General features: G+C 70.4%; 48 protein-coding genes and 4 pseudogenes (2 of these 52 running past the window's edge). 30 read left to right on the top strand and 22 right to left on the bottom strand.

Annotation, left to right across the window (positions count from 1 at the left end; translation table 11 throughout):
* On the bottom strand, positions 1-42 hold the 5' end (the start) of the coding sequence (locus OG700_RS11330; RefSeq protein WP_405622266.1) for a hypothetical protein. The gene continues 84 nt to the left of window position 1, outside the view; only the first 42 of its 126 coding nucleotides appear in the window; it begins with the start codon at positions 40-42; the stop codon falls past the left edge of the window.
* 314 nt (positions 43-356) lie between these two features.
* Here OG700_RS11330 and OG700_RS11325 point away from each other — a divergent pair, with 314 nt between their 5' ends.
* The 10 genes from OG700_RS11325 to OG700_RS11280 all read left to right on the top strand — a co-directional run bounded on the left by OG700_RS11325 (position 357) and on the right by OG700_RS11280 (position 9324).
* Positions 357-1292: a tyrosine-type recombinase/integrase gene (locus OG700_RS11325; protein ID WP_405612402.1), complete on the top strand. Its 936-nt coding sequence runs from the start codon at positions 357-359 to the stop codon at positions 1290-1292.
* The gene (locus tag OG700_RS11320; protein ID WP_405612400.1) at positions 1265-1468 is read left to right on the top strand and encodes a tyrosine-type recombinase/integrase; all 204 of its coding nucleotides are present in this window, start codon (positions 1265-1267) and stop codon (positions 1466-1468) included. The genes OG700_RS11325 and OG700_RS11320 overlap by 28 nt, the downstream gene beginning before the upstream one ends.
* A gap of 107 nt (positions 1469-1575) precedes the next feature.
* A complete protein-coding gene (locus OG700_RS11315; protein WP_405621598.1) occupies positions 1576-2637 on the top strand; it encodes a tyrosine-type recombinase/integrase in 1062 nt (353 codons plus the stop codon).
* Positions 2638-2653: 16 nt separating this feature from the next.
* Positions 2654-3007, top strand: a complete 354-nt coding sequence (locus tag OG700_RS11310) for a helix-turn-helix domain-containing protein (RefSeq protein WP_405499715.1) — start codon at positions 2654-2656, stop codon at positions 3005-3007.
* Positions 3004-5424 carry a site-specific integrase gene (locus tag OG700_RS11305; protein WP_405612398.1) on the top strand — a complete coding sequence of 807 codons (2421 nt, stop codon included), beginning with the start codon at positions 3004-3006 and terminating at the stop codon, positions 5422-5424. Before OG700_RS11310 ends, OG700_RS11305 begins: the two co-directional genes overlap by 4 nt.
* Positions 5421-6215 (top strand): carbon-nitrogen hydrolase family protein, encoded by a 795-nt coding sequence (locus tag OG700_RS11300; RefSeq protein WP_405612396.1) that lies wholly within the window; start codon positions 5421-5423, stop codon positions 6213-6215. Before OG700_RS11305 ends, OG700_RS11300 begins: the two co-directional genes overlap by 4 nt.
* Before the next feature lie 158 nt (positions 6216-6373).
* Complete coding sequence (locus tag OG700_RS11295; protein ID WP_405612394.1) at positions 6374-6712, top strand: helix-turn-helix domain-containing protein; 339 nt, start codon at positions 6374-6376, stop codon at positions 6710-6712.
* Positions 6709-8169, top strand: coding sequence for a hypothetical protein (locus OG700_RS11290; protein ID WP_405612392.1), 1461 nt, complete (start codon positions 6709-6711; stop codon positions 8167-8169). Before OG700_RS11295 ends, OG700_RS11290 begins: the two co-directional genes overlap by 4 nt.
* A 136-nt stretch (positions 8170-8305) precedes the next feature.
* Positions 8306-8917: a TetR/AcrR family transcriptional regulator gene (locus tag OG700_RS11285; RefSeq protein ID WP_405612390.1), complete on the top strand. Its 612-nt coding sequence runs from the start codon at positions 8306-8308 to the stop codon at positions 8915-8917.
* Between the two features lie 41 nt (positions 8918-8958).
* Positions 8959-9324, top strand: coding sequence for a DUF6069 family protein (locus tag OG700_RS11280; RefSeq protein WP_405612388.1), 366 nt, complete (start codon positions 8959-8961; stop codon positions 9322-9324).
* Between the two features lie 432 nt (positions 9325-9756).
* On the opposite strand, the gene OG700_RS11275 is transcribed toward OG700_RS11280, so the two are convergent.
* Entirely contained in the window at positions 9757-10128 is a 372-nt protein-coding gene (locus tag OG700_RS11275; protein WP_405612386.1) for a MerR family transcriptional regulator, read from the bottom strand.
* A 77-nt stretch (positions 10129-10205) separates the two neighbouring features.
* Here OG700_RS11275 and OG700_RS11270 point away from each other — a divergent pair, with 77 nt between their 5' ends.
* The 5 genes and pseudogenes from OG700_RS11270 to OG700_RS11250 all read left to right on the top strand — a co-directional run bounded on the left by OG700_RS11270 (position 10206) and on the right by OG700_RS11250 (position 14915).
* A complete protein-coding gene (locus tag OG700_RS11270; RefSeq protein WP_405612384.1) occupies positions 10206-11432 on the top strand; it encodes an MFS transporter in 1227 nt (408 codons plus the stop codon).
* A gap of 545 nt (positions 11433-11977) precedes the next feature.
* Positions 11978-12301, top strand: a pseudogene (locus OG700_RS11265) (transposase); the annotation flags it as partial.
* 773 nt (positions 12302-13074) lie between these two features.
* Entirely contained in the window at positions 13075-13608 is a 534-nt protein-coding gene (locus OG700_RS11260; protein WP_405621596.1) for a transposase, read from the top strand.
* Between the two features lie 134 nt (positions 13609-13742).
* Positions 13743-14084 (top strand): hypothetical protein, encoded by a 342-nt coding sequence (locus OG700_RS11255; protein ID WP_405612382.1) that lies wholly within the window; start codon positions 13743-13745, stop codon positions 14082-14084.
* Between the two features lie 58 nt (positions 14085-14142).
* A pseudogene (locus OG700_RS11250) lies at positions 14143-14915 on the top strand (lipase family protein).
* A gap of 15 nt (positions 14916-14930) precedes the next feature.
* Here OG700_RS11250 and OG700_RS11245 read toward each other — a convergent pair.
* Positions 14931-15239 carry a hypothetical protein gene (locus OG700_RS11245; RefSeq protein WP_405612380.1) on the bottom strand — a complete coding sequence of 103 codons (309 nt, stop codon included), beginning with the start codon at positions 15237-15239 and terminating at the stop codon, positions 14931-14933.
* 92 nt (positions 15240-15331) lie between these two features.
* Here OG700_RS11245 and OG700_RS11240 point away from each other — a divergent pair, with 92 nt between their 5' ends.
* Positions 15332-15493 (top strand): hypothetical protein, encoded by a 162-nt coding sequence (locus OG700_RS11240; RefSeq protein ID WP_405612378.1) that lies wholly within the window; start codon positions 15332-15334, stop codon positions 15491-15493.
* 192 nt (positions 15494-15685) lie between these two features.
* Positions 15686-16300, top strand: a pseudogene (locus OG700_RS11235) (aminoglycoside phosphotransferase family protein); the annotation flags it as partial.
* Positions 16301-16666: 366 nt separating this feature from the next.
* On the opposite strand, the gene OG700_RS11230 reads toward OG700_RS11235, so the two are convergent.
* Complete coding sequence (locus OG700_RS11230; RefSeq protein ID WP_405612376.1) at positions 16667-17623, bottom strand: hypothetical protein; 957 nt, start codon at positions 17621-17623, stop codon at positions 16667-16669.
* A 206-nt stretch (positions 17624-17829) separates the two neighbouring features.
* On the opposite strand from OG700_RS11230, the gene OG700_RS11225 reads away from it, so the two are divergent.
* Positions 17830-18126, top strand: coding sequence for a hypothetical protein (locus tag OG700_RS11225; RefSeq protein ID WP_405612374.1), 297 nt, complete (start codon positions 17830-17832; stop codon positions 18124-18126).
* 81 nt (positions 18127-18207) lie between these two features.
* Here OG700_RS11225 and OG700_RS11220 read toward each other — a convergent pair whose 3' ends face one another.
* The 4 genes from OG700_RS11220 to OG700_RS11205 all read right to left on the bottom strand — a co-directional run bounded on the left by OG700_RS11220 (position 18208) and on the right by OG700_RS11205 (position 21335).
* Positions 18208-18783: a hypothetical protein gene (locus tag OG700_RS11220; RefSeq protein ID WP_405612372.1), complete on the bottom strand. Its 576-nt coding sequence runs from the start codon at positions 18781-18783 to the stop codon at positions 18208-18210.
* Between the two features lie 409 nt (positions 18784-19192).
* Positions 19193-20143, bottom strand: a complete 951-nt coding sequence (locus tag OG700_RS11215; RefSeq protein WP_405612370.1) for a helix-turn-helix transcriptional regulator — start codon at positions 20141-20143, stop codon at positions 19193-19195.
* Position 20144: 1 nt separating this feature from the next.
* Positions 20145-21023: a DUF4097 family beta strand repeat-containing protein gene (locus tag OG700_RS11210; protein ID WP_405612368.1), complete on the bottom strand. Its 879-nt coding sequence runs from the start codon at positions 21021-21023 to the stop codon at positions 20145-20147.
* Positions 21024-21155: 132 nt separating this feature from the next.
* The gene (locus OG700_RS11205) at positions 21156-21335 is read right to left on the bottom strand and encodes a DUF6104 family protein (protein ID WP_405612366.1); all 180 of its coding nucleotides are present in this window, start codon (positions 21333-21335) and stop codon (positions 21156-21158) included.
* Between the two features lie 93 nt (positions 21336-21428).
* Between OG700_RS11205 and OG700_RS11200 the strand changes: the two genes are divergently transcribed.
* The 7 genes from OG700_RS11200 to fxsT all read left to right on the top strand — a co-directional run bounded on the left by OG700_RS11200 (position 21429) and on the right by fxsT (position 33313).
* Positions 21429-21914 carry a CU044_2847 family protein gene (locus OG700_RS11200; protein ID WP_405612364.1) on the top strand — a complete coding sequence of 162 codons (486 nt, stop codon included), beginning with the start codon at positions 21429-21431 and terminating at the stop codon, positions 21912-21914.
* A 124-nt stretch (positions 21915-22038) separates the two neighbouring features.
* Entirely contained in the window at positions 22039-24132 is a 2094-nt protein-coding gene (locus OG700_RS11195) for a trypsin-like peptidase domain-containing protein (RefSeq protein WP_405612362.1), read from the top strand.
* Between the two features lie 111 nt (positions 24133-24243).
* Positions 24244-25305: an AAA family ATPase gene (locus OG700_RS11190; RefSeq protein WP_405612360.1), complete on the top strand. Its 1062-nt coding sequence runs from the start codon at positions 24244-24246 to the stop codon at positions 25303-25305.
* A 4-nt stretch (positions 25306-25309) separates the two neighbouring features.
* A complete protein-coding gene (locus OG700_RS11185) occupies positions 25310-28393 on the top strand; it encodes an SAV_2336 N-terminal domain-related protein (protein WP_405612358.1) in 3084 nt (1027 codons plus the stop codon).
* A gap of 321 nt (positions 28394-28714) precedes the next feature.
* A complete protein-coding gene (locus OG700_RS11180) occupies positions 28715-28906 on the top strand; it encodes a hypothetical protein (RefSeq protein ID WP_405612356.1) in 192 nt (63 codons plus the stop codon).
* Positions 28907-28958: 52 nt separating this feature from the next.
* Positions 28959-30233: an aKG-HExxH-type peptide beta-hydroxylase gene (locus OG700_RS11175; RefSeq protein WP_405612354.1), complete on the top strand. Its 1275-nt coding sequence runs from the start codon at positions 28959-28961 to the stop codon at positions 30231-30233.
* Positions 30234-30289: 56 nt separating this feature from the next.
* On the top strand, positions 30290-33313 hold the full coding sequence (gene fxsT, locus OG700_RS11170) for an FxSxx-COOH system tetratricopeptide repeat protein (protein WP_405612352.1): 3024 nt from the start codon (positions 30290-30292) through the stop codon (positions 33311-33313).
* A 109-nt stretch (positions 33314-33422) separates the two neighbouring features.
* Here fxsT and OG700_RS11165 read toward each other — a convergent pair whose 3' ends face one another.
* From OG700_RS11165 to OG700_RS11120, 10 genes are all read right to left on the bottom strand, one after another.
* On the bottom strand, positions 33423-37325 hold the full coding sequence (locus tag OG700_RS11165; protein ID WP_405612350.1) for a multifunctional oxoglutarate decarboxylase/oxoglutarate dehydrogenase thiamine pyrophosphate-binding subunit/dihydrolipoyllysine-residue succinyltransferase subunit: 3903 nt from the start codon (positions 37323-37325) through the stop codon (positions 33423-33425).
* Positions 37326-37626: 301 nt separating this feature from the next.
* Positions 37627-38649 carry an ATP-binding protein gene (locus OG700_RS11160; protein ID WP_405621593.1) on the bottom strand — a complete coding sequence of 341 codons (1023 nt, stop codon included), beginning with the start codon at positions 38647-38649 and terminating at the stop codon, positions 37627-37629.
* 275 nt (positions 38650-38924) lie between these two features.
* Positions 38925-39662 carry a response regulator transcription factor gene (locus OG700_RS11155; protein ID WP_023538700.1) on the bottom strand — a complete coding sequence of 246 codons (738 nt, stop codon included), beginning with the start codon at positions 39660-39662 and terminating at the stop codon, positions 38925-38927.
* 121 nt (positions 39663-39783) lie between these two features.
* Positions 39784-40563 (bottom strand): spermidine synthase, encoded by a 780-nt coding sequence (locus OG700_RS11150; protein ID WP_405612348.1) that lies wholly within the window; start codon positions 40561-40563, stop codon positions 39784-39786.
* 147 nt (positions 40564-40710) lie between these two features.
* Positions 40711-41379, bottom strand: coding sequence for a hypothetical protein (locus OG700_RS11145; protein WP_405612346.1), 669 nt, complete (start codon positions 41377-41379; stop codon positions 40711-40713).
* Positions 41376-42755, bottom strand: coding sequence for a hypothetical protein (locus tag OG700_RS11140; protein ID WP_405612344.1), 1380 nt, complete (start codon positions 42753-42755; stop codon positions 41376-41378). Before OG700_RS11140 ends, OG700_RS11145 begins: the two co-directional genes overlap by 4 nt.
* Entirely contained in the window at positions 42752-43639 is an 888-nt protein-coding gene (locus tag OG700_RS11135; RefSeq protein ID WP_405612342.1) for an ABC transporter ATP-binding protein, read from the bottom strand. The genes OG700_RS11140 and OG700_RS11135 overlap by 4 nt, the downstream gene beginning before the upstream one ends.
* 20 nt (positions 43640-43659) lie before the next feature.
* On the bottom strand, positions 43660-44715 hold the full coding sequence (locus OG700_RS11130) for a zf-HC2 domain-containing protein (RefSeq protein ID WP_405612340.1): 1056 nt from the start codon (positions 44713-44715) through the stop codon (positions 43660-43662).
* Positions 44712-45299: an RNA polymerase sigma factor gene (locus OG700_RS11125; RefSeq protein WP_405612338.1), complete on the bottom strand. Its 588-nt coding sequence runs from the start codon at positions 45297-45299 to the stop codon at positions 44712-44714. The genes OG700_RS11130 and OG700_RS11125 overlap by 4 nt, the downstream gene beginning before the upstream one ends.
* A 7-nt stretch (positions 45300-45306) precedes the next feature.
* Positions 45307-46449, bottom strand: coding sequence for a DUF3626 domain-containing protein (locus OG700_RS11120; protein WP_405612336.1), 1143 nt, complete (start codon positions 46447-46449; stop codon positions 45307-45309).
* Between the two features lie 235 nt (positions 46450-46684).
* Here OG700_RS11120 and OG700_RS11115 point away from each other — a divergent pair.
* A pseudogene (locus OG700_RS11115) lies at positions 46685-47141 on the top strand (MarR family winged helix-turn-helix transcriptional regulator).
* A 116-nt stretch (positions 47142-47257) separates the two neighbouring features.
* Here OG700_RS11115 and OG700_RS11110 read toward each other — a convergent pair.
* From OG700_RS11110 to OG700_RS11100, 3 genes are all read right to left on the bottom strand, one after another.
* Positions 47258-48097, bottom strand: coding sequence for a nucleotidyl transferase AbiEii/AbiGii toxin family protein (locus OG700_RS11110; RefSeq protein WP_405612334.1), 840 nt, complete (start codon positions 48095-48097; stop codon positions 47258-47260).
* Positions 48098-48205: 108 nt separating this feature from the next.
* The gene (locus OG700_RS11105; RefSeq protein ID WP_405612332.1) at positions 48206-49294 is read right to left on the bottom strand and encodes a type IV toxin-antitoxin system AbiEi family antitoxin domain-containing protein; all 1089 of its coding nucleotides are present in this window, start codon (positions 49292-49294) and stop codon (positions 48206-48208) included.
* 144 nt (positions 49295-49438) lie between these two features.
* Positions 49439-49786, bottom strand: coding sequence for a Mu transposase C-terminal domain-containing protein (locus tag OG700_RS11100; protein ID WP_405612330.1), 348 nt, complete (start codon positions 49784-49786; stop codon positions 49439-49441).
* A gap of 241 nt (positions 49787-50027) precedes the next feature.
* Here OG700_RS11100 and OG700_RS11095 point away from each other — a divergent pair, with 241 nt between their 5' ends.
* The 3 genes from OG700_RS11095 to OG700_RS11085 all read left to right on the top strand — a co-directional run bounded on the left by OG700_RS11095 (position 50028) and on the right by OG700_RS11085 (position 53825).
* On the top strand, positions 50028-50405 hold the full coding sequence (locus OG700_RS11095) for a hypothetical protein (protein WP_405612328.1): 378 nt from the start codon (positions 50028-50030) through the stop codon (positions 50403-50405).
* A gap of 218 nt (positions 50406-50623) precedes the next feature.
* On the top strand, positions 50624-53065 hold the full coding sequence (gene lon / locus OG700_RS11090) for an endopeptidase La (RefSeq protein ID WP_405612326.1): 2442 nt from the start codon (positions 50624-50626) through the stop codon (positions 53063-53065).
* 244 nt (positions 53066-53309) lie between these two features.
* Positions 53310-53825, top strand: a complete 516-nt coding sequence (locus tag OG700_RS11085; protein WP_405612324.1) for a MarR family winged helix-turn-helix transcriptional regulator — start codon at positions 53310-53312, stop codon at positions 53823-53825.
* Positions 53826-53894: 69 nt separating this feature from the next.
* On the opposite strand, the gene OG700_RS11080 is transcribed toward OG700_RS11085, so the two are convergent.
* Positions 53895-54677 carry a hypothetical protein gene (locus tag OG700_RS11080; RefSeq protein ID WP_405612322.1) on the bottom strand — a complete coding sequence of 261 codons (783 nt, stop codon included), beginning with the start codon at positions 54675-54677 and terminating at the stop codon, positions 53895-53897.
* 493 nt (positions 54678-55170) lie between these two features.
* Here OG700_RS11080 and OG700_RS11075 point away from each other — a divergent pair, with 493 nt between their 5' ends.
* Positions 55171-57671, top strand: partial view of a nitrate- and nitrite sensing domain-containing protein gene (locus OG700_RS11075; protein WP_405621590.1) — the 5' portion only. Its footprint extends 433 nt past the window's final position; only the first 2501 of its 2934 coding nucleotides appear in the window; it begins with the start codon at positions 55171-55173; its stop codon lies beyond the right edge, outside the window.

The following is a 57671-nucleotide window of genomic DNA, read 5'->3' as shown; positions in this document are numbered from 1 at the left end:
GAAGAAGCCGATCTCCGCCAGCGACTCCAGACCCAGTCTCACCCGAACTCGGAGACTGCCACTCAGGAACCATGATCGTTCTCAGCGCCAACCGCTGTACCGATGTTCCCAGCGCCGCCCATTGCATCTGATGCGAATTGGCGACGGTATGCGCATAGCCGCTGTCCAGGGCGGCAATCGCCCAGCATGACAGGGGAATTGAGCTACTGCGCTGACCTCACGATAGCGGCTGGCGAGGCGTGGACGGCGCCGATCTAGGGGGCTGACCTGCGACCCTTCTGGCGACTCGCATAGGATGCGGTTTTCTCGCATCTGATGCGAGTTACGGAGGGTGGTGGATCAGTGGGGTCCAACGGGTGATACCGGGGGCGGCGAGGCTGCTTCTGATCGACGGGGTCGCGTTGCTGCGGCCGGAGGAACAGGTCTTCACGGCGATGCTGACCGGGTTCGCCAATCAGCAGCTGGCGCGGAACCTGGCCCAGACGACGGTGGAGGGCCGGGAGAACACGGTCAAGGCGTTCGCCGCCTACGTGAACACCCATCCGTGGCACTGGACGCCGGCGATGGTCGACGAATGGCTCGGTGACCTGCGCTCACCGCGTGACCTGAAGCGCTCGACCGTTCGCTCGTACTCGGAGGCCGTGCGCGCGTTCTGCCACTTCGTCACCGACCCTCTCTACGAGTGGACGGCGACCTGCGAGGAGCGGTTCGGCACTCACCCGGTCCAGGTGGTGCACGAGTGGAACACCGCGGTGCACGTCCAGGACAACGAGTCGGACCCGAAGAAGCGCGCGTTCACCAAGGCCGAACTGCACGCGTTCTTCGCGCACTGCGACGACGAGGTGGCCCGGATCCGGGCCTTCGGCCGCAAGGGCTGGCTGCCCGCGTTCCGCGACGCCACCTTGTTCAAGACCGCGTACGCCTACGGGCTGCGGCGCAACGAGACGCGGATGCTGGACGCCGCCGACTTCGGTCGCAACCCGCACGGTGCCGAGCACGGCGAGTACGGCCGGTGCCAGGTCCGCTTCGGCAAGGCCAAGAAGGGCTCGCCTCCCAAGCGCCGCAGCGTGCTGACCGTGTTCGGCTGGAGCGCGGACGTCCTGGACGAGTGGTTCACCGAGGTCCGTCCCCTGTTCGGCACCGACAGCAACCCCGCGCTCTGGCCCTCCGAACGCGGGGCCCGGATCGGCTGCCAGCGGCTGAACTCCCGCTTCATCGCCTACCGCAAGGCCCTGGGCCTGGACGACGGCTGGACTTCCACTCGTTGCGAAGGTCGTACGTCACCCACCTGATCGAGGACGGCTGGGACCCGCGTTTCGTCCAGGAACAGGTCGGCCACGAGCACGCCAGCACCACCTCGATCTACACCAACCCTCGGGAATTGCATCAGACGGGCGAGAAACCGCAGGTCGCGTGGTCACAGCGGGGCTCGGCAGGACTCCGCAGCCTCTACGAACTGGCGCTCTGAGTAGGGGTGTTGCTGAGATGATCCCTTCTGATGCATGATCTGCTCTTCAGAAGGGATGGTCTGGAGCGGTGCATCAGCAGAAGGTGGCCCTGGCGGGGTCGGCTCGTATGGAGCTTGTCTCCGGGGTCGTCCAGTTGCGCCCTGAGGACGCGATGTTCGACGCGATGCTGAGGGGTTGGCGGGCCCAGCAGAAGTCGCGAGGGCTGAAGGACGAGACGATCGACCCGAGGGAACGACTGATCCGCCGCTTCCTTGAGTTCGCGAACGAGTACCCGTGGCAGTGGACGCCGGCCCACCTGGACGAGTGGTCGGCCACCCTGACGAGCGAGAAGCATCTGGCGCCGTCCACGATCCGGAGCTATCAGGGCACGGTTCGGCTGTTCACCGACCTCCTCATCGACGCCCGATACGGTTGGGGACCGGCCTGCGAAGAGGCGTTCGGCACTTTTCCGGTGGCGATCTGTCATGAGTGGAATACCCTCCCTCACCTGCAGGATTACGAAGGCGACCCGGAAGCGAGGCCGTTCACCAGGGAAGAGCTGCAGCGGTTCCTCGACTATGCCGACGACCAGGTCGCACGCGCCGTGAAGTCCAAGCGCAAGGGCGCCCTCGCCGCCTACCGGGACGCCACACTTTTCAAGGTCATCTACGGGTGGGGGCTTCGGCGAACCGAGACGTCCAAGCTCGATGTCGTCGACTTCGGACGCAATCCGCAGGCTCGCCAGTTCGGTCGGTACGGCACGCTCAACGTCCGTTACGGCAAGGCGAAGAAGGGGCAGCCGCCACGGCGCCGGAACGTGCTGTCGGTGATGGACTGGGCCGTCGAGGCGGTCGCCGACTACGTCGAGAATGTCCGCCCGCGCTTCGGGTTCTCCGATCACCCTGCTCTGTGGATCACCGAGCGTGGGGGCCGCCTTCAGCCCGGGTCGATCAACGACCGGTTCGAGGCATACCGGGATGCCTTGGGGCTGCGCAAAGAGTTGACCCCGCACGGACTTCGCCATTCGTACGTCACGCACCTGACCGAGGACGGAGTGGACCGGCGCTTCATCCAGCAGCAGGTCGGCCACGAGTGCGACAGCTCCCTGGCCATCTACACGCACGTCAGCGACGACTTCATGAACACTTCCCTGCACAAGGCACTGGCGTCGGCGTTCGCCGGGGCCTGACAGGAGGGATCCGGCGATGGCCGCCAAGCTCGACTACCACTGGCACCTGCGCAAAGTCATGGCCGACCGCGGGATGTTCTCCACCACTGACCTCATCCCTCCGCTCGCCGAACGCGGCATCAGCCTGTCGTCGAGTCAGGTCTACCGGCTTGTCGTGGAGCGACCGGAGCGACTGAGCCTGAAGATCCTCATGTCCCTGCTCGACATCCTCGACTGCACCATGGACGACCTCATCGAGCCCATCGCCGTGGCTGGGACCGTGAAGAAGCCGAAGAAGGCGGCCGTCGGCGGCGGCCCGTCATCCGGTTCGGAGGGACTCGGCGGGCTGCGGCCAAAGCGGGCCAGGATCACGGGTGTTGACCGGTCATGACCGCCGCTGATCATCTCGATCGCGCCGTCGCAGACCCGATCGGCCTGATCACGGACCTCGTCGCCGACGCCGAGAAGGCACTCGACGCTGACACGATCCGGGTCGTGGTCACCGCCGTCGTCGGCGGCCGCGCGAAGTCGCGGCACCTGGCCAAGGCCCTGGCGATGAGGCCCGCGGTCCTGACCGACGGCCGGTCCCCGGCGCCCCGGGCCGTCGGTGATCTCCTCATCGAGCTCCGCAAGGCCGGCGCCTCGACAATCGCGGCGCCGGTCTGCGCCGAGTGCGGCAAGCAACTGCGAACCCTCCAACGCAAGGGGCAGGACTGGTTCTGCTCGGTCTGCGGACAGGAGACCGCCGAGTGCACCACCTGCGGAAACGTCCGACGCGTTGGTTTCCGGGACCGCAAGGGCCTGCCGCGTTGCAAGATGTGCCCCGACATCGACGACCGTGATCCGGTCACGGTCGTCCACGAACTGATCACCACGATAGCTTCAGGCGCCGACCGCGATGCGATCGCCGAAGCCCTCCGCCGCACGGCACCCCAGCGTCCCGCCTACCGGCAGCGACTGGTCTGGGCCCTGGAAGAGAACCCCCGACTGCTGACCGGGGAGGGCCATTTGGCGCCGCATCGCGCAATCCTGAAGTTCATCGACCTTCTGCACGAGGCCGGTGTCGCCGGGATCGTGAGGCCCGCATGCCCTCGCTGCCGCCGCGTTGTCCGCATCGACAAGCCGCTCGACGGGCAGCGGGTCTGCCGCAACTGCATCGCCAAGTCCCGCATCGAAGAATGCGTACGCTGCGGAGCCCAGCGCGAGCCGGCCATCCGCGACGCTCAGGGACGGCCACTCTGTCCGAACTGCCTGGTCACCGACCCTGCGAACGTCGAGGTCTGCGTCGGCTGCGGCAAGCGTCGCCGAGTACAGAACCGCACCTCAGACGGTCCACTCTGCCCCAACTGTTGCCCCCTGCCCATCCTGGTCTGCTCGATCTGTGGTCGCACCGCACCCGGCACCCACTCCCGTCTGACCGGACTGCCCCGCTGCGGTGGCTGCGACAGACGCCAAGCTCATTGCACCTCCTGCGGGAGGCTCCGAGGTATCCACTCCGGCACCGCCGAAGCCTCCATCTGCGGACCCTGCACCGCACCGGACGCCGAGCTCTGGCGCCCGTGTCCCACCTGCGGGGAAGCGGAACGACTGCGATCCTCCGGTCCGTGCCCTCGCTGCACGCTCAAACAGCGGCTCCACGAACTCCTCGCCAACGACTCGGGCTCCATACCCCCGAAGCTTCAAGCCCTCCATGAGGCCCTGGCCAGCACCGAACGAGCCGCCACCGGGCTGCGCTGGCTCTCTGGCGGCATCGTCTCCACCGTACTGTCCGACCTCGGCTCCGGCCGCTGCCTCCTCACTCACGAAGCCCTGGACGAACTCCCCGAAGGCAAGGTCGTCGAGCACATCCGCAGCGTCCTCGTCGCCAGCGGCGCCCTGCCCACGCGGGACGAGCAGATGGTCCGTCTCGAACGACACGTCAAAGACCTCGTCACCTCCCATGCGACGGCCGAGGGACGCAAGATCCTGCACCGGTACGCGACTTGGCACCTCCTACGACGGCTTCGCCGTCGCAATCGCGGCAAGGAGACCACGTACTACCAGCTCCAGGTCGCGCGGCAACACCTGCGGGCAGGCGTCTATCTCCTGAACTGGCTCGAAGGCCAGAACTTGACCCTTGCCACCTGCCGACAGACCGACCTCGAACGCTGGATGACCAGCGACGACGCCCGTCTTCGCCAGGAGGCAGGCCACTTCGTGCGCTGGGCCCTGGCCCAGAAGATCGCCCGCGATCTCAGCTTCCCGGCCGAGCGATGGAACGGCCCCTCGCAGCCGATGGACGACGAGGCCCGCTGGGCCACCGCCCGCCGTCTGCTGCACGACGACACCCTCAAGCCCGAAGACCGCCTCGCCGGCCTGCTATTGCTCCTCTACGCCCAGTGGCCCGCGGCGATCTCCCGGCTCACCGTCGACCACATCGAGGAGACCGACGGAGCAATCCGCCTCCGGCTCGGCGCCGTCCCGGTCGAGCTTCCCGCACCCGTCGCTGAACTGGCCCTCCAACAGGTCGAGGTTCGCCGCAGCCATGCCGTCCTCGGCCGCACGGACTCGCCCTGGCTCTTCCCCGGAGGCCAGCCCGGCCGCCCGATCAGCGCCTGGGCCATGGGCGAACGACTCCGCAAACTCGGCATCCGGCTCGCCCAGGCCCGCTCGACCGCCCTGTTCCAGCTCGCCACCGAACTGCCCGCCGCGGCCCTCGCCCGCACCCTCGGCATCGACATCACCGTCGCCGTCAAATGGCAACGAGCCGCCGCCGGAGACTGGGCGGCATATGCAGCCGAGATTAGCCGCCGGAAGAAGGATTCATGAGTGTATCGCTAACGGTCGCACAGTTCCCTATCACCTGGGACGCTAAGCGGAATGTGGAGTTGATCTCCGAGGTCTTGGCCGAAGCCAGGCCCGACGACATCGTCGTCCTGCCCGAGGGCGCACTGTCAGGCTACGGGCCAGACCTCTCCGTCCTGGGCGACCTCGACACTCTGGCCCTGGCGAACGCCACAGACCGTGTCGCCGACCTGGCGCAGCGGAAATCGGTCCATCTGTTCTGCGGCACGTTGCTCTTCGACCAGGGAGTCTGGAGCAACGCCGCCGTCTATTTTTCACCCACCGGCGCGAGGTGGATCTATCGGAAGATCAACCTTGCGATGAACGAACGAGGCCGACTGGAAGCGGGGACCGACCTCTCCACCCTTTCCATCCCGATGGCCGGCGGGCAAGTCAGCCTCGGTGTCCAGATCTGCCGGGAGATCCGCTTTCCCGAGCAATGGCAGCACCTTGCCAGCAGCGGAGCACAGGCGTTCATCTATCTCACCCACGCCGCAAATACAGCCGAGCCGGCTGGGGTTTGGAGAAGCCACCTCATCAGCCGCGCAGCGGAGAACCAGCGGTTCGTCCTTGCGGCGAACGTCGCGGACCCTCACCAGCACTGCCCCAGCATGATCATCTCGCCGCGAGGAGAGGTCCTGGCCGAGGTGACCTCCGGCGACACTGCCGTCATCAGAACCACCATCGATCTTGACCAGTCCGGCGATTGGTACCTCGGCCAGCGGCGGCAAGACCTGCTGAGGCTGTCATACGAAGGACAGAGCAGATCAACGTAAACGGCGCAAAGCGCGGCTTCCCATAGGCAGGCATTCCGAGTGTTCCAATACCCGATCCCACCGTTATGTGTGTCCTCGGACTTCCGCACCCGCACCCTGCGCCGGCACCTCGACGCCACGATCGCCGCCGCTCTTGAGACCCAGACCGGGAGGCAGGCATGAAACGCAAGGTCGGCTACACCTGGCGGCTGCGCGAGGTCATGGCCCAGCACCAGATCTTCACGGCCACCGAACTGGTGCCGCTGCTGCACGAACGCGGCATCGACCTGTCCGCCTCCCAGGTCCACCGCCTGGTCTCCGGCACCCCGGAACGCCTGTCGTTGCAGGTCATGGCCGCGTTCTGCGACATCCTCTCCTGCACTCCAGCCGACCTGGTGGCCACCACCGCCGAGAACGCCGGAGTACGCAAGACCGCCACCGGCGACCTGCCCGCTCCGCCCGCCGACAACATCGCGAAGCTGCGGCCCCGCCCCGCCCGCATCCTGCCCGACGCATGAGCCCCGCCTACAAGACACCTGAACAGCGTGATCGCTGGCACAAACGGACCTGCGCCCGCTGCGATAGGCACGGCTGGTTCGCCGCCCGCTGGCCCGACGGTCACGTCTGCCGCACCTGCCACGACAAGGCTCTGCGCGTGCAAGATCCGTGCCCAGCCTGCGGCGACGAGCGTGTCCTGCCCGGACTGCGGCCCGATGACGGGGCCCTCATCTGCCCGGACTGCGCGGGCTTCATGATGTCCTACCGATGCTCGCGCTGCGGGCAGGAGGGCAAGCTGCACGGTGGGCGGCTCTGCACCCGCTGCACCCTTACCGACAGACTCGGCGAACTCCTCGACGACGGCACAGGCCGCATCCGACCCGCACTCCTCCCACTCGCCAAGTCGCTCCTCAACGCAGACAATCCGGTGTCCATCCTGAACGGGCTCCACATGCGCAAGGGCAAGATCGGCGCCCCTGACGACCTGATGCGTCGTCTGGGCCGGGGCGAAATCGAGCTGACGCATGAAGCATTCCACACCCTCCAGCCCTGGCGGGCTGCCGCCCACCTGCGTGAACTCCTCATGGCCTGCGGTGTCCTGCCCGCCGTCGACAAACAGCTCTGCCTGTTCGAGAGCTGGCTCGTAGGCCACCTCGCCGTCATCGCCGAGCCGGAACCCGCCCAGATCATCCGCCGTTTCGCGACCTGGAGCGTCCTGCCGAAACTCCGGACTGCTGCGGACCGCAGACCTCTCACACCCGGCAGCCAGAAATACGCAACGGGCCAGGTCAAGCACGCAACAGCCTTCCTGAACTGGCTCAGCGATCACGATCTGACCCTCACCGCATGCCGCCAAACCGACATCGACCGCTGGCACGTCGAACACAAGGAGCACAATCGGAGCACCGTCCGGCCCTTCCTGCTGTGGTGCCAGACCACCAAACTCACCCGACGCTTCCGGCTGCCACCTCCGCAGGCCCGCCGGGCGGCCCCGCTCTCTCACAGCGACCGCCTGAGTTTCCTCGGCCGGCTCCTCACCGACGACAGCCTGCCGCCGCGGAGTCGTGTCGCCGCGGTCATCATCCTGCTCTACGCACAGCCTTGCAGCCGAGTCGTCCGCCTGACCATCGACGACGTCATCCACGACAACGGCCAGGTCCTGCTTCGTCTCGGCGAACCCTTCTCTCCGGTGCCCGCGCCGTTCGCCGAGCTACTCCTGACCTGGATCGACAACCGCGACAACATGAACACCGCGACCAACCCAGACTCCCGCTGGCTCTTCCCAGGCCGTCGCGCCGGCCAGCCACTACACCCCAACGGTCTCTCCAGCCAGCTCAACGACCTCGGCATCCCCACAACCGCCGCCCGGGCCGCAGCGATCCGCCAGCAAGTCCTGGAGATGCCCGCCCCCGTCGTCGCGGACGCCCTCGGCTACCACCTGGCTGGGTTCCTCGGGGAACCGGCGACAGTTGATTAGGCGATCACACCAGTACCGAGGCCGCAGTCGTGAATCTTGGCGGGCTGTCACCGACAAACAGCCGAACAAGGAAGAATGAACGGAGTGAGGACTCACTCATTGACGGAGTGAGGACTCACTCCGTAGACTGACGGTCATGACAGCGCCCAAGGAGAACCAGACCACCCGCCGCCGCGCCCCCGCGATGACACCGGAGGAGCGCCGCGCGATGATCATCCAGACCGCGATCCCGCTGATCGCCGAGTACGGGGCCGCGGTGACGACCGCGAAGATCGCCCGTGCCGCTGGCATCGGCGAGGGCACGGTCTTCCGGGTCTTCGCCGACAAGGACGAGCTGCTGCAGGCTTGCATCGCCGAGGCGCTCTCCCCCGAGCACGCGGTCCGCGAGCTCGACGCGATCGACGTGTCCCAGCCTCTGCCCGACCGGCTCGCGGAGGCGGCCGAGGCTCTACAGGCGCACCTGTCCCGGATGGGCGCGATCCTCGGCTCGCTGGGGCATCGCGGCGGCAAGCACCCCGGCACGGTGCGCGGTGCGGGCCGCGAGGAGTCGACGGCCCGTATCCGCGCGGCCCTCGCGGAGCTGCTGGAACCCGACCAGGCCACCCTGCGCCGACCGCCGGAGCAGATCGCGGCCCTCTTCTTCGGGCTGCTCTTCACCCAGCCGCGTACGGAGAATGAGCCCGACCTGACCCCGCAGGAGCTGGTGGAATTCTTCCTGCACGGCGCACTCTCAGGGGGCGCCAAATGAGCACGCGGAGAAGGCGCTCGGGGGTTACGGCCCTGGCTGTCATGGCCCCCGTCCTGGTCTGGCTGGTCGCGGACCCACTGCTGGGGCACCGACTGCAGATCGCAGACGACCAGCAGACGCTCGATATCGGCGCCGTGCCCGTGGCGGTCGTCGCACTGCTCGCATCGCTCCTCGGCTGGGGACTGCTCGCCGCCCTGGAGCGGTTCGGGGTACGGCGCGCTCGCGCCATCTGGGCCGGGGTGGCCGGCGTCGTACTGGCCGCGTCCTTCCTGCCATTCATCGGCGACGGTATGGACGGCGGCACCCGGGTCTCTCTCGCTCTGATGCACCTGGCGGTGGCGGCAGTGCTGATCCCGGGGCTGGGCGGCAGGACCCCCGGGGCGGGAGCCGGTACCGCCAGGGGGTGACCGCCGCCAGCACCGAGTACGCCGCGAACAGCAGCAGAGGAAGGCAGCCCTGCTAGGGACTGTCGTTACGCCGCTGGAAATCACACACGGTCACCAGCGGGCTGGGTTCCTCGGGGAACTGGCGACAGTTGAATACGCGAGCTCACCAGTACCAGGCCCGACGTCCTGCAGCCCGCTCCGGCTCGCGCCGCGACGGCCCTGCCCGCCGGCAGATCCATGCCGGGGAGCACCCGTCGCCCCGCGCCACCCGCCCACCCCGGCTCGTCCTCACCGGCCCGGCCGGAGCGGGCAATGCAACTCGACTGTGAGCACCGCAAAGCACTCCAGTTCGCGTAACGGCAGATCAGGCCCGATCCAGGCCGTCACTCCGCACCGTCCTGCTCCGACGCTGCCAGGCGCCGCCGGTCAGCAGACGTACTGGGGCGCCTCTCATCAGGAAGCTCGGATTTCGTGGCTCACGGCGTGGAGATAGTCGTCGATGGCTCGGTGATTCTTCGTGAGGCATTCGATCTTCTCTGCCATCCGGTCGCGTTCGTGTTCGAGTGTCGCAATCATGCCTGGGGTGACGTACGGCAGATGTATCGCCTGCGGACTGTCCAAGCAGGGAAGGATCTGCTTGATGATCCGCGTCGGCAGGCCGACATCGAGCAAGCCCCGGACCTGCCGCACCCGATCGACAACGTAGTCCTCGTAGTGCCGGTACCCGTTAGGGAGCCGTTCGGACTCGATCAACTCTTGTTCCTCGTAGTAACGGAGCATCCGCACCGGCGTGTCCGTGCGCTGAGAAAGCTCCCCGATCTGCATCCCCCACCCCTCGCGTCCGGGCTGCGATGCAACCGCACTTGACCCTCACATTAATGTCACACTTTGATGATGACGATATGACACGAACGGATACATCACCACCCCCCCCGGCCGCTGAGACGCGGTTCCCCATCGCGGGTCTGCTGGCGCTGGCTGCCACAGGGTTCATCACGCTCCTGACCGAGACGATGCCCGCCGGGATGCTGTCGCAGATGAGCCGCGACCTGGAAGTGAGTGAGGCGGCTGCGGGGCAGAGCGTCACGGTCTTCGCGATCGGGGCGATTCTCGCGGCGGTCCCTCTGACGAGAGCTACGATTGGCTGGCGACGCAAGCACCTGCTGCTGTTCGCGATCTCGGGGTTCGCGATCGCTAACACTGTCACCGCCTTCTCCGACAGTTTCGCGCTCACCCTGGCCGCGCGGTTCCTCGGCGGCATCGTCGGCGGCATGCTCTGGGCGCTCCTTGCCGGATACGCTCGGCGGATGGTTCCCGCGCACCAGCGCGGCAAGGCTATGGCCATCGCCATGGCGGGCGGGACCGTTGCACTGTCCGTCGGGGTCCCCGCAGCAGCGTTCCTCGCCAAGGTCGTCGAATGGCGATTCGCATTCGGGATCATCACGCTGGTGACTCTCGCACTGCTCGTATGGGTGATCGCCAGCGTTCCGAACTTCCCCGGCCAATCCAAGGGCGCACGACTGCCGCTGCTCCACACGTTCCGCCTACCCGGGGTCGCCCCGATCCTCGTCGTGACGTTGACGTTCGTGTTCGCGCACAACATCCTCTTCACCTACATCGCCCCATTCCTGGCCCCGCTCGGCATGGCAGGTCAGGTCGATTCGGTGCTACTCACCTTCGGTCTGGTTTCACTCGTGAGCATCTGGCTCACCGGCGTACTCATCGACCGGCACCTGCGCGCGCTCATGATTCTCGCCTGCACACTCCTGGCAACAGCCGCTCTCATCCTGAGTGTTTTCTCCGGTACCCCCGCTCTCGTGTACGCCAGTGCAGTCCTGTGGGGACTCGCGTACGGCGGTGCCTCAACCCTGCTGCAAACCGCGATCGCTGACGCCGCGGGTGCAGCAGGCGACGTCGCACAAGCACTCCTCACCACATGCTGGAACATCGGGATCGCCGCAGGCGGGATCATCGGCGGTATCACCCTCAACGTGCTGGGACCTCCCTCCCTGGGCTGGATCACACTCGCGCTCCTGCTCCCCACGCTCGCTATCGTCATCGGCACACGTCGACACGGATTCACCAGCCGCACATTCGAACACGAGACCACCTCCGCACCGGATGCGTGACCATCAGACACCCGAGAACGGCGCGCAGGCGTAATCAGTGGCGTCTCCTCTTGCATCCGCCGCCAGGTAGCGAGCAACGAGACACACAACCGTGGCATAGAGATCGATACCGATTCGCACTCGCAAGGAGCGATCCTGACCCCTTGGGAGGTACGACCGGCAGGCGCGGGAGCATCGAGTCTCCTGCGCCTGCTCGCTCGGCTGCGGCGCGGTTCAGGCTTTGAAGGTGATCTGCACTCGCTCGGGGCGGAACCTCGCCCCACCATTCGGCAGCGGGAGGATGACGAGGGTGTCCACGAGGGCACTGGGGCCTGCACCGCCGGACTCCTGCGCAACAGCGGTCCCGCCTAACAATTCCGGCACCGCGAACTCCAGCACTGGCTCACAGCCCACCCCCAAGCTTGACGTTGATCTGACGAGTTCGAAATGTGCCTCGAACTGGGTCGCTCACCTGGGCATTCCCCGGACACGCAGAGGGGTCTCGGCTTGATCATGTGCTCCGACCAAGGACGCACCGATAAAACCGGGACCTGGAGACGAGTGTGCTGCAACAGGACGGCCGGCAGGAGGCGTTGACGGGTCTGTCACGCTTCCGGGGTGCCTTCTACGACAGCCTGAGCGGACGGCAGGACGCCCTGTTCGAGCTGGCCGACGCCTTGCTGTGTACGGACGGGCCGGTGAGGACACTGGTGGATCTGGCGCTCGCCCCCGAGCATTGCCGAGGTCACGGGGCTTTGTACGGCGGCTTGAACAAGGGCCGCCTGGACGTCGACCGGCTCCAGCGGACGATCGCTGGGACGCCGCTTCCCCGGGCGGCGGGCGGCCGTCTCGTCCTGGCGGTCGATGTCTCGCCGTGGCTGCGGCCGGATGTCGGTGGCTTCGGCCATCGCGTAGGTGACAGCTGGCCGGCAGTGGCGGCGGACGAGGTTGTAGTGGGGCTGGCCGGGGAGACGCTGCGGGCCTCACTGGAGACACTGGCCTGCGCGGCACCGGACTGGCTAGCCAAGGCGGTGCACGTGCGGGAGTGGGCCGACCGTTACGGTCCACGGACCAACTCTTGGCACCCGCCCGCTTCCAAGGCCAAGCGCGAGGAGATGGCCTTGGGCTACGGCCGGGACGGATTCACGCTGCTGGAGGCCGTGCACGCCCCTCACACACCGGTTTGGCTGCGCGAACTGCCGGCGCTGCGGGTCCTGCGATCGGTGTGGCTACAGAACTATCACCGCACCGTAACCGAGACCGGGCCGGAGGTGACGCGGCGGGAGAGCGGAGACCTCCCGCCGGGCAGACTCCGGCTGGCCTCCCCTTACGACACGGACGCGCGCTACGGTCTCAAACAGCGTTCCAGGTGGACCGGCTGCAAGGTCCACATCAGCGAGACCTGCGACGAAGCCGACGACCAGAGCGCGGCCGTCGACTACGGGGCGGTCCACGGCCCCGACGGACCACCGCCGCGCATCATCACCAACATCGCGACCACCGACGCCACGGTGACCGACGCGGAGATGGCCGATCCGATCCACCACATGCTCGCCACCCGTGACCTGCTGCCCGCCGAGCACTACCTCGATTCCGGCTACCCTTCCGCCGAGCTGATCGTGGGAGTGAAGAAGCGCTTCGGCGTCGCCCTGATCACCCGGTCCTGCTGAACAGCTCGCCCCAAGCTCGCGCCGGCGCCGGATTCGACCGCACCGCCTTCACCATTGACTGGGACAAGCGGCAGGCCACCTGCCCACGCGGCAACACCAGCACCTGGTGGAGCCCCGTCAGCCAGCGCGGCACCAAGGCCATCGTGGTGAAGTTCGACAAGGAGACCTGCCGCCCCTGCCTGGTACGTGACCAGTGCACTCGCTCCAAAACAGGAGGCCGCACCCTCGTGCTGAAGCCGCGAGACCGGCAAGAGGCTCTCGACCACGCCCGCGCCCAGCAGACCGACGAGCAGTGGCGTGCCAGGTACGCGGCCCGCGCTGGAGTCGAGGGAACCATCCACCAGGCCGTCGCGGTCACCGGCATGAGACGCGCCCGCTACCGCGGTCTGCCAAAGACCCACCTTGAGCACGTCTTCGCCGCTGTCGCACTCAACCTCTTACGCCTCGACGCCTGGTGGAACGGGCATCCTCTGGACCGCACCCGCGTCAGCCACCTCGCCCGGCTCGACCTCTCCCTCGCCGTATGACCCGAATAAGCCAGCAGGATCGGTGACAGCGTTCTTACCGGCACCCCAACATCCGGGGGTCGACCCTCGAAGGACTCGACGCGGCGGCCCGCAAGGGCAAGCACGGCGGCCGCCCGCCTGTCATCACCGAGGACATGCTGCACACCGTGCTCCGGCGCCGGGCGAACGGCGAGTCGGTTGAGCAGATCCAGCCCGACCTGATCATCCCCACCGGCAAGCGCAAAGGTCAGGCCCCCAGAGTCGCCAGCGTCTGCCGGGCGCTCGCCGAGCACGAGAAGCAGGAGGCGTACCCCGAGGCCGTCGCCCAGGCGCACGCCGACTTCGCCGACCTCCAGGACGTCGACGACATCCCCCGCCCCCGCAGAGTCCGCATCCGCCGCCCAGGCGACCCGCCCACAGCCGAAGAAGCCGATCTCCGCCAGCGACTCCAGACCCAGCCTCACCCGAACTCGGAGACTGCCACTCAGGAACCATGATCGTTCTCAGCGCCAACGGCTGTACCGATGTTCCCCAAGCCCGGACAAGGGCTATGCCGTGGTGGTGACCGACTATCAGGGGCTGGGCACACCCGGAGTCCACACCTACATGGACCGCGAGGCCCAGGGCCGCGCCGTGCTGGATTCCGTCCGGGCAGCCCAGCGGCTGAATACCGTGGACCTCCCCGACGCCGGCCCGGTCGGGCTCTATGGCTACTCCCAGGGCGGCGGCGCGACGGCGTCCGCCGCCGAACTCGCCCCCAGCTACGCCCCCGACTGAAGATCAAGGGCGCCGTCGTCGGCGCCCCGCCCGCGGACATGAACAAGGTGGCCGACAGTATGGACGGCTCCGCCTACGGGGCGTTCTTCAACTACGCCCTCTCCGGCCTCGCCACCGCGTACGGCGTCGACATCGACCCGTACCTGAGCGCCCTCGGCAAACGCGTGACGAACGACCTGCGCGACAACCTGTGCACCACACAGGCCCTCGCCACGTACCCCTTCCTCAACTCCCGCTTCCTGACCACGGACGGGCGCCCGCTGACCGAGCGCCTCAAGCGCGCCCCGTGGGACACGATCGTGGCCGACCAGCGGCTCGGCAAGCGCAAGCCCGCCGTGGCCGTCCTGCTCTCCCACAGCGCCCTGGACGATGTCGTGCCCCAGCAGGTCGGCAAGAATCTGGCCGCCGACTGGTGCCGCCGGGGCGCGACGGTCAAGTTCAGCGGCAACCTCATCCCCGGCCACATCGCCGCGACCGAGGCCACCGGAGCCGAGGGCGTCCCCTGGCTCGCGGACCGTTTCGCGGGCCGGGCCGCACCGAGCACCTGCTGACCCGGCCCGCCCCCCTCAGCGCCAGTCGCCGGTCACCCAGGCCACCAGGCGGGGGCGGGGCGTCACCGAGTCGCACGGCACGATCGTGGCGGTGTCGATGATCTCGGTGGTGGCGACCTGCCCGACCGACGTCGCCGTCACGCGGAGGTCGCCGATGACGTCACCCGGCTCGTTGACCGTCTCGTCGTACTCCCTCGCGGTCAGCGGATCGGGACTGTGGCAGCCGACGCCGGCGAGCGGCTGGCCGAGGTACCAGCCCCCGACGAAGACGGCGTACAGGACAGCGGTGGCGCCCAGACGGCGCGAGGTTATCCAGGTGGGCACGGAAGGAGTGTTCCACGCCGCTTGAACGCGGCAAAGCCGGTTCGGTGAATCTCGGTTGCCGAGGACTGGGGCGGACAGCGTAGATCCACGCCATGTCCGACGCCGCGTCAGCGAGTTCCGCCCTACGGCCGTATCCCAAGATCTCCGCGAGGGGACGGCTCGGCCTGTCCGGGGTCCGGGAGTGGATCGCGGTGGAAAAGATGCACGGGGCGCACTCCCCGGCGGTGTTCGACGCCGAGGACCGTCAGCCCTGACGGGTCACAGGCGCTCCTCAAAGAAGCTGCCGCTCCTCCTCGGGTGAACCTTCCCGGACGAGGGCGGGGCGTCCCTGTGTCGCACGTCAGAGCGTGGCGGTGGGTACGGTCGCCCGGATGGCTGCTGTCGACCACTGTGCACGGTGGTTCGCTTGGCGAATCGTCGGTGTCTGTGAGGGAGTTGGGTGGGACGTGGGAGAAGGGTTCACCTCGGCCGTCGCTGTGCGGGTGGTGGCTGCGGCATGTCGGCGAGTGGGGCTCGATGGTGAGGGGGCTCGTCTGATCCGCCTGGGTGAGAATGCTCTTTTCCACTTGGACGCGAGTCCGGTGGTGGTTCGGATCGCTCGGTCGACCGAGTATCTGGATTCCGTCCGGGTTGAGGTCGCTGTGTCTCGTTGGCTTGCCCGTGAGGGGTTCCCGGCGACGCGGGTTGTGGATGATCTGGAACAGCCCGTGGTTGTCGAGGGGCATCCGGTGACGTTCTGGCACCTGATCGAGGAGGGTGACCGGAAGCCGGCATACGGCGAGTTGGGGGCGATCCTCCGTGATCTCCACTCGCTCAGCCTGCCCGCTTCCTTGAGTCTTTCCTCGTACCCGGTGCTGGATCGGACCGATCGGCGTATCAACGCGGCGACCGGGATACCGGAGGACGACCGCGCGTTCCTGCGTAAGCGGGCACGTGAACTTCGGTGCCGGGTGGCGGAGTTGCGTTTTGAGTCGGGGAAAGGGCCTGTGCACGGGGACGCTCACGTACAGAACCTCATGGTGGACCGCAATGACCAGGTGATCCTGATCGACCTGGAGGCCGCGCACGGTGCCGTTGACGGGCGGCACGAGTTTGACGCGCGGGTACTGCTCCACCTCGGCGACGGCGCGCGGACTGAAGTGCGTCGCCTGCTTCGACCGCAAGGCCGGCGGTCGTCACGGCGGCCTCAAGGTCGCCATTGAGCAGTTGGCTCTGAGCGAGAACCATGCGGCAAAAGCCCAGCGTCCGGGCGTACTTGGGGTCGGTCAGTTCAACGGCGCGCTCGGCGAACCGGACGGCATCGGGTACCTGGCCGAGATCCCGGAAGCAGTGGCAGAACTCGCCGATCAACTCCGCCTCATCCATGTACGACAACCACTCGGGGTCCACGGCGCTGCTGGCGCGTTCGAAGTGCCGCTCCGCCTCGTTCATCGCGCGTCCGGCGCCTTGGTGATCCCCCGAGGTGGAGCGCGCCCGTGCCTCATGTGCGCAGAACAGTGCCATGGGCGCGTGGCGTTGCGGTGGCTCGTGCTCCTTCTACCGAGGCGCGGGCGAGCACGACGGCGCGAGGTGCTTGGCCCTGGTAGTTGGCCTGGTGGCTCATGTTTCGTCAGGATGCGGGCGCCCATTACACGGTCGCCGGTGATCTGCGTCAGACGGAGCGTCGACATCATGTACCGGTCGGACAACGCGTGGTTGCCGCTGTCGTACGCGCTCCAGGCAAGGAGTTGGGACATCTCCGACGCGGCCTGGAAAAGGGCTTTCCCGACCTTGGCGCTGTAGCCGGCGCACAGCAGGGGCAGCACGTCTTCGCGGAAGTAGTGGCGAAACGCCTTGTGCGCGTGGCCACCGCCGAACTGGAAATCAAGCTGCATGAAGAATCCGGCGGCGGTACGGATCGCGGCGACGTCACGCATGCCGACTCGGCGCGTGGCAGGCGCATCTGTGGGTAAGCCGTCCGGCCGAGAGACGAGCCACAACAGAGCAGCCGAGTGCACGTCACTGTCGGACAACGAGGCTTCATCTACTGGCCCGTCCTCCGGACGCTGATGCGTCAGAGATTCCAGGACTCGCAGCGTCTCGGCCGGCGAATCGGGGTAGCGCATGGCATATCCAGGCGCAGGGACCGGTGATGTATCTGGGAAACCCAGATCCTTCGGCGTCATCCTCCGCCGCAGTTTGTCGCCCAGCGCCTCGGCGACGTACGCGGCGGTCTGACGCTGAATACCACCTCCGTCCAACCACCGCTGAACAGCGACGTGCGTGGTCCCCACGTAGTCGCCGTGCCGCTGCGCGACCTCGCGAACTCTCTTGGCCAGCCCTTTGTTTGAGGCCCCGGCCTCCGCCATGACAGCGGCCAACTGATGGTTCGGGTCTCTGCTCACGCCCTGCCGCCACCTGCAATGTCACGCCAAGTGTTCATCCTGTCACAGCAGATTTCGTTGCAGGGGGTTCATCGCGAACCCCCTGCAACGAACCTCCCGAACCGGGCGTGCACATGAACCCCCTTGTGAACGCTGTCACCCGTTCAAAGAAGGTCGTTGACTGTCGAGACAAGACCCCCCGGCGCTGCGTGACGGCACCCCGGGGTATGGCCTACCTGGTGAAAGCAGGTCGACATACCCTGCTCACCCATGCCGCCGCGATGCTCCTGGAGGAGATGGTCAGCATTCGGGAGCTGCGATTCCTCAGCACACGACTGTGCGAGGCCCTGCGCGACGCGCTACGTGTGGCCGAGAGCCGAGGATCACGGCTCCCATCACCGGACGAGGACGACGAACCGGACGACGCCGTGCGCGTGACAGGCGACGACCAGGACGAACCCGGCCACACGCGGACCACGGAATCGGCAGACCAGCCCGGCTCCCATCCGGTCCCGGACCTGTAGGTCCACCTCACACAACACCGGACCACCCCGCGCCTGAAACGCACCGGGGTGGTTCGGCCAAGGAGCGGTCTTCAACGAGCGTCATGCCCATGGCCATCGGTGACGACAGCTGTGCTGGAGCGGATGGGTTTGGGGATGTCGGCGAAACGGATTACAGGCGCTCCTCAAGGCGGCGCTCCAGGTCCTCGTATCGTGATAGGGGTCTGGATTCTCCATCGACACGTCCGTGAACAGGTACTGCCACCCGTGTGTCCCCTTGGTCAGGCTCAGAGCTTCCAGGTAGCCGAGATAGTCCACGTCCAGCTGCAACGCCCCAACACGGGCATCCCACAGCCAGATCTCCAGGGGATTCGTCACCTGCTGGAGTCGCACGACGGAGAACAGGCCGGTGCCACTGACGGGGTGACTGTCGATTTCTCTGAACTCCGCGAAGAGTTGCCGCTCCTCCTCGGGAGAACCTTCCCAGGTGAGCGGCAGGGCCGGCTCGAATATGGTGCGGCAGAAATTCGGGACGCCGAACTCCCCGGTCAGCTCTCCATGTGCGGCGAAGTCGCGCCAGTGGCTGGCGATCTTCCGGAAACGAGGGGCCCCTTCGGCGATTTTCAAGCCGGGGCCGACCTGGGAAAGTGCGGGTACCCGGGCGGTGTCCTCCAGCATTTCCGCCGAGATTTGTGACGACGAAAGCCCCTCGTCGCCCTCCGCGTCGCTCAGTACTGAGAACTTTCCTCGGAGTGATTCGGGGAACTTATCCGTACCTCTTCGAAGGCCTTCACTCGCTACCTCTCTCTGAGGCACCTGTTCATATGAGATCGCGGGTCCGGCGGGGCCGGTTCGTCCTTCCGACCCGTGCGAGGGGAGGGGGACGCGCAGGGGTCGTGTCCGGACACTCAAGCGTGATGTGTGGCCCGACCCGGACCAGCACCCAGAAGGACGTCACGCGCCCGTACATCGTGCCGTCCGGGCATGACCCCGGAGCGGCCCCCGGCCACCACCGCAACCACCCCAGCCCGTCCGGCGATTGAGGACGAGACCGGCCCGCAGGCGCGGAACCGGCAACCCGCGCCCCCTACGCCGGAGGCTTCCGCAGCAGCGCCCCGATGTGCGCCGCCGCCGTCGACAAGTGGCGGCGGGCCTCCGTGAGTTGGGCCTCCGTCACCCCGTGGTCCCGCGCCGCGTCGCGGATGTCGTCTCGGAAGCGGTCCAGCAGGCGGTCCAGGTCGCGGGCCGGGTCGCCCGTCGTGGGGGTGTCCGCACCCCAATCGGGGTCCGCGTCCGGTTTGACGTACGGCGGCAACGCGGAGCCCTTCGCCAGGCCGCCGAGGTGCGTGGACAGTTCGGACAGGCCCTCCCGTACCCCGGCCGGCCAGTCGCCGCGCGAGAAGTGGCCCTGCACCTGGTCCTGGACCTGCTTGGCGATGCGCAGCATCTCCTCGCGCGCCGTCTCCTGCGCCTCCTTGGCCTGGCGGCGCGCCTGCTGGGCGTCCTCACGCGCCCGGCGCGACTCGTCCTTCGCCCGGCGGGCCTGTTCCTTCCACTCCTGCTTCGCGCGGCGCAGCTCCTCCTTCGCCGCGTGCCAGGACTCGCCGTCCCCGGGCGGGTGTTCCCCGCCGGCCGGACCGCCGGGGGAGGTGGACGCGGACGCCGCCGCCGCGCGCATCTCGTTGCGCAGCTGGCCCGCCGCGCCCCGTACGTCGTCGCGGATCTCCGCGGCGAGTTCGGAGACGGACTCGCGGATCTCCAGCTCCAGGTCGGCCAGTTCACCGCTGCGGCCCGCCAACTCCTCGCGACCGGCCTCGGTGATCGAGTAGACCTTGCGGCCTCCCTCGGTGGCGTGCGTGACCAGCCCTTCGGCCTCCAGTTTGGACAGCCGCGGGTAGACGGTGCCGGCGGACGGCGCGTACAGGCCCTGGAAGCGTTCCTCCAGCAGCCGGATCACCTCGTAGCCGTGCCGCGGCGCCTCGTCGAGCAGCTTGAGCAGGTAGAGGCGGAGGCGGCCGTGGGCGAAGACGGGGGCCATGTCAGAGCTCCTTCTTGTCGGCCGGCGTCGCGTCGCCGGACGGTTCTTCCGCCGGTGGCCTGCGCAGCAGGGCGATCGAGCCGGACACCGTCATCGCCTTGAGCTGCCCCGTACCCGCCCCGAGCGTGCCGGTGATCTTCTTCGCTCCCCACTGCCCGCCGACCCGCAGGTCGTCGAAGGCGTTGGAGACCGCACCGCTCGCCGTGTTCGCCTCGACCTTCGCGTCCGCCGGGTGCGGCAGCCGGATGGCCACCTCGCCGGAGACCGTGTTGATCTTGATGTCGGTGGGTTTGCCGGCGGGTTCCAGGTCGATGACCATGTCGCCGCTGACGGTGTCCGCCCGTACGGAGGATCCCGAGCCGTCCACGACGGTCAGATCGCCCGAGACCGAGCTGAAGCGCAGGTCGCCGGTGAGGGCCTGGGCCTCCACGTTCCCGGCGACGGTCTCGGCGCGGACCCGGCCGGCCAGGCCGACGAGGGTGGTGTCACCGTGTACGCCGCGTACGTCCGTACGCCCCTTGATCCCGGAGATCACGGCGCCCGCCCCGACGACGCCGACCTCGACGTCCGCCCCCGCCGGGACCGTGAGGGAGACGACGGCGCTGCGCTGGTGGCCCTTGCTGTCGAGCCACTTGAGGAAGTTGTGCCAGGGCAGATCCTGGTAGGCGATGGTGAGGGTGCCGCCCTCGCGGGTGACGATCAGGGGCGGGCCGTGGATCTCGGAGATCTCCAGGCGGCTGCCGCCCTGTTCGGCCAGTGCCGTCTCGTCGACGCCGACGACGTTCACGGTGCCGTTCACGAGGCGCACGCTGAGGGCCGTCACCGGGTCGTCGAAGGTGAGCCTCTCCGGCCGGCTGACTTCCCACGTCGACTCTGCCATGGTGCTGACTCCCTGCGGCCGGCCATGACGCAACATATCGCGTCTCTTGTTCAACACGATATATCGCGGATGGGGGAAGTCAAGACCTATCGCGATCGCCGGTCACGGTTCATCGGCGCCCGTCGGCGCACGTCAGTCGTCCTCGTCGTCTTCGAGGCGGGCCAGCCACGTGGCCAGGCGCTCCACCGGAACTTCGAAGTCCGGGTTGAGATCGACGAACGTACGCAGCTGCTCGGCCAGCCACTCGAAGGTGACCTCCTCCTCGCCGCGCCGTTTCTGGAGCTCCTCGATCCCGCGATCCGTGAAGTACATGGAAACAGCGTAACTACCTGGTGGGGAGGGGAGGTATCGCGTACGGGGCCGTGGATCGCGGCCCGCCGCGGAGCGAGCGGGGGAGGGGTGGCGTTGGACCACGACGTACAGGAGGTGGTCCTGCCCGGTGGGCAGGTCATTCTCGCGAGGGTCAGTGTGCTGCGGCCGGACGAGTCGACGTTCGTCGACGTCGGGGCGGTCGACCGGCTGCGGGCCGGTGTGGTGCGCGTCAACGAGGTGATCGCCGCGGTCGGCGCCACCGTGATGGACGCGGCGCGGGCGGCGGGGCCCAGCGAGGTCAGCGCGACGTTCGGCATCGAGCTGGCGATGAAGCCGGGCGCGGCGGTGGCCGCCGTCCTGGCGGACGGGGAGGCCAAGGCGTCCATCTCCGTCACCCTCACCTGGCAGCCGGGCCGCGAGCCGGCCCAACCGCCCGCCCCGGACGCCCCACCCGTCCCGCCGGGACCACCCGTCCCGCCGGGACCACCCGTCCCGCCGGGACCACCGGGACCGCCGGGACCGCCGCCATCCGCCTCGCCCGGACCGGAACCACTCCCCACTTCGGGATCATCGGGCTAGCCTCGTCCCACATGCCTCAACTTCGGGGGAACGGGGTGCGGATGTACGACGCTCAGGTCTGCGGACCAGTCGGCTCGGGGACGCGCGCCGTCCCAACGCCCGCGTACTCCCCGTGTGTTGACGCATGAGCTCCCTCGAAGACCCCGTGAGCCGGGGAGTCGTCCGCATCGGTCCGCCCGGCGCCGGGTATGACGGAGGCAGTGCCGGATTCTGGGGCAGTGGCTTCTTCGTCGCCCCCGAATGGGTCGTGACCTGCGCGCATGTCGTGGACAAGAGGGTGGGTGCGATGGAACGGGAGCCAGGAGGTGGTGTCACGATCACCACCTGCGATGACGAGCGGCTGGAGGGCGAGATCGCCCATGTCGTCACTGGTCACGACCTCGCCCTCGTACGGGTGCCGGGCGCCGACTTCGCCGACTGCCTCTGGCTCAGCGACCGTTCGTCGCCCACACCCGCCGATGTCGAGCTGTACGGCTGGGCGGACACGGCGGGGGCGCACGGCGCCGAGATGTTCCTCTCCACGACGGCGATGGCCACCGGAGGGCGCCGCGGAAACCCGATGTGGCTCCAGAACGGCCTGGTGCTGCAAGGCTGTTCGGGCGGCCCCGTCATCGACACCCGGCACGGATCGGTCATCGGCGTCATCAAGGGCAAGGGCCAGGGCGACGCCACCATCGGCCGCGCCGAGCCCGTCACCGCCCTGCGCACCCTCTGCGACCAGGGCGCCGAATCCCTCTGGGCGGAGGTCATCGGCGCCCACGACCGGCACCATCTGCGGCGCTTCGAGGGCTCCGGCGACAGCTGGCCCCGGCTGCACGCCCGCCTCGCGGTGACACAGGGCCAGCCGCACAGCTTCACCCCGCGCTCACGCACCCAGCTGTACGGGCTGTTCGCCGATGTCGAACCGCCGTCCGGCCCCGGCCAGGTGCTGCATCTGGTGAACGACACCAGCCGCCGCCTGCTGCGCAGCCCGCAGCGCATCGAATCCAACGACCCGCGCAACTGGCGCGAGGGCTCGGGCCTGCTCTACGACCCCCGCGAGCACACCGAAGCGGCCCTGGCGGGACGGGACTTCGAGCAGGAAGCCGTCGTCCTGTACGCGGCGAAGGTCTACGGCGCCCTGCGCGCACCCCGCGACACCCCGGGCGCCAAGAAGCTCCGCGACTGGGTCGAGACGGCCGCCAACGCCCTGGAGACCAACTGGATCCGCGAGGAGAGCCTGGCGCTCCTGACCGACGGCGACCGGGACGCGGACCGGGACCAAGTCGGCACGGACCGCGGCTCGGAGGGCGGTACGGACGGCGGCGCGCGCCCCGGCGCCGCGGCCCACGACGACGTCCTCGTCGTCATCGAGCCCGAGGTCTACGGCACCCACCCCTGGCGCGTGCAACTGCTGGACTCCGACGGCGGCACCACCACCGTGCGCTACGACGAGGAGGGCGTCCCGCGCACCGGTCTGGAGGCCGCCGTACGCCAGGGGCTGAGCGAGGCGCTGGCCCGCGCCGACGCCGGGCAGTACCTCGCCGCCGTCGACTTCCTGCTGCCCCGCGCGCTGTTCGACGAGCCCGTCGACGAGTGGCGCTCCCGGCTGCCGCGCGGCGACGAACCGCCCAGCGTGCACACGCTCCCGATCGGACGGCGCCGAGTCGTCGCCCTGCGCGACCAGTTGCGCCGCCGCGACGGCGTGACCCCGGAGTGGAACCGCGGCAGACGCGCCACCGACCACGGTCCGCTGGAAGCCGTACCGCTGTGTCTGGACGTGCCGGACGGGGGGCACACGGCGACCGCGCCGGAAGGCGAGGAGGCGGCGTACGCGCGGCTGTCGGTCAGCACGGCGGGCGTCGCCGGTGTGTCCCTTCCGGTGTACTGCGCGAGTACGGCCACCGGGCGCGGCTCGCGCGTCCTCACCCGCGCCTTCCACGCCGGCCACGTCGCCGTACTGTGCCGCCGCACCGGCGAGGACGGGCACGACGACTGCGCCGAGTTCTACCACAGGGCCGCCGAGTTGGTACGCGAGGCACCCACCGGCAACGCGCTGCGCGAGCGCGTCCGGGTGCTGCGCAATCTCAGCGCCGACCAGCACGACCAGCGCGACCGGGACGAACGTGATCACCAGGACACAGCCTGGGCGCGGCACCTCGTCCTCATCTACGATCCACCCCACAGGCCGACGTTGCCCGACGAGCCTCTGCACGCCCCACCTCATGACAGACGCTGACAGACACATGCCCCCAAGCGACCTGCCGCGGACGGGGTACGAACGGCCAGGCGGGGTACGGACGTCCACGATGCCGGGCGCACGCCGGGCCGACACGATGAGGAGCCCACAGTGAGCGACTGGCGCATCTACCGAGGAGCGGGGCTGCCGCACGACGGTGCGCGGCAGTTACCCGATCCACCCCCCTGGCGCGCGTTCACCGCACGAAGCCCGCACCACGGTGCGGACGGCGGCGGCGACGGTACGCCCACGGACACCGAAGAGCCCGCGGACACCGAAGAGGTGGACAACGCCCGCCGGCTGGGCGTCAAACGCCGCCTCGTGGAGTCGTTCCACCCCCGCCCCGAAGAGGTCGAGGCCGTCAACGCCGCGCTCCAGCTGCGCCGTCCGCTGCTCGTCACCGGCAACCCCGGCACCGGCAAGTCGACCCTCGCGCACGCCGTCGCCCACGAGCTGCGGCTCGGCCGCGTGCTGCGCTGGCCCATCGTCAGCCGCACCACCCTCCAGGACGGCCTCTACCACTACGACGCCATCGGCAGGCTCCAGGACGTACAGCTCGACCGGGCGGTGTCCGGCGACGCGGTGCGGCAGCCGCCCATCGGGTCGTACATCCGGCTCGGCCCGCTCGGTACGGCGCTGCTGCCGTCGGCGGACGGGCTGCCCCGGGTGCTGCTCATCGACGAGTTCGACAAGAGCGACATCGACCTGCCCAACGACCTCCTGAACGTCCTGGAGGAGGGCGAGTTCACGGTCCGTGAACTGGAGCGGCGGGCCGAGCGGGAGCCGGCGACCGACGTCCTCACCGACGACGGGACACCGGTGACCCTCGTGGGCGGCCGGGTGCGGTGCACCGCGTTCCCCTTCATCATCCTCACCTCCAACGGCGAACGGGACTTCCCCGCCGCCCTGTTGCGCCGCTGCATCCAGCTCGACCTCAAACCGCCCGGCGAGAAACAACTCGCCGCGATGGTCGCGGCGCACCTGGGCGAGGAGGCCCTGGAGGAGGGCGCCGAGCTGATCGAACGGTTCCTCCAGCGCGAGCCCGGCGAGGTCGTCGCCACCGACCAGCTGCTGAACGCGCTGTACGTGACCCAGCGCGCCGCCCACGCCGAACAGGTCACCCGCAACAGGCTCGCCGAGATGCTGCTGCGCCCTCTCGACCGTCCGAGGTGATGGTGTGACCACCCCCGGCCCGCCCCCCGGCGACACGCCCCGCCCGCCCCCCGGTGACCAGGGGCACCCGGACCACCGGACGGAGCACCCGTCGGCCGGGCGGCCGGGCGACCCGTCCGGCGGGCCGCCGCCCGGCCGGTCCGACGGGTCGCACCGGCTGGCGGAGCTGGTCGGCCGGCTGCGCGCGGCGGGCCGCGAGGTATCGGCCAGAGAGCTGGCCGAGGCCCTGTGGCTGGCGCGTCTGACGGCTCCGCCGCCCCGGACAGGGGATCGTCCGGAGCACCATGCGCCTCCCACCGCCCGCCCTGCCTTCCCCGAAACGGCCCTCCAGCCGCCCGCCGAAGCGACAGTGCCCCCGCCCCGGCCCGACCCCGCGCCCCGCAGCGCCGAACACACCGCGCCCCTCTCGCTCTACGCCCCGTCCGGCTCGGACGCCGTCCCGACCCGGTCCTTCCCGATACGGGCACCGGCCACCGGAGCCCTCTCCGGCCTGCCCGGCCTGCAACGCGCGCTGCGACCGCTGCGCGGCTACCGCCCGCCCGTCCCCCCGGTCCTCGGGACGGGACTGGACGAGGAGGCGACCGCCGAACGCAGCGCCGCCGACGGCTTCCTGCGCCCCGTACGCCGCCCGGCCGCGCACCGGGAGGCCGAGATCCAGCTCCTGATGGACGCCTCGTCGACCGCGTCCGTGTGGCAACCGACCCTCGAACGGCTCCGCCAGGCCTGCGAACGGCTCGGCGCCTTCCGCGACGTCCAGGTGCACTACCTGCACCAGGGGCCGGACGGTTCGGCGATGGCCGGCACCGGGCCCGACCCGCACCACACCCGGCTGCGCCCCGCCGACCAGCACCGCGACGTCACCGGCCGCCGGCTCACACTCGTCATCAGCGACTGTGTGGGGCCGCTGTGGCAGTCGGGCGGCGCCCAGCGGATGCTGTACCGCTGGGCCGCGGTCTCCCAGATCGCCGTCGTCCAGCCGCTGCCGCCCCGCCTGTGGGACCGCACGGCGCTGCCCGCCGACCCCGGGCTGCTCGTGCACGAGCCCGGCGTGGGGCGCGGCACGCGGTTCGTCGCCGACGAGACGCACGGCCGCGCGGCGCCGCCCGCCGGGGCGCTCCCGGTGCCCGTGCTGCTGCCGACCGACCGGGTCCTCGGCGGCTGGGCGCAACTGCTCGGCGGCACCGGCACCCGTACGATGCGCGGCGCGGCGGGCTGGGTGCTGCCCCGGCATCCGGCGCGGCCCGACTCGGGACCGTACGGCGGGGCGCGCACCCCGCAGGCACGGCTGCGCGACTTCCGCTCCGGCGCGTCGCCGGGCGCCCTGGAGCTGGCCGTGCATCTGGCGGCCGTACCGCTCTACCTGCCCGTCATGCAGCTCGTCCAGGAGGCGCTGCTGCCCGACACCGGCCCCATGCAGCTGGCCGAAGTGCTCCTCGGCGGGCTGCTGGAGCGGCTGCCGGACGCCGCCGGTGTGCCCGGACCGCGCTACGACTTCGCGCCCGGCGTACGTGAACTGCTGCTGGAGATGCTCGACCAGGGCGCCGCCGAACTGGTTCTCAAGTACCTGTCGGAGTACGTCACCCGGCGGTTCGGCAAGGGCATGCGGAACTTCCCGGCGCTGGCCGTCGCCCGCCTCCAGGGGCTGGAGGCCGGCGAACCGGTGGTGCCGGAGGACCCGGACGGCGGGCCGCAGGCCGACGAGGAACTCTTCGCGCAGGTCCCCGCGCGGGTGGTGCGCTGGTACCGGCCCGTACGGCCGGTGCCCGGCAGACTGGACGAGGTGGAGCGGCTGCTCGGCCTGTGGCGCGACCGGCGCGACCGGCAGATGCTCTTCGACGCGCAGGCGCTCGCCGAGGCGTCGCTGGCCGCCGACGGCGACGGGCGCTCACGGCATCTGCTGGGGCGGGTGCTGTTCGCCCGCGCCAACACGGCTCAGGCGCGCCGCGATCCCGAGGAGGCGCACGGGCTGCTGACCCGCGCCGAGCGGCTGCTCACCGGACACGAACCGGCGACGGCGGTCGCCCGCGCGGACGTCCGGCACGAACTGTGGCGCCAGGACGGCGACCCCCAGTGGCTGCGCGCGGCGGTCGCCGGACTGGCCGAGATGCCCGAGGGGGCGGACCTCGCCACCCGGACGGCGCGCGGGCTGCGGATGGGCCGGGTCCTGCTCGACCTCGCCCGTACCGACGCCGAACCACAGGAGTCGGCCACCGCGTCGGTACGCGAACTACGCGCCGCGCTCGGCCTGCTGGACGAACTGGACGCACCGCCGCACCGCCGCGCGGGTGCGCTCCTCGACCTCGTGGCCGCCCTGCGGCTGACCCGGGAGCACGACACGGCCGAAGTCCTCGCCCTGACCGAAGCGGCCGAGGCGGCGGCCGAGGACAGCGCCCCGCTGCTGCTGCGCGCCCGCCGCGAGCGGGCGCGGATCCACCGCGCGGCGCGGGACTGGGAGGCGGCGGCGACCGCGTACCGGCAGGCCGAGCGCAGCGCGCCGCTCGACAGCGACGTCCGGTGCGAACTCCTGGCGGAGTGGGGCGAGATGCTGCTCACCGAGGCCCGGCACCCCGACCGCGCGGAGGGCATCCTGCGCGAAGCCGTCACCAACGTGTCCTCCCGGACCCCGCTGCGCTGGCGCCTGCACCTGCTGCTCGGCACGGCCCTGCTGGACCGCTACCGGGGCGACCGTACGGACGGCGGCTTCCTGCCCGACGTCTACGAGGGCTGCCATCTGCTGGAGCTGTCGGCCCGCCGCGCCGCCGACGACTCGACGCGGGCCCGCTCCTGGCTGACGCTGGCGGGCGCGCGCCTGGAACTGCCGGATCCGCAGGCGCACTTCGCCTCGGCGGAGTCCGCGTACGGCCGGGCGCTGCGCGAGATCACCGGACCGCCCTCGCTCACGGCGGCCCGCGCGCTGCACGGCCGCGGCGAACTGTACGAGCGGATGTCCCGCCCGTCGGCGGCGCTGGCGGACTACCGCGCGGCGGCCACCCACTGGGACGGCCTGGCGGAGCGGGGCACCCCGGCGCCGGAGGCCGAGACACGGGCGACCCGCGAACGGACGGCGGCGCTCCTGGGTTCGCGGTGACCGCGAGGCCCCGTGGCCGGACAGGACCTGGCCGGCCCCGGGGGACATGTGCGTGCGCGACCACCGCGTGCATCCACGCGCCCCGGCATGCGCTCCCCCGGGGGCCGCGCGGGCGCGGCCGAACACCAACTCCCTGTGTGGCGAACGGGTTTCCGAATCGTGGGCCTCGGGAAGAAGAACCCTCACGGCATCGCCTCCCAAAGCGTGCCGTGAACCCGGCGCCGTCCGCCCCGCAGAGCGGTGCTCATGGCGTCTGGTGTGCGCGATCGCAAGGCGGGACTTTCACCACACGCCCTCGGGGGCAGCTGGGAGGAGCAGAGCGTGCTGGAGCAACGTGTGGCCGGATCCGTGGAGCAGATCGGTGGGATTGCCGACAATCCCCAGCTCCCCGATCTCACCGGTGTCGACCTGTGGACCCTCCAGGGGCTGGACGACGCCGCGCTGGAGGCGGCCGTCGAGGACGTACTTCGCTGCCCCGGCTCGTTCACCGATTCATGGGGCGACGGGACGTGAACCGACCTACGGGGCGGCGAGAACCGGACAGTCTCGCAGCGGAGCGGAGGTAATGGCCGCGGCGCCGGGGGCCTTCGTGGTCCCGCCCGGCACTCTCGTACGCCTCGCCGCCACCCGCCAGCGACCACTCGACATCGACCTGCTGAACGCCGCCCTGCACAGCCGCCGGCTGGTCCTGTTCAAAGCCCTTCTCGCCCGCGTCGGCCGGGCAGACCTGGCGCCGGAGGCCCGCGCCGCGTTCGACCGGGACTGGGAGTTACTGGCCCGTGCCGAGGCGCCCGCGCCGGCCGCCGCCCGGCGGCTGCTCGACTACCCCGCGGTCGGCGGCTGGATCGTCGACGCCCTCAACGCACCGGGGCCGGACGGTCTCGCCGCCGCCCTGCACCCCCTCGGCGGGATCGCCGTCGGTACGGCGCTGCGCACCGGAGCCCGGCTCGACACCGAGCTGCCCACGGCGGACGGCCGGCTCGTCCTGCCCGGCATCGGCGTCCAGGACGCCCGCACACCCCGCGTACGGATCCGCTCGGGCCCGCGCGGCACGCTGCTCACCCCCGTCGGCCGCCCGGCCCGCTCCGTACTGCTGCGGCCCGACGGACGCGGTGCGGGGATCGGCTGGACGTCCCTGGCCGCACTGCCCGGCAGCGCCGGCCGGCTCGACGACCTCGGCACCGCACACACCCACGACACGGACGTACGGCCGCGCTTCGACCGTGCCGCCTGGCTCACCCGCTGGCGCGGCGCCGTCGCCCTCCTGGAGTCCGCCGACCCGTGGCGCGCCGCCGAAGTCGCCCGGCTCGTACGGTCCGTGGTCCCGATGACGCCGACCGACGACGGCGCCTCCAGCTGCACCCTCCGGGCCGCTCCCTGGGCCGTACACACCGCGCTGCCCGACACCGCGCGGCGGTTCGCCGAGGTGCTCGTCCACGAACTCGCCCACAGCAAGCTCGCCGTCCTCGCGGACCTCGTCGCCCTGCACGACGCGGACGGCGCCGCCGTCCACCGCGTCGCGTGGCGCAGGGATCCACGGCCCTTCGACGGCGTGCTTCAGGGGACGTACGCGCATCTCGCCCTCGCCGACCTGTGGTCGCGCGTCGCCGAGCGCCCCGGCGCCGCCCCCGCCGCCCGGCGGACGGCCCGCGCCCGCCGCGAGGAGTACCGCGCGCAGGTCGCCGACGCGCTGCCCCTCCTGCTGGACAGCGGTCAACTCACCGAGCGCGGCGTGTGGTTCACCGAATCGATGAAGCGGCATCTGGCCTCGCTCGGCCGGGGCCCGAATAGCCCGTACGCACTGTCCGATTCCCTGTCCGGTGACGGTGACGTTCGGTAACATTTCAGACGCGCCGTCAGGGAACGGCGCAGCTCGAAGAATGAGGAGACGCGCGCATGGTCGCTCAGCGGCACCTGACGGGGGACGGCGGCCCCGATCAGGAGTCCCAGCATTTCGTGGTCGCCTTCCCGGGCCACCACCGGCCGTGGGCCACCTGGATCGCACGCAGACTCGAAGCACACGGTCATCGCGTCACGACCCACCGGTGGGACCCCGACCGCGAACAGCCCCTGGAGGACGCCCTCGGTGACCTTCTGCTGGCCAGAGGCCGGGTCCTGCTGGTGCTCAGCGAGTGGTTCTTCCAGCTCGGACCGCGCCGCGAGGGCGAGTGGAACGAGGCGCTGCGCGGCTTCGTCGCCGCCAACGCCGACCGGTTCGCGGCCGTCAACCTGACCAACCGCTCGCTGCTGCCCGCCACCGCCGTCCTGGAGCCGGTGGACCTGTGGGGCATCGGCGAGCAGGAGGCCGAACGGCGCCTGCTGTCGCGGCTCTCCCTCGACCCGGCCACCCTGCGCGCCGACCCGTTGCCCGCCGCGTCCCGGTACCCCAGCGACGCGCCCGCCGTGTGGGGCGAGGTGCCGCGCCGCAACTCGCGCTTCACCGGGCGCGACGAACTGCTCAACCGGGTCCAGGAATCGTTCACGGACGTCGATCCGGGCGCGTCCGTCTGCGCGCTGGTCGGCATGTCCGGCATCGGCAAGACCCAGCTGGCCGCCGAGTACGCGCACCGCTTCAGCCCGGACTACGACGTCGTGTGGTGGGTCAACTCCGACCAGCGCGGCACCCAGCGCGACCGGTTCGGCGAGCTGGCACCGGCCCTCGGTCTGCGCAGCGGCTCCGAGCCCGGCGAGCGGATCCGCGCGGTGCGCGACGCGCTGCGCCGCGGCGATCCGCACAGCCGCTGGCTGGTGATCTTCGACGGCTGGGAGGACGTGGAGGAGGCGGCCCGCATGCTGCCCCAGGGCGGCACCGGCCATGTCCTGATCACCTCGCGCAACCACGGCTGGCGGGCGGTGGGCGACGTCGTGGAGGTGCCCGTCTTCGAGCGCGCCGAGTCGACCGGCTATCTGATGCGCAGGGCCCCGCACATCACGGCGGCCGAGGCCGACGAGGTCGCCGTCGAGTTCCAGGACCTGCCGCTCCAGATGGCCCACGCGGCGGCGCTGCTCGGCGAGTTGCGGATGCCCGTGCCGGAGTATCTGGAGAAGGTGCACAGCGGCGAGATCAACCCGCTGGACGAGGTGTCCGAGCTGGGCGACTACCCCAGCTCCTCCCTCACGTCCTGGTCGATGCTCTTCAACCGGGTCCGCGAGTCCGAGCCCCGCGCGCTCGAACTCCTCAAGCTGTGCGCCTGCTTCGCCCCCGGCCGTATCCCCATCGGTCTGGTCCGCGGTGTGTCCCCGGAGGACCTTCCGGAACAGCTCCGCTGGATCGCCGACAACTCCCCGGACTGGCCGCGCGCCCTGGACACACTCGCCAACTACTCGGTCATCACGAAGGATTCACGCAGCCCGTCCGTCTCGGAGGGACGTGACACCGGCCCCCGCCAGGAGTCCGTCCACATGCACCGCGTCGTGCACGGCATCGTCAGCCGGCTCACCGCGGGCGACGACCGCGACATCCACCGCGAGGTGGTCCGCCAAGTCCTCGTCGGCAGCGACCCCGGCGAGCCCTCCGACAGCAGGCAGTGGCCCCGGTACGCCGAGATCCTGCCCCAGCTCGAATTCTCCGGTGTGCTGGAGAGCACCCACCCGCGCACCGTCCAACTCGTCCTGAACTGCCTCCGGTACTGCTACACCAGCGGCGAGTACACCGTCGGCATGGATCTCGCCCGGCGGGTCCGGGAGAGATGGATCGGGCTGTTCGCGGCCGACGCCGAGGAGATGCTGGAGCTGAGCGCCGAGACCACGGTGATCCTGCGCGCCAGCGGCCGGTTCCACGAGGCGTACGACCGCGACAGCGGAGTACTCGACCTGCTGCTCGCACAGCAGGAGCCCGACCCGATCCGGCTGATGACGGCCAACAGCGGGCTCAGCTCCGACCTGCGGTTCCTCGGCCGCTACCCGGAGGCGTTCCGGCTCCTGCGGGACGTGGTCGACACCGGCCGGGAGCTGCTGGGCGCCGACGAATGGACCACCCTCCAGGCCCAGCACAACCTGGGCGTGACGCTGCGCCTGCTCGGCCAGTACGAGAAGGCGTACGAGACCGACCTCGACACACTGCGCAAGCGCGAGGCCGTCCTGCGCGCCAGGCACTCCAACACGCTGCACTCGGTGAACGCCTGCGCCCGCGACCTGCGGCTCCTCGGCCGCTACCACGACGCCCTGGCCCGCCAGGAGTTGGGCGTACGGACGCAGATCCAGGTGCTCGGCGAACTGCATCCGCAGACCCTGTGGGCGCAGCACAACCTCGTCCTGTGCAAGCGCAGGGCGGGTACCAAGGGCGAGGACATCGGGCCGGTGATGGCCGATCTGCTCGCCCGCCAGGAGCGCGTGTACGGCAAGGGCCACCACAACAACCTGATGCTGGTCACCGACTACGGCAACTACCTGCGGGTGCACGGCGATCTGGGCCAGGCCAGGGACCTGCTCTCCGAGGCCGAGGACACCTACCGCGCCCTGGTCGGCCAGGCCCACCCCGTACCGACCGGCATGCAGTCCAACGTCGGTCTCCTCATGCAGGCCGAGGGGGACAGGGACGGCGCGCTCAACCTCTTCGAGCAGGCGCTCACGGGTCTGCGCACCCTGCTCGGCGACGACCACCCCTGGACGCTGGGCTGCGCGCTGAACGCCTCCGGAGGGCGGAACCTCACCGGGCGGCTGGAGCAGGCCGCCGAGCTGAGCAGGGACACGCTGCGGCGCTCGCGTGCGGCGCTGGGCGACGACCATCCGCTGACGCTCTCCACCCAGACGGCACTCGCGGCCGATCTGCGGGCGCTCCAGCAGCGCGAGGAGGCGGACAAGGTCGAGGAGGACGCGCTCCAGAAGCTGACGCGCACGATGGGTGCGCAGCACCAGCACACGCTGTCGGCACGGCAACGGGTGCGGCCGTACTGGGACTTCGAGCCGTATCTCGGCTGACGGCCCGGGGTCCGTCCGGCGGGGTGTGTCCTCAAGCGCCGGACGGGCTCGTGCGGTGTCCTCAAGCGCCGGACGGGCTTTGGGCCCGTCCGGCGCTTGAGACGCCCCGTCAGGCGTCGAAGACCTCCGCGCAGAGCTGGGCCTGCTCCGCCTGGTGGCGCTTCGCGGAGCCGACCGCCGGCGACGAGGACGCGGTGCGCGAGATACGGCGCAGCCGCTCCTCGTGCGGGATGTCCGCGCCGACCGCCAGGTCCAGGTGGTCGATCAGGTTGAGCGCGATGAACGGCCACGCACCCTGGTTCGCCGGCTCCTCCTGCGCCCACAGGTACTTCTCGGCGTTCGGGTACTTCGCGATCTCCGCCTGGAGCTCCGCGCCCGGCAGCGGGTACAGCCGCTCAAGACGCACGATCACCGTGTCCGTCAGACCGCGGTTCTGCCGCTCGGCGTCCAGGTCGTAGTAGACCTTGCCCGCGCAGAAGACGACCTTGCGGACGGCCGCCGGGTCGATCGTGCCCGCCTCGGCCATCGAGTCGCCGATCACCGGGCGGAAGCCGCCGTTGGTGAACTCCTCGGCCTTCGACGCCGCCGCCTTCAGTCGCAGCAGCAGCTTCGGGGTGAAGACGATCAGCGGCTTGTGGTGCGGGTTGTGGACCTGCCAGCGCAGCAGGTGGAAGTAGTTCGACGCCAGGGTCGGCATCGCGACCGTCATGTTGTTCTGCGCGCACATCTGGAGGAAGCGCTCGGGGCGCGCGGACGAGTGGTCCGGTCCCTGGCCCTCGTAGCCGTGCGGCAGCAGCAGCGTGACGCCCGAGGTCTGGCCCCACTTCTGCTCCGCCGACGAGATGAACTCGTCGACGACGGTCTGCGCCCCGTTGACGAAGTCGCCGAACTGGGCCTCCCACATGACCAGCGACTCCGGGCGGGCCAGTGAGTAGCCGTACTCGAAGCCCATCGCCGCGTACTCGCTCAGCAGCGAGTCGTAGACGTTGTAGCGGGCCTGCTCGTCGGAGAGGTAGAGCAGCGGGGTGTAGTCCTCGCCGGTCTCCTGGTCCACCAGCACCGCGTGGCGCTGGCCGAACGTGCCGCGGCGGGTGTCCTGGCCCGACAGCCGGACCGGGGTGCCCTCCATCAGCAGTGAGCCGATGGCGAGGGTCTCGGCGGTGCCCCAGTCGATCGTGCCGTCGTCGACCGACGCCGCGCGGCGCTGCATCTGCGGCATCAGCCGCGGGTGCACCGTGATGTTGTCGGGGATGTTGACCTGGGACTCGGCGATCCGCTTGACGATCTCCTGCGAGATGGCCGTCGTGACCGCGACCGGGAACTCGGCCTGGGCGTCCGGGACATGGGCCGGAGCCGGGTGCGACGTGGCCTCGCGGACCTCGGCGAACACCTTCTCCAGCTGGCCCTGGAAGTCCTGGAGCGCCTGCTCCGCCTCTTCCAGCGTGATGTCGCCGCGACCGATCAGCGACTCGGTGTACAGCTTGCGCACCGAGCGCTTCTTGTCGATCAGGGTGACCATCTGCGGGTTGGTGAACTGCGGGTTGTCGCCCTCGTTGTGACCGCGCCTGCGGTAGCAGATCATGTCGATCACGACGTCCTTGTTGAACGTCTGCCGGAACTCGAACGCGAGCCGCGCCACCCGGACACACGCCTCCGGGTCGTCACCGTTGACGTGGATGATCGGCGCCTCGATCATGCGCGCGACGTCGGTGGCGTACATCGAGGAGCGCGAGGCCTCCGGTGCGGCGGTGAAGCCGACCTGGTTGTTGATCACCACGTGCACCGTGCCGCCGGTGCGGTAGCCGCGCAGCTGCGACATGTTGAGCGTCTCGGCGACGACGCCCTGGCCCGCGAAGGCCGCGTCGCCGTGCAGCGCGACGGGCAGCACGGTGAAGTCCGTGCCCGCCTTGTTGATGATGTCCTGCTTGGCGCGTGCGATGCCTTCGAGGACCGGGTCGACCGCCTCCAGGTGCGAGGGGTTCGCGGCCAGCGACACCTTGATCTGCTCGCCGTCGAGACCGGTGAAGGTGCCCTCGGCGCCCAGGTGGTACTTCACGTCGCCGGAGCCGTGCATCGACTTCGGGTCGAGGTTGCCCTCGAACTCGCGGAAGATCTGCGCGTACGACTTGCCGACGATGTTCGCCAGGACGTTGAGCCGGCCGCGGTGGGCCATGCCGATGACGACCTCGTCGAGCCGCGACTCGGCCGCCGAGTCGATGACCGCGTCGAGCAGCGGGATGACGGACTCGCCGCCCTCCAGCGAGAACCGCTTCTGGCCCACGTACTTGGTCTGGAGGAACGTCTCGAACGCCTCGGCCGCGTTGAGCCTGCGCAGGATCCGCAGCTGCTCCTCGCGCTCCGGCTTGGAGTTGGAGCGCTCGATGCGGTCCTGGAGCCACTTGCGCTGCTTCGGGTCCTGGATGTGCATGAACTCGACACCGGTGGTGCGGCAGTACGAGTTGCGCAGCACGCCCAGGATGTCGCGCAGCTTCATCATCGACTGGCCGGCGAAGCCGCCGACCGCGAACTCCCGCTCCAGGTCCCACAGGGTGAGGCCGTGTTCGGTGATGTCCAGGTCGGGGTGCTTGCGCTGGCGGTACTCCAACGGGTCGGTGTCGGCCATGACATGGCCGCGCACCCGGTAGGAGTGGATCAGCTCGAAGACCCGCGCGGGCTTCGTGACGTCCTCGTCGTGCGAGGCGTCGATGTCCTTGAGCCAGCGGACCGGCTCGTAGGGGATCCGCAGCGCCTGGAAGATCTCGTCGTAGAACTCGTTCTCGCCGAGCAGCAGTTGACTGACGATCCGCAGGAACTCGCCCGACGCGGCGCCCTGGATGACGCGGTGGTCGTACGTGGAGGTCAGCGTCATGACCTTGGAGATGCCCAGCTTGTTCAGGGTGTCCTGTGACGTGCCCTGGAACTCCGCCGGGTAGTCCATCGAACCGACGCCCATGATGACCGACTGACCGGGCATCAGCCGCGGTACGGAGTGCACCGTGCCGAGGCCGCCCGGGTTGGTCAGCGAGACGGTGACGCCGGTGAAGTCGTCCATCGTCAGCTTGTTGCCGCGGGCGCGGCGGACGATGTCCTCGTACGCCTGCCAGAACTCGAAGAAGTTGAGCGTCTCGGCCTTCTTGATGCCGGCGACGACGAGCTGGCGGTCGCCGTTCGGCTTCACCAGGTCGATGGCGAGACCGAAGTTGATGTGCTCCGGCTTGACCAGGGTGGGCTTGCCGTCCTTCTGCGTGAAGGAGTAGTTCATCGACGGCATGGCCTTGAGGGCCTGCACCATCGCGTACCCGATGAGGTGCGTGAAGGAGATCTTGCCGCCGCGCGCCCGCTTCAGGTGGTTGTTGATGACGATGCGGTTGTCGAAGAGCAGCTTCACCGGGACGGCGCGCACGGACGTGGCCGTGGGCAGCTCCAGCGACGCGTTCATGTTCTTCGCGACGGCGGCCGACGGGCCGCGCAGCGTCACGTACTCGGGGCCCGTGGGCTCCTCGCCGGCCGGCTCGTCCTTCGGCGCGGCGGTGGCAGCGGCGGCGGCCGGCTTGGCGGCGGCCGGCTTGGCGGCGGCCGCGGCGGGCTTCGCCGGAGCGGCGGGGGCGGCGGCCGGAGCCTGGGACTCGGCCTTGGGGGCCTGAGCCTGCGCGGGGGCGGCCGCCACGGGCTTCGCCGGGGCGACGGGAGCCGCCGCGGTGGTGGTGGCGGGCGCGGGAGACGCGGCGGCCGGCGCTGCGGACGCGGCCGGTGCGGCACTCACCGCAGCCCCCGCGGCTGCGCTGGACGCCGTCGTGGACTCCTGGGCCTTGTCCGCCGCACCGGTGTTGCCCGGCTTGTAGTCGGCGAAGAAGTCCCACCAGGCACGGTCGACCGAATTCGGGTCCTGGAGGTACTGCTGGTAGATCTCGTCGACGAGCCATTCATTGGCCCCGAAGGCGGCGGCAGGATTCTTGTCCTGCCCCGTTCGGTCGGTCGAGACGCTTGAGTTACTGGGGGACTGAGACGACACGGCGGCAACCGCCCTCTTCCGCTTCACAAGGTGATGGACAGCGGGAATCAAGGCTACGCCTACCGGACCGAGAGGAGCAGACCGGGCGGGGGCAACGTCGTGCAAGTCACACCGGAAGGCGGGTTTCGGCGCAGGAATTGGCGGGAAACGAGCCAGGTTTCCTTTGAGCTGTCCTCGGAGCTGTGGACGCACCGCAACGCTGACACGGCCTTTTCGGCCCCTGAACGGGACCCGGGCCGGCAGCACCCGACCGAATACACGGAGAACGGGCTCTTCCGGTGCCTCCGGTTCGAACCCTACGTCAACCCCGCGCCCGGGGGATTCCCGGAAGTGTCACCTGGATGAGGCAGCCGCGTGCGGATTCGGCCACTCCGATGCGCCCACCGTGCAGATCCACCGCCCAACTCGCGATCGCCAGCCCCAGCCCCGTACCGCCGTCACCGCCCGGACCGTGCGGCGACGGGGCGCTGCCCCGGTTGAACCGCTCGAAGACCCGGTGCCGCTCCGGCTCCGGAATACCCGGCCCCTCGTCCTGGATCTCCAGATCCAGCGACTCGGGACCGCGCCCGCGCCGCGCCCGCACCGTCACCCGGCCGTGCGGCGGGCTGTGCTTGACCGCGTTGTCGATCAGATTCGCCACCACCTGGTGCAGCCGCTCCGCGTCCGCGTGCGCCGTCAGCTCCGGCGGCGACACATCCAGATGCAGATGGACGTCTGTACGGGTGTGATTGCCCGAACCCGAGCTGAGACCACGCTGCGAGGCCGCGAGATTGGCCTCCTTCAGCACCCCGGACAGATACGGCCACACCTCGAAGCGCCGCGCCTTCAGCGGCAGCACACCGTTGTCGAGCCGGGACAGGTCCAGCAGCGTCTCGACCAGCCGGCCCAGGCGCTCGGTCTGCTTCAGCGCCGTACGCATCGTCTCCGGGTCGGCGGCGGACACCCCGTCCACCACGTTCTCCAGCACGGCGCGCAGCGCGGCGATCGGCGTGCGCAACTCGTGCGAGACGTTGGCGACCAACTCCTTGCGGTGCCGGTCCACGGCCTCCAGGTCGTCCGCCATGCGGTTGATGGTGGAGGCCAGGTCGCCCAGCTCGTCACGGCGGTCGGCGCCGCTCACGCGCCGCGTGTAGTCGCCGTGCGAGATGCCCTTCGCGACGGTGTTCATCTCGTCCAGCGGGGCGGTCAGACCGTGCGCCACGAACTGCGTTATCAGCAGCGTCGCGATCATCGAGAAGACCGTGATGAAGCGCAGCTCGGTCTCGGTGCGCAGCGCCACCACCAGCAGGCCCGTGGTGATGAGCACGGAGACCACGACAAGCATGCCGAGCTTCGTCTTGATCGAGAACGGCCGCAGACCGCCGCCGTCGGCCCCGCCGTAACCGCCTTGTCCGCCGTGTCCGCCGAGCGACCCGTGCCCGGCCCTGATCCGGGCCGGGCCCTTGCGCGCCGGAACGTGGCCGGACTGGTCGTGGCGCGGCGGGCCGCCTCTGGCGGGGCACGGAACACGCGGCGTACGGCCCGCGCGCCCCGTACGGCCGGGGCTGTCGTCCTGCTCGCCCCGCCCGCCTCTTCCGGTTCTCCCGCCCGGCGGCCGGCTCATGGCGCCGGTGTCTCCAGGGCGTACCCCACACCGTGCACCGTACGGATCCGCTCGGCGCCGATCTTCCGGCGCAGCGCCTTGATGTGGCTGTCGACCGTACGGGTGCCCGAGGCGTCCGCCCAGTCCCACACCTCGGCCAGCAACTGCTCCCGCGAGAGCACGGCGCGCGGCGTGTTCGCCAGGCACACCAGCAGGTCGAACTCGGTGGGCGTCAGATGCACGTCCTCGCCGCGCACCCGCACCCGGCGCTGCGCGTGGTCGATCTCCAGCTCACCCAGGCGCAGGATGCCGCTGCGCGGCGTCACGGCGGCCAGCGCCGCGCGCTCGACCCGGCGCAGCAGCACATGCACACGCGCCGCCAACTCCCGCATCGAGAACGGCTTGGTCATGTAGTCGTCGGCCCCGACACCGAGCCCGACGAGCATGTCGGTCTCGTCGTCGCGCGCCGTCAGCATCAGCACCGGCACCGGACGCTGCGCCTGGACGCGGCGGCAGACCTCCAGACCGTCGAAGCCCGGCAGCATCACGTCGAGAACCATCAGGTCGGGCTGCCACGCCTCGGCGGCGTCCACGGCCGCGGGGCCGTCGACCGCCGTCTGGACGACGAAGCCCTCGGCGCGCAGCCGGGCCGCGATGGCGTCCACGATCGTCGCGTCGTCCTCGACGACGAGCACCCGGCGCTGCGCGCCCGGAGTGGCCGCGACCCCGTTCTGGCTGGTGTGTGTCTGCTCCATCGCCCCGCCCCTGGTACGTTCCGCGATCCGTGTTCCTCGATCCACAACCCTCGTGTCAATCCTCTTGGGGATGTGGATCCTGTATGTGGGGAGCAGCGTAGAGGCACCGGAGGGGTCCCGGCTACGCAGGGCGAACGGCAAGATGGACCACGTCAGGCACTCCTCGGGCAACTTGGATCTCTTCGGTCCTAACCCCGGTGAAACCGGCATTCCGCAGCGCCTGTTCGAAGCCGGGGGAGGGCCGCGCGGACCAGACGGCGAGGACTCCGCCCGGGTTGAGCCGCGCCAGGCAGGCGGCCAGCCCGCCGGGCGTGTACAGGCTCGCGTTGTCGTCGGTGACGGTCCAGTCGGGGCCGTTGTCGATGTCGAGGCACAGGGCGTCGTAGCGGTCGGTGTGTTCGGCGGGCCGGTCGATGACCTCCGTCGCCGTACGGATGTACCCGACCAGGTCGGTGTGGAGGATCACAGTGCGCGGGTCGCCGAGCGCGGCGCCGGAGATCCGGGCGAGCGGTCCCGCGTGGTGCCACTCGATGACGGCCTGTTCGCGTTCGACCACCACGATCCGGCCCCAGCGGTCGTCGGCGGCGGCGTGCGCGAGCGAGAAACCGACACCGAGCCCGCCGATGAGGAGGGACGGCAGGCCGTCGCGGCGGCGGGGCGCGAGGGCGGCCTGCGCGGCGTCGATCAGCAGCCGCTCGGAGCGGCCGTCGGAAGTGTCCATCAGGAACGTGCCGTTGGCGATGATCTCGTGGATGTCACCACCGTCGTGGGTGCTCGGGCGCTTCCGCAGGACCACCTCGCCGTACGGGCCGTCGCGCCGGTCGAGGGTGACGGGGCGGTCGGGGGCGAAGGAGTGGTCGTCGGCCGGTGCGGTCACTTCCGGCGTCGTGGGGTCGGGCACGGGGGCGTCTCCTCGGATCTGCGGCTGACGGGTCCTCGGTCATCCTCGCGGGGTGCGTGGGGCGACGACAATCCGGTTCTGGGGGCGTGTGCCCGGATTCGAGCCCGTCAGCGTCGGACGATCGAGGACCGGCCCGGGGCGCGGGAGCTACCCGCGCCCGCGACCCCCGCCCGGCCCCGCGCCCCGCCACGCGTGGAGCGCCGCGCCGCAGCCGTACACCGCGAGTGCGGTCAGCCACGCCCGTACGTCGTCCTCCGGCCGCGTCGCCCACGCCCAGGCCGCCGCCGCGCCGCCTGCCGCGCCCGACGCCCACAGGTAGGTGACGGCCGTGTAGACCATCATCGGCAGCCAGCTCAGCCGGGCGCCGAGCACCACGGCGGACGCCGCCGCGACGCCGGTCGAGCCGACGACGTTGCGCGCCATCGCGGAGGCGCCGTACGCGTCGAAGTGGCCCGGCACGGCGAGCGCGAGGAGTACGGCGGCAAGAGCCGTGGCGAGCAGCAGGTGGGCGAGGCGGCGCGGCCACCAGGGCCGTACGGCGCCCCGTTCCAGCTCCGCGCTGTGCGTGAACAGGCCCGTGCCGATTACCCCGGCGGCGAACAGCGGCGCGAGGACCACGACCGGCAACCGCGCGGTCGGCCCGGCGCCGGGCTGCTCCACCAGCCACTGCGCGGCCCAGGCCGCGCCGAGGGCGGTCGCGACGAGCACGGCGAGGGTGGCGGGCACGGCGCGGGAGCGGGCGTACAGCCGCAGGGCGGGGAGGATTCCGGGTGCGGGAGTGGTCGTGGTCGTGGTCGTGGTCGTGGGAGTGGTCATGGGACGGGCACCTCGGCGGGGTCGCAGCCGGGGGCGGCTTCTCCGGCGATGTAGCGGGTCAGGTAGGCGCGGCCCTGCGCGGGGTCCATGGCTCGCAGCCGTTCGAGATGCCTCTCCACGCCGGCGATGTCTTCGTAGGAGGCGAAGTCGGACGCCGGGGCCAGCCACTGCTGGACGGCCATGTGGATGTCACTGGCCTGGTCGGAGCCCGGCAGCTCGAAGTCGCTGTCCGGGCAGGTCTCCGAGAACAGCCAGCCGACAGTCGAATTCGCGTACTCGGCGGGCTCCGGGATCCGGCCCCGTACCGCCGCGTCGTACGGACTCGGCAACTCCACCTCGCCGGGTGCCGGGCCGGCCGGAGCGGCACCCTGGCGTACGACCCGTGCGCTCCCGGACCAGTACATTCCCGTCCCTGGCGCGCCGGGGCCGCTGATCCAGCGGGTCGGCGCACCGGGGATGCCGCGCAGTTTGCCGTTGAGATCGGCGAGCGCGGCCGACACGTCGGGCAGCAGGTCCTTGTCGACGGCGCTCACGCACACCTGTGGTGTGCCGTCGTCGCAGACGAGCCGGGACGCCGCCGGGTCGCCGCGCCACAGCCCGTCGCCGGTCTGCACGAGGACCACGGCGGCGGTGCACGCGGCGGCCAGCGGCAGTACGGCGACGGCGCGTCGCCGCGCGGCGAGCGCGAGGAGCGCGGCGGTGGCGAGACCCGCGGTCCACACCATGGCGGCCGGCCCGAACCACCACATGGGGCGGTCCCAGAAGTAGTGGTGCACAGCGGCGGGATTGAGCCACCGGCGCGGGTCGTCGCCGTAGGTACTGAAGAGGATGAGGGTGATGTACACGAGCAGGGCGAGCAACGGGGCCGTCAGCCGCCAGCGGACCAGCCGACCGGCGACGAAGCCGAGGACACCGGCGGAGCCGAGAGCGACGGCGTCGGCGAGGACGAGGGACGCGTAGGGGCGTCCGCCGCTCACATACGGCCAGGCGGCGAGCAACGAGCCGCCGGCGGCGACCAGATAGCCGATGGCGGGCCACAGCGCGGCGGGCAGCGCGGCGAGCATCGTCCGCCGCAGGGGAGTGCGGGGGAGCGTGGACACCAGCTCCCCCGTGCCGCGGCGCCGCTCCCGGCCACCGTGCCAGCAGCCCGCCGCGAGGGCGAGCGGCACGCCGAACAGGATGCCGTACTCGCGCAGCTCGTCGATGACCGCGACCCACCGCCCCTGCCAGGCGGGCGCGGCGGTGTACATCCCGACCCCGACGACAAGGGCGAGCGTCAGCCCGGTCCAGGGCCCGATGCCACGGACCAGCTCGGTCCGGGCGGGGTGGCGGGGGCGGGCGGTGTGGGCGGTACGGGCGGTACGGAGGGGGCTCACCGCTGTGCCTCCGTGCTGTCGGGGCGGGCGGGACCGGCGTCGGTCGGGGCGTTCGCCCCGGTCGTACCGGTCGTACCCCTCGCTCCCGGCCGTGTCAGCGGCTCACCCGCGCGGTGCGCCCTCAGTACGGACGTGTAGCCCCGTTCGATCGGGTTGCCGTCGTGGCCGGGGTCCGGCTCCCCGACCCCCGCCGCCACCGTCGAGTTCGAGCCAATAAGCGTCAGCTCCGCGGTCGTCCCCCGGAAGGCCACCCGGCCCGACTCCAGCAGCGTCACCTCCGAGCAGGCCGCGGCGACGTCCTCCACCAGGTGCGTCGAGACGATCACCGTGGAGTCCCGGCCCAAGTCCCGCAGCAGTCTGCGGAATTCGACCCGCTGTTCCGGGTCGAGCCCGGCCGTCGGCTCGTCCAGGAGCAGCAGCTCCGGCTCGTTGACGACGGCCTGGGCGATGCCGACACGGCGGACCATCCCGCCGGACAGGGTCTTGATCTTCGCGTCGACACGGTCCAGGAGGCCCACCCGGTCGACCGCCCGCACCACCGCCTCCGGCACCCCGGCCGCGGGCATCTCCTTCAGCCAGGCGATGTACGAGACGAACTCCCGCACCGTGAAGCCCGGGTAATAGCCGAACTCCTGCGGCAGATACCCCAGCCGCCGCCGTACCGCCGACCGCGCCCGGTGCTCCGAGATGTCGCGGCCCAGCAGTTGGACCCGGCCGCCGGTCGGCGCCGCGACCGTGGCCAGTACCCGGATGAGTGAGGTCTTGCCCGCCCCGTTCGGGCCGAGCAGCCCGTGTACGCCGGTGCCGAAGGTGAGGTCGACCGCGTCGAGCGCGACCGTCCTGCGGTGTCTGACGGTGAGCCCGTGTGCCGAAACGCCGTTCATCGCGGTGTCTCCCGTGTCGTTCACATGCGCCCCAGTCGGTCGAAGGCCGAGAAATTCGAGAAGTTCGAGAAGGCCGAGAAATGCGAGAGATTCAGCAGATTGGAGAAAGCCGGGAAGGCCGGATATTCGACGGACCGTCGCCGCAGTGCGAGCAGCCCCGCGCACAGCACGGCCCCCGCCGCCCAACCGCCCTGCGCGGCCGGCCCCGCGAGATACCGCGTCAGGTGCTCGGACAGCGCCGCCGTCGGCGCGAGCGCGCCCGACGCGGTCCACGCCGCGCCCGGCCCGAGCACCGGCACGGTCACCGCCAGCACCCAGACCACCGAGATCCCGGCGGCGGCGACGCGGCAGCCCACGTACGTGCCGAGCGCCAGTACGGCCAGCGACAGCGCGAGCCCCGGCAGCAGCCAGACGGCCGCCCCCGGCGCCCCCGGCGACGCGGGCAGCACGGCTCCCGCCACCGTGAGCAGCGGCAGGCTCACCGCCAGGACGGCGGCGGTCCGCGTCAGCAGCAGCCGCAGGCCGCCGCCGGGAGTGGACGCGGCGATCTCGTACAGCGGGTCGGCGGACCCCCTGTACGACACGGCGACCCCCACCAACGGCAGCACCGGCGCGAGGGCCAGCAGCACCGGGCGGGCGCCGGTGAAGTCCGCGCCGTACGCGAGGGCGACCGCCCCCGCCGCGACGAGCACCACCGCGAGCAGCCACGCGCCGCGCAGCGCCGGTCCCGCCGCCCACAGCAGCCGGGCGGTCCGCCCGACCTGTGGCGCGGCGGACGCGGCGGTTGACGCGGCGGTTGACGCGGCGGATGTGGCGGACGGTGCGGCGGAGGCGGACGCGGGGGATGGGGCCGGCGGGCGTACGGACGCGAGCACCGCCGCCCGTACGTCATCCAGTACGGGGCCCGCGGCCCCCCTCCGCACCGCCGCGGACACCCGTACCGCACACGCCCCGCACGTCTCGATGTGCTTCTCCAGCGACCAGGCGTCCGGCTCGGACGCCGATCCCGCCGCGTACGACGCCGCCAGTGCCGCGTCCGCGTGCCAGCCGCCGCCCGTACGACTCACTCCGCTCATGCCGTGCCTCCCAGCGGTGCGATCCGGCCCAGTTCCAGGCGCAGTTCCTTGCGGGCCCGCATCGCGCGGGTCTTGACCGTGCCCTCGGGTATCCCGAGCAGCTGAGCCGTCTCGCGGGTGGTCAGTCCGTCGACGACCGTGGCGCGCAGCACCTCGCGCAGCTCGGGTGAGATGCGGTCGAGCGCCGCGCCGACGTCGCCGAACTCCAGCCCCGTGAGGACCCGTTCCTCGGCGGAGGGCGCGACGGTGACCGGCTCGTGCTCCAACCGGCCGCGCTCGTCGGCCCGTTCGGCGCGCGCCTGTACGCGCCGGGCGTCGACCAGCCGCCGCCCGGCGATCACCCACAGCCAGCCGCCCGCCTCCCCGCCGCGGTGCGTCGCGGCGGAGCGCCAGACGGTGACGAAGGTGTCCTGGAGGACTTCCCGTACGGTTTCGGGGTCCGCGCACCGCCGGGTCAGCCGGGTGTGCAGCCACCCGGCGTGCCGGTCGTACAGCACGCCGAGCGCTTCCGCGTCCCCCTTGGCGACGGCGCGCAGCAGCGCGGCGTCGTCTCGGTCTGCCCCCGTGGGGCGGAACAGTCTCACGCTCTCTCTATCGCTCGGGCGCAGCCCGCCGGTTCACGCCGCCTGTCCGCTCGCCTGTCCGCTCGCCTGTTCGCCCGTCTGTCCGGCCGTCTGTCCGGCCGAAGCGCACCAGCACGTGCCAGAGCTGCTTCACGTACTGGAGCACTTCGTCGCGCGTGCCCCACCGCGCCCAGGCTGCCGGATCCCGTACGACGGAGGCCGCCGCGCGGCCCAGCACCTCCGCGTCGAGGATGCCGGTGCGCGCGTACGAGCGACAGACCCACGCGGCGAACGGCACCATCATCGCGCCCCGGAACTCCGCGCCCACCTCGTCCGGCGCCAGGACGAATCCGGCGTGCCACTCCAGCGCGATCCCGCACCGCCGCGCGGTCGCCGCCAGCAGCCGGCCGGTGTCCGTCCCGCGGAACGACGGGTCGACGACCAGCGCCTCCGCGTCGGTCACCAGGTCGATGTCACCGTGGACCTGCGCCTCCACATACGCGTCGAGCTTGCGTCCGGGTTCGGCGGCGGTGACGGCGGCGGTGACGGCGACCGCCGGGTAAGGCAGCCGCGCGATGTCCGCGTCCTCCGCGAGCACCCCCGCCAGCACGCGGCCGAATGTGTCGATCGTGCCGACGTCCACCGGCCCGAGATGGCTGTCGCCGTGGCAGTACGTCACCCGCGCGTTGACCTCGGGGCGCAGCCGCACATGACAGGACCCGAAGCGCGGGGACGCCCCGTCGGGGTGGCCGTACAGATTGAGCGCCCCGTACTTGGGCCGCTCCCCGGGCCTCGCCCCGCCGTCCGCGTGGTATGCGCCCCCGAACAGCCGCTCCTCCCAGCCGTCGCGCGCCCCGCCGGGGTGGGCGGTGCGGCTGCCGTTGGACAGCCCGGTCTCGTACTGGCTGCGGTAACGCCCGTCCAGGGCAAGGGACTCGGCGACGGTCGGCCCGCCCGCGACGAACCGGTCGGGGTGGAAGTTGAGGGTGACGCGCACGTGATCGCGGATCCGCGCGACGAGGTCCGCGGTCTCCACCGCGCCGCCCACGGCCGCCTCGATCCGGGCGAGCGCGGCTCCGTGGCCGGCCGTCGCCCGCGTACGTACGTGGCGCAGCGCCGCGCGCTGGGCGGCCGTCAGCGGGGTCGGTGGGGCCGGTGGGGTGGCGGTCATCGGTCCGTCCCGGGTACGGCGCCCGTTTCGGGCGTACGCATCACCAGCAGACGGAGGCCGCGCCCGGTGTGATCCACTCGGCGATCCGCGACCCACACGGACGTAATGGTTGAACTATCCATTGAGTTATTACAGCGCACGCGCCCCGCCGTGCGCGAGCACTTTCCGCCGGGCGGGATCCGGAGCGGCACCGGAGCCGTATTCTGGCCGTATGGCAGAGGCTGAGGCTGGGCGCATGGGGATCGTCACCGCGCTGGTGCGCTCCTCGTTCCTGGTGAACGCCGTGTACGCGCGGGTGAGCCGCGAGTTCGGACTGCCCCCGCAGCAAGGCCAGTTGCTCTGTGTGCTGAATGCCCCAGCCGTACGGGATGAGTGAGCTGGGCGCGATCCTCGGGCTCGCGAAGTCGAGCCTGACCGGGCTGGTCGACCGGACCGCCCAGCGCGGTCTGGTGTGGCGCGAGCCGGATCCGCGGGACGCCCGCGCGGTGCGGGTCGCGCTCACCGAGGAGGGCCGACTGCTCGTGGACGACTTCTACGAGGCGACCTGCCGCGCCATCGAGCGGCTGCCCGCGGGTCTCGACGAACCCGACCGCGCCCAACTCGCCGAACTGCTCGGACGGGTGGTGCGCGACAACGAGGTGCCCGCGGTGTTCATGGAGGCCGACGACGCGGCCCCCACCGCGCGGCGGTGACCTCTCCGCCGTCCACGGGCGCCACCCGCGGTCACGCGGTGTTGAACAGCTCCGCGAACCGGCCGGTGAACAGGTCGGCCCCCACACACTCAACATGATCGGTACGCCAACGGCTTCTAAAGCCAGGCCGTGGCGCTCGGGCTCCAGGTGCCGCTGGCGGTGCCGCTCAGCAGAGGGTCGACGAAGGCGGCTGCGAGAGCAGCCGCTTCGGAGAGGGTTGCGCAGCCGTTTAGCCCTACGATCAGTTTGGCCTGTTTTGGGTAGCCCACGTGCCAGTCGGATCCGGGTATCTGGAAGACGTCGGGGAGGGGCAGGTGCGTGCCGCGGTCGCGGCGTCTGTCGGCTTCGCGTTGCAGAGCTCGGAGCGCGGCTTGGCTGGGGACCGTCTCCTGTTGACCGATGAGGAGAAGGTCCGCGAGGTCGCGGTAGCGGTTGGATCCGTGCTGGCCGCTTGCGCCATGCCGTTCGTACATGGCGCAGATCTTGTCGGCGACGTGGTCGACGACCGGGTACAAGCGGACTTCGGGCCAGTCGACGGGCCATTCGAGGTCGACGGCAGACTTGAGCGTGCGTACTTCGACGGTCCCTGTGAGCGGTCGGCCGACGACGAGGTCGACCTTGATGGTCATCACTTCGGCGGATCCGAGGTAGACCTTGAAGTACTGGGCTCCGCCGCGTCCGTCCTCTGCGGCGTCGTGGTATTTGGTGGGTGCGTAGCGAAGAAAGTCGCCGAGGTCGAAGGCGGCTGCGTCGATGACCAGTTGCCGGACTTCATCAGCCGTGAGGTCGAGGTTGGTGCTCTGAAGGTCGATGTCCTGGCTGAGACGGGCGGCGCCTCGGTAGCGGACGAGGAGGGCTTGTCCGCCTTTGATGAGCCAGCCGTCTGGGTCCTTGGTGAACACGCGGGCGGCTAGCCGGTTGAAGTAGAAGATCTTCATGAGGTCGGTAACGCTCACGCCTGTCTTCCGCGACATCTTGCGTGCCGCCTGGCCCAGAGCCGTTTGGAAGGCTCTAGGGGTGGCGTACGTTTTCTCCAAGTGGACATCCCCCGGCGGTCAGTTGGACTACTGATCGTACTCGGAGTCCGGTTTGCCGCCCGTGTCCTTTTGAACATCGTCCGTGACATGGTGCTGGGCTGGTTGCTCGGTAGAGGTCTCGTGAGCTGCCCGGCCGCTTGATGAGTCTTGTTGTTCGATCGCAGGACGGCTCTCGACAGTTGCGGCGCCGCTTCCTTCTTCGAGAGTCCGGGGATTCACGGTGTGCTCGTGCAGCCGCCGCATGGCCTCCTGGAGAGGAGCGTTCGTCGTCGCAGCCATCTCACCAATCCGCCGCACGGCTTCCTGCAGAGCGCTGTTCGGCAACGCCATCTGCTCATTCATCCGCCGCATGGCCTGGAGTGACTGGCGGATGGCGGGGCTAGGATCGTAGGTCTCTCGGGTCATTAGTTCGAGGGCGGTGGCGAAGCCTTCTGTGCTGGCTCTGGCAACCTCCTGGGATCTCAGGTGCTTGCCGGCTTGGTCGACCAGGTGCTCGATGAGTTCCTGCCCTGTGGCCTGGGCGGGTAGGCCATAGGTGCGGGTATAGGGCTGGGCGGATTCCTGGAGGTCTTGGATCTCGATGAGTTCGAGACGTTCCGCGTCGGCGATGACTCCCCCGAGGTGGCCGCCGTCGGTTTTGCTGCGGAGCAGGTCGAGAATGGTGCGGCGGGCTGTGGTGACGGGCAGCCCCTGGATGAGAGTGATGTCGTCCGGCTCCAGGTGCACGGTGCGCAGGTGGACGAATGGCTCGGTGGTCGTGCGTCGTCGGGGCACGCTGATCTCGGCCTTCGGGGCGGGAATGTCTCCCAGGCCGTGGAGCTGGCAGGCGGAGGCGTGGGAGACGACACCGGAGTCCTTGCCCCCCAGTGGGCGCTCCGAGGCGAAGGTCGCGGGTTGCAGGCGCAGCCAGGCAACCTTGACCTCCAGGTGCAGGGGGAAGCCTGCCGCTTGAAGGAGGTAGACACCTCTGCCGACGTTCTCGAGCAGTCCTGCCTCGGTCAGGCGCAGGATCTGCACGGCGTTCAGGCCGATCCGCTTCGCTTGGGCGGCGGTGACAAGACCCCATTGGTCGGCGGCGTGCTCGGCGATGCGCCTCAGCTGCTCTCCACGGTTCATGCAGCCATAGTTACACATGATTCTAAAATCCCGCAGAGTTAGTTACACCTGGATGTAACTAACTCTGCAAATTCGACTCAGCTAACTGTAACTAACTCTGCAAAAATCACTAGAGAGTCGGTTCGGTTCGATCCGCCAGCCCGGTCAGGCGGCCCAGTCGATGGAGGAGACGTTCTCATTGGTGTCGTCCAGCCCGACCTCGGCGGCCAGTCGGCGAGCGTGCTGCCAGGTGAAGTCCGCGAACGGTGCTTTCACCAGAGGAAGGTGCACCCGGGGGACGGTGACCCAGCCCCGCTGGGTGCGTACGAACACCTGGGACAGGTCGTAGGGGTCGTAGTGGACCTCCCAGAGACCGCGCTTGGCTGCATGCCCGGAGTGCGGGCGCCCCAGAGGTCCCAACTCGGCGCTGTCGTATGTGCGGTAGTTGATCCGGATGCCGGAGCCGTTGATGGCCCGCCAGGTCACCGGCAGCAGTTTCCAGGTAGTCCTCACCGCGTAGGACCAGCGGCAGGAAGCCGCAGGCCGCGACCAGGGAGGTGTACTTGTCGTTCGGCGACATCGCCTTCTTCATGCGGAATGGGTCGCGCGGAGCATCGTGCGCTCTGGCTTGCCACCCGGCCAGCAGCCACTCGTCCAGCAGGTCCGGGTCCTGGAGTTCGGGGATCGTCCAGACGGCCCGGTCCTCGATCCGTTCGCCGCAGCGGGAAACCTCCCGCCCGGTGTAGGCGGGAAGGTGCTGGACGAACAGTGTGTTGATCGCGGAGAACGTCGCCTCTGCGATGGCCTTGTCGGTGGGCGTGCGCGGACGTGCTCTCTGCACCGCGATGCCGAGCCGGTCGCAGGCCCGTACGAAGGTGTCGGAGATGAACACCTTGCCGCCGTCGATGACGACGCTGTCCGGCACGATCACCGGTTTCGCCGCAGCCTGTTCTATCCGTTCGAGGTCGCGTACGCCGACCGGGGCGGGTCTGAGTTCCGTCGCTCGCTGGCGGATGCCTGGGCAGTGCGGTTCGGGGGCGTCGCGCCGGTGCGCGCGTTTAAGTCGTACAAGGGTCAGCGGCATCTGCCGGGTCTGCCGGTGGCCAGAGGCATCACCCGGCACCACCCCTGACGAACCTGCCACGACTCACTAATCCGAGCCTGCGACGAAAGGTCACTCTGCAAGACGAAAGGCCACACGAAGGATGAAGTTGCAAAACGAAGAGATCCACGTCAAAGGAGAGCGATCGCTCAGAGCGAACACCCTCCCCAGGTATCCGGGGAACAACGGCAGGCTCACAAGCATTGAGTCGACATAGCTCAACTTTTGACTCTGCCGAAGGGGAGACCATGGCTGCCACGTCCACACCGCTCACCCTGCCCGTGCTGCCGCTCGACGACGAGGTCGTGCTGCCTGGGATGGTGGTGCCGCTGGACCTGTCCGACGCCGAAGTACGGGCCGCCGTGGAGGCCGCCCAGGCGGCTGCGGGCGACGACTCCGGGGGTAGCGGGGGAAAGCCGAGGGTGCTGCTCGTGCCGCGCCTCGACGGGGCCTACGCGGGGACCGGTGTCCTCGGGACCGTCGAGCAGGTCGGCAGGCTCTCCGACGGCGACCCCGGCGCCCTGATCCGCGGCAGGGGGCGCGTCAGGATCGGCGCCGGTACGACAGGGCCCGGCCGGGCCCTGTGGGTCGAGGGGCTGCACGTCGACGAGACCGTGCCCGACCCGCTGCCCGGTTCCGTCACCGAACTGATCAAGGAGTACAAGGCTCTCGCCACCGACTGGCTGAAGAAGCGCGGCGCCTGGCAGGTCGTGGACCGTGTCCAGCAGATCGACGACGTCTCGCAGCTCGCCGACAACGCCGGCTACTCGCCGTTCCTCAGCACGGCCCAGAAGGTCGAGCTGCTGGAGACCGCCGACCCGGTGGCCCGGCTGAAGACGGCGACCGACCAGCTCCGCGAGCACTTCGCCGAGCAGGACGTCGCCGAGTCCATCGCCAAGGACGTCCAGGAGGGCGTCGACAAGCAGCAGCGCGAGTTCCTGCTGCGGCGCCAGCTCGACGCCGTACGCAGGGAACTGTCCGAGCTGAACGGCGACCCCGGGGACGAGTCCGACGACTACCGGTCCCGCGTGGAGGCCGCCGACCTGCCCGAGCACGTCCGTGAGGCCGCGCTCAAGGAGGTCGACAAGCTGGAGCGGTCGTCGGACCAGAGCCCGGAGGGCTCGTGGATCCGCACCTGGCTGGACACCGTCCTCGAACTGCCGTGGAACGAGCGGTCGCAGGACGCGTACGACATCCGGGGCGCCCAGCGCGTCCTCGACGCCGAACACGCGGGCCTTCAGGACGTGAAGGAACGGATCACGGAGTACCTGGCCGTCCGCAAGCGCCGCAACGACCGCGGGCTCGGTGTGGTCGGAGGCCGACGCGGCGGCGCCGTCCTCGCCCTCGTCGGTCCGCCCGGTGTCGGAAAGACCTCCTTGGGAGAATCCGTCGCGCACGCCATGGGACGCTCCTTCGTCCGCGTCGCGCTCGGCGGTGTCCGGGACGAGGCGGAGATCCGCGGCCACCGGCGTACGTACGTGGGCGCGCTCCCCGGCCGTATCGTGCGGGCGATCAAGGAGGCCGGTTCGATGAACCCGGTCGTCCTGCTGGACGAGATCGACAAGGTCGGCTCCGACTACCGGGGCGACCCGGCCGCAGCTCTCCTCGAAGTCCTCGACCCGGCGCAGAACCACACGTTCCGCGACCACTACCTGGAAGTCGAACTCGACCTCTCCGACGTGGTCTTCCTCGCCACCGCGAATGTCCTGGAGGCCATCCCCGAGGCCCTGCTCGACCGGATGGAGCTGGTCCGTCTCGACGGCTACACCGAGGACGAGAAGGTCGTCATCGCACGCGACCACCTGCTGCCGAGGCAGCTGGAGCGGGCCGGTCTGGAGAGCGGCGAGGTCACGCTGGAGGACGGGGCGCTGCGCAAGCTGGCGGGCGAGTACACCCGCGAAGCGGGCGTACGCAACCTCGAACGGTCCATCGCCAGACTGCTCCGCAAGGTCGCCGCACAGCACGAGCTGGGCGAGCGCGAACTGCCCTTCTCCGTAGGAGACGGCGATCTGCGCGGCCTGATCGGCCGGCCGCACCATGTGCCCGAGTCCGCCCAGGACCCGGCCGAGCGCCGTACCGCGGTGCCGGGCGTGTCCACGGGCCTCGCGGTCACCGGCGCCGGCGGAGACGTCCTCTTTGTGGAGGCGTCGCTGGCCGACCCGGAGACGGGCGGTTCGGGGCTCACCCTGACCGGACAGCTCGGCGACGTCATGAAGGAGTCGGCGCAGATCGCCCTGTCCTTCCTGCGTTCGCACGGCGCCGAACTGGAGCTGCCGGTGGCCGACCTGAAGGACCGGGGCGTGCACATCCACTTCCCGGCGGGCGCGGTGCCCAAGGACGGCCCGAGCGCGGGCATCACGATGACGACGGCGCTCGCCTCGCTGCTGAGCGGACGCCAGGTCCGTACGGATGTCGCCATGACCGGCGAGGTCTCGCTGACCGGGCGCGTGCTGCCCATCGGCGGCCTGAAGCAGAAGCTGCTGGCCGCGCACCGCGCGGGCATCACGACGGTCGTGATCCCGAAGCGCAACGAGGCGGACCTGGACGACGTCCCCGCCGAGATCCTGGACAAGCTGGAGGTGCACCCGGTGACGGACGTACGCCAGGTCCTGGAGATCGCGCTCTCGTCGGCGACGGCGGACGCGACCGAGAACGGGACCGCGACGGCGGAGATTGCGGTCGCCGCGTAGCGCGCGAGCGGCGTTGTGCGAGCTGTACGAGGTGGACCCCCGGCACCCGGTGCCGGGGGTCCACCTCGTCCGCGTGAGCCCCGCGCCGGCCGCCACGGGGGACGGAACGGGGGACGGAACGAGGCGAATCGGAACGGCGGAAGGGCCTCGGGCGGCTGCCGTTGGTACAAACCTGCGAAATACTGACCGGGCTGCGGCAATGGGCCCCGGCGACGGAGAACTCTCAGGAGCGGGAAAGCGCGCGATGGGTGTGATGGGTGCTGACGTGCACGGAGACGGTACGGCGAAAGAACCCGAATCGGCCGGGAAACATGATGTGGGCAGTGATGTGGACCACGAATTCCTGGCGCTGGAGCGCGAGTTGGCCGTCTTTCTGCGGCGTGCGAGAGCCAATTCCGGTGAAATGGCGCGCGAAGTCCACCCCGAACTGGAGCCGGCCGCCTACGGACTTCTCGTACGGCTGGAGGAGACCGGCCAGCAGCGGGCCACCGATCTCGCAGGCTATTTCGGGGTCGGCAAGGCGACGATGAGCCGTCAGCTGCACGCGCTGGAAGGGCTCGGACTCGTCACGCGCGAGCCCGATCCGGCCGACGGGCGTGCCTCGCTGGTCCGGCTCACCGGCGAGGGGGTCGCGCGCTTCCGCCGGGTGCGGGACGCGCGGCGCGAGCGCTACGTACGCAAACTCGCCGACTGGGACCGGGCGGAGGTCGCCGAACTGGCGCGGTTGCTGCACCACTTGAACGCCCGCGCGGAAGGCTGAACCGGCCGCCCGCGGAGCGGGGTGGGGCGGGAGCGGGTCTGGGGCGGGGCTGGGGCGCGGGAGCCGGGCCTACGGCTCCACGTACACGACCGTCGCGTCGTCGCACACCTTGCCCCGCCGGAAGGCCACCCTGTCCGGGTCGGCGGACTCCGCCGCCCGCACCCGGTCGATCAGCTCCTGCGGTCCGCTCTTCCTGAGGAGCGCCACACAGTCCGCCCAGTCGCCCTCCCGGAACACCTCGACCCAGCGCGCCGCACCGTCGGTGAGCGCCACGGCGGTACGTACCTCCGAGGCGGGCGTCCGCCCCGTCACGGCCTTCGACGCCACGCCCGGGTCGACGGCCGCGGTGAAGAAGCCGCCCTCCGCGTTGCGCAGCGCGTCCGTCGCGGCGGTCCGGCGGCGGACCGCCGCCGGGACGCGGTCCAGCCGGTCGTCCACGACGGCCCGCACCCGGCCGTCCGGCGACTCCAGGAGGAGCGTGGAGTCGGAGAGGACGAGATGCTCGACCGTCTCCGCGTCCCAACGCACCATGACGACGGTCGCCTGAGGTGTACGGGGGTGAGAAAGGTCACACGTGTCGCGGTGGGCGTCGGCCGTGCGCCGGATCGACTCCGCGAGGGCGTCGGCGAGGGGCATCTCCCGCCGCGAAGCGGACAGTTCGGTCAGCGCCCCGCCCAGCCGGGCGGTGAACCACGGGACGCCGTGCACGCAACCGTCATCGTCCGGCGGAGGCGTCACGCCGTCCAGCACGATCAGTGTGCCGCCGCTGCCCGCCGATGGCGCGGCGACGGCCGACCAGTCCTCGTTCGGGCGGGGGTGGTTGCCGGGGGCGGTGGCGATGTCGATGCGCATACGCCCCAGTCTGCCGGACGGCCGGTGCGGCTCCGCACGACGCCTTCGCCGTGTCCGCACGGTGTCGGTGGGTGTCCGCGGGGTGTCCGCGGGGTGTCCGCGCGAGGGCGGTATGCCTCGGCGGTCGACGTACCGCGACGTACCCCGACCCGCCCCGACATCGGTTCGGCGCCGTCCCGGCGCCGGACCGCGTACGCCACGCCTCCGTATGTGCGGAATGATCATTTCCGCGACGATGCGGCCGGGCATCTTGCCAAAGCTCACGCGTAAGTTCCAACCGCCCCACCGTGCGCATCCGTGCCGCGTGCCCGTGCGAGTTGTTCGTCAACTCCTCCTTGATGTTCACTCGTTCAAGTGGCGGTGCGGCCGAAACGGGCCCCCTCCGAAAAACGCTGGAATGGTCGGAAGCCGTGCCAGGGGTGGGGGGGTTATCCGGGTGTGACCGGACGTCACCTCTGCTTCATGGGCGGACGAGTCAAGAATGCGAGCACCGGTGCAGAAGAAGCGGCCTCGGGGCAAGGGCGGCACGCGCGGCGGGTCCCAGGGTTCGGCAGAGCCCGGTAAGCCGGCAGAGCCCGGTAAGGCGGTCACGGCCGGTGCGACTGGTTCGGCCGGCACGGCTGGTTCGGCGGACGCGGCCGAGGCTCCGGCCGGGCGGCCCGTACGGGTGCGCAGTCGGCTCGTCGCAGCGGTCGCCGTCGTCGGTGTCACCGTCGTGGCGGCGGGCATGCCCGCCGTCCTGGGCGCCTCGTCCGAACTGACCGACGCACAGCGCCTGGTCACCCTCGCCGAGCTGAACCGGCAGACGGCCGTCCTCGCCCACTCCCTCGCCGACGAGCGCGACGAAGTCGTCGTCCACATCGCGGCGGGCCGCGAGGAGGCCGAAAGCGACAAGGCCGGTGGCGGCGGAGACGGAGCGGACGAAGGAGCGGGCGGCCCCCCGGGCGGCGCCCCCGCCACCCGCGTCGACCGGCAGATCGACGAGATCGACGAGGCCGCGTCGCCCGGACTGCGCAGGGACCTCTCCACCGTCCCGTCCATCCGCCGCACCGCCCTCACCGGCAAGGGCAGCGCCCTTGAGGCGTACCAGGCGTACACGGACGTCATCGCCAAACTCCACGCCACCGGCGACGAGGTCGCCGAGAAGACGCCCCCCGAGGCCGCCGACGGCACCCGCGCCCCCGCCGCCCTCGGCCGCGCCGTCGAGCAGGCGTCGGCCACCCGCGGCCTGCTGCTGGCGGCGCTCGCCGTCCCGGAGCCGAAGGCCGCCGCACCGCAGTACGACCCGGTCACCGGCCTCCCCGCGCAGCCCGACACCGGCGCGGACGGCGGCGCGGACGGCGAGAGCGACCGCACGCGCGACGCGCTCAGCGCCGCCGCCCAGCAGGCCCGCGTCCACGAACTCGCCTCACTCGCCGACTTCGACCAGTCGGCGGGCACCGAGGCGCGCGACTCCCTCGCCACGACCGTCACCGGGCCCGAGGTCACCGCGGCGGAGAAGTACCTGACCCGCCTCACCAACAGCCCCGAACTCTCCGACAGCGACCGCGACGCCAACCAGGAGAAGGTCGAATCGTCGCTGTCCAGCCGCGTCGAGCAGATGCGCGGCGTCGAGTCGGGCATCGGTTCCGGCCAGCTCAAGCAGCTGGAGCGGCTGCGCGACGACTCGGTCACCTCGCTGGAGGTGAGCATCGCGCTCCTGGGCGGTCTGCTGATCGCCGCCGTCGGCGTGTCCACCGCCATCGCCCGTACGCTCACCAGGCCGCTCGCCGTCCTGCGTATCGGCGCGGCCCGGCTGGCCTCCGAGCCCGCGACCGAGGAACCGGTCCGCTTCACCGGCCGCAACGACGAGTTCGGCCAGGTCGTACGGTCGCTCAACGGCCTGCACGCCAAGCTCCTCGACGTGTCCGCCCGCGCCGAGAAGCTCAACAGCGACCGCACCGGACTGATCGGCGCCCGGCAGGCGATGGCCGACCAGCGCGCCGAACTCCAGAAGCAGACCGCCGACATCACCGCACAGCTCGAAGCGCTGCGGCACACCGTCCACCACACGTTCGTCAATCTCTCGCTGCGCACACTCGGCCTCGTGGACCGCCAACTCGGCGTCATCGAGAGCCTGGAGGAGCGCGAGCAGGACCCGGACCGGCTCGGCGTCCTCTTCAAGCTCGACCACCTGGCCACGGTCATGCGCCGGCACGGCGAGAACCTGCTGGTGCTCGCCGGGCACGAGTACGGCGGGGGCTACGCGGGCCCCGTACCGCTCGTCGACGTCCTGCGAGCGGCCGTCAGCGAGATCGAGGAGTACGAGCGGGTCACCATCCTGTCGCTGCCGCCGCACGCCCAACTGGCCGGCTTCGCCGCGGACGACATCAGCCACCTCGTCGCCGAACTCCTGGAGAACGCCACGTCGTTCTCGCCCCCCGGCGCCCAGGTCGAGCTGTCCGGCTGGCTGTTGGAGAGCGGCGACGCGGTGCTCTCCGTGCAGGACAGGGGTATCGGGATGCCGGCGGCGCGGATCGCCGAACTCAACGAACGGCTCGCCGACCCGGAGGGGCACCAGCCCCGGCTCCAGAAGCGCTTGGCAGCCAAGCCCGCCAAGCCCGCCAAGTCCGGTAAGCCCGCTACCGCTACCGCCACCGCCGACGGCGAAGTCGACGGGCTCGGCCTGCGCGTAGCCGCGCTGCTGGCCACGCGCCACGGCGTCGAGATCACGCTGCGTGAGCACCAGCAGGGCGGGATCGCCGCCGTCGTCGTACTGCCGCAGGCCCTGCTCCCGAAGATTCCGCCGCTCGCGGCCCCGCACCGGGCGCCCGCGGCGGGCGCGGCGCCGATGCTGCATCTGCCGGGGTCGGCGGCGGAGGCCAACTCCAATGCCCTGCCGGGCCGTTCGGGCCGGGACCCGCTGGTAGCGGAGGACGAGGCCCCGGCGGACGACCCGTACGCCATCGGCCCCGACACGCACGACAGGGTCGCTGACGCCGCTGACGCCGCAGA

It is taken from the genome of Streptomyces sp. NBC_01508 (assembly GCF_045040315.1).
GTDB lineage: Bacteria > Actinomycetota > Actinomycetes > Streptomycetales > Streptomycetaceae > Streptomyces.
The sequence above is the reverse complement of the archived record's forward strand: the minus strand, read 5'-3'. Positions and strand labels throughout refer to the sequence as shown.

Excerpts from the sequence above, each read along its gene's own strand:
- OG700_RS11160 (WP_405621593.1), bottom strand. The coding sequence starts at position 38,649 with ATGCTTGTCGTGGTCTCCGTGCTCATCACCACGGGCCTGCTGGTGGTG.
- OG700_RS11290 (WP_405612392.1), top strand. The coding sequence starts at position 6,709 with ATGAGCCCCGCCTACAAGACACCTGAACAGCGTGATCGCTGGCACAAA.
- OG700_RS11145 (WP_405612346.1), bottom strand. The coding sequence starts at position 41,379 with ATGACCACTCCCACGACCACGACCACGACCACGACCACTCCCGCACCC.
- OG700_RS11285 (WP_405612390.1), top strand. The coding sequence starts at position 8,306 with ATGACAGCGCCCAAGGAGAACCAGACCACCCGCCGCCGCGCCCCCGCG.
- OG700_RS11130 (WP_405612340.1), bottom strand. The coding sequence starts at position 44,715 with ATGAGCGGAGTGAGTCGTACGGGCGGCGGCTGGCACGCGGACGCGGCA.
- OG700_RS11210 (WP_405612368.1), bottom strand. The coding sequence starts at position 21,023 with ATGGCAGAGTCGACGTGGGAAGTCAGCCGGCCGGAGAGGCTCACCTTC.
- OG700_RS11295 (WP_405612394.1), top strand. The coding sequence starts at position 6,374 with ATGAAACGCAAGGTCGGCTACACCTGGCGGCTGCGCGAGGTCATGGCC.
- OG700_RS11205 (WP_405612366.1), bottom strand. The coding sequence starts at position 21,335 with ATGTACTTCACGGATCGCGGGATCGAGGAGCTCCAGAAACGGCGCGGC.
- OG700_RS11275 (WP_405612386.1), bottom strand. The coding sequence starts at position 10,128 with ATGCAGATCGGGGAGCTTTCTCAGCGCACGGACACGCCGGTGCGGATG.
- lon (WP_405612326.1), top strand. The coding sequence starts at position 50,624 with ATGGCTGCCACGTCCACACCGCTCACCCTGCCCGTGCTGCCGCTCGAC.
- OG700_RS11080 (WP_405612322.1), bottom strand. The coding sequence starts at position 54,677 with ATGCGCATCGACATCGCCACCGCCCCCGGCAACCACCCCCGCCCGAAC.
- OG700_RS11220 (WP_405612372.1), bottom strand. The coding sequence starts at position 18,783 with ATGCTGGAGGACACCGCCCGGGTACCCGCACTTTCCCAGGTCGGCCCC.
- fxsT (WP_405612352.1), top strand. The coding sequence starts at position 30,290 with ATGGTCGCTCAGCGGCACCTGACGGGGGACGGCGGCCCCGATCAGGAG.
- OG700_RS11305 (WP_405612398.1), top strand. The coding sequence starts at position 3,004 with ATGACCGCCGCTGATCATCTCGATCGCGCCGTCGCAGACCCGATCGGC.
- OG700_RS11120 (WP_405612336.1), bottom strand. The coding sequence starts at position 46,449 with ATGACCGCCACCCCACCGGCCCCACCGACCCCGCTGACGGCCGCCCAG.
- OG700_RS11280 (WP_405612388.1), top strand. The coding sequence starts at position 8,959 with ATGGCCCCCGTCCTGGTCTGGCTGGTCGCGGACCCACTGCTGGGGCAC.
- OG700_RS11315 (WP_405621598.1), top strand. The coding sequence starts at position 1,576 with ATGGAGCTTGTCTCCGGGGTCGTCCAGTTGCGCCCTGAGGACGCGATG.
- OG700_RS11255 (WP_405612382.1), top strand. The coding sequence starts at position 13,743 with ATGCTGCACACCGTGCTCCGGCGCCGGGCGAACGGCGAGTCGGTTGAG.
- OG700_RS11310 (WP_405499715.1), top strand. The coding sequence starts at position 2,654 with ATGGCCGCCAAGCTCGACTACCACTGGCACCTGCGCAAAGTCATGGCC.
- OG700_RS11155 (WP_023538700.1), bottom strand. The coding sequence starts at position 39,662 with ATGGAGCAGACACACACCAGCCAGAACGGGGTCGCGGCCACTCCGGGC.
- OG700_RS11225 (WP_405612374.1), top strand. The coding sequence starts at position 17,830 with ATGGCCTACCTGGTGAAAGCAGGTCGACATACCCTGCTCACCCATGCC.
- OG700_RS11270 (WP_405612384.1), top strand. The coding sequence starts at position 10,206 with ATGACACGAACGGATACATCACCACCCCCCCCGGCCGCTGAGACGCGG.
- OG700_RS11085 (WP_405612324.1), top strand. The coding sequence starts at position 53,310 with ATGGGTGTGATGGGTGCTGACGTGCACGGAGACGGTACGGCGAAAGAA.
- OG700_RS11240 (WP_405612378.1), top strand. The coding sequence starts at position 15,332 with ATGTCCGACGCCGCGTCAGCGAGTTCCGCCCTACGGCCGTATCCCAAG.
- OG700_RS11105 (WP_405612332.1), bottom strand. The coding sequence starts at position 49,294 with ATGAACCGTGGAGAGCAGCTGAGGCGCATCGCCGAGCACGCCGCCGAC.
- OG700_RS11215 (WP_405612370.1), bottom strand. The coding sequence starts at position 20,143 with ATGGCCCCCGTCTTCGCCCACGGCCGCCTCCGCCTCTACCTGCTCAAG.
- OG700_RS11135 (WP_405612342.1), bottom strand. The coding sequence starts at position 43,639 with ATGAACGGCGTTTCGGCACACGGGCTCACCGTCAGACACCGCAGGACG.
- OG700_RS11195 (WP_405612362.1), top strand. The coding sequence starts at position 22,039 with ATGAGCTCCCTCGAAGACCCCGTGAGCCGGGGAGTCGTCCGCATCGGT.
- OG700_RS11175 (WP_405612354.1), top strand. The coding sequence starts at position 28,959 with ATGGCCGCGGCGCCGGGGGCCTTCGTGGTCCCGCCCGGCACTCTCGTA.
- OG700_RS11300 (WP_405612396.1), top strand. The coding sequence starts at position 5,421 with ATGAGTGTATCGCTAACGGTCGCACAGTTCCCTATCACCTGGGACGCT.